We start from the raw sequence: 56,049 nt of genomic DNA, 5'->3' as shown, positions 1-56,049 counted from the left end.
GACCGGCTCGCCGAGGTCCAGGCCCTCCTGCACGAAGGACACCGTCCGGTCCACGTACTCCTGCTCGGTGCGGTAGAACAGCGCGGGGTGCTCGAACGCCTCGTGGGTCGCCACCGTGCTCATCGCGGCGCCACCTCGATCCGGCCGATGCCCGGCCAGAACAGGCTCAGCACGCGCGGCACCTGCGGGGGCGGATGCTCGACCACCACCCGGCCGCCGGGCAGGCCCAGCGCCGTGACGGCGAGCGCGGCCACGCCTGCCACGTCGACGAACGCCACTTCCGACAGCTCCACATAGGACACGTCGGCGTGCTGCCGCGCCAGGCCCGCCAGGGCCGCTTCCCAGGGCGAGCGAGTGATCTCGCTGATCTCGCCCCGGGCACGGATGCCGGGCCGACCGGGCAACGGGCCCACCTCCAGCACGGCCGCGCCGCGCACCGGCCCGTCGTCCCCCTGCGAGACGTCCACCACCCGCGGCCTCCTTCGCTGTCTGCCGCCCACCGGCACCAGCGTAACGCGGCCCCTTACACGCAGGTGCGCTACTCCGACAGAGGGCCTCGGCCCGGCGGCGGCCGGATTTCCGCCGAGCGGGACGTAACCTGGCCCGCACCGCACGACGAGCCGGCTGCGGACGACGGTCGAACCCATGGTGACGTGATGTGTTGGAGTGCGACGGCCGACCTGGTGGCGGGCGCCGGGGTGGCGGCGGTCGGGGTGGCCTGTGTGACGGGTGTGCGCGACCGCCGGGACCTCCCGCTCGCCGCACTGCCGCTGCTGCTCGGGGTTCATCAGATCGTGGAGGCGGTGGTCTGGGACTCGGGCGGGGGCAGCGGCCCCGCCACAGTCGTCTGGGCCGTGATCGCGCTCCCGCTGCCGGCGGTGTGGGTGCCGGCGGCGGTGCGGTGCGCCGCCCCGCCGGCCGCCCGGCGCAGGCTGACGTTCCTGCTCGCGCTCGGCGTCGCGACCGCCGCCGGGCTCGCGGCCGCCGTCGCCACCGGGCCGGTGACGGCCACGATCCGCGGCCACACGGTCGGGTACTCGGTCCACCTCTCGCACCCGGCCGTGCTCGTCGCGGGTTATCTCCTGGCCACCGTCGGCTCCCTGCTGCTGTCCGGCGACCGGGGGCTGCTGGTCCTGGGGGCGGTGGTCGGGGCGGGCGCCGCGGTCTGCTTCGCGCTGTGGCGGCTGGAGTTCGTCTCGACCTGGTGCGCGTTCGCGGCGGTGTGGTCGGTGCTGCTGCTCGGCTGGCTGCGCCGGCGACCGGACTCCGCACCGCTGTCACCGGCCGGTCCTCAGGCGACGGGCAGTCCGTAGGCCCGGTCGAAGTGCTGGGCCACGAGGTGTCCGGCTCCGTCGCAGGAGAGCTGCCAGTCGTTGACGCCGGTCTCGCGGCCGTCGGTGAAGTTCCACAGCAGGCGGCCCGAGGCGGTGTCGATCGCGTAGAAGCCGTTCCTGTTCTCGAAGGCCGGAACGTGGACGGCGTGCGCCCCCACCGCGATCGGGTGGTCGACGTTGATCCGGGGTGTCTCGCAGAACCAGCGCCGGGAGCCGTCCACCGCGCTGAAGGCGTGGACGCCGTAGGGGTCGGTTCCCGTGGCGTAGACCGTGTTGCCGGCTGCCCCGAGGGAGGCGAACATGCCGCGTTCCGCCTTCGCCTTCCAGCGGAGCCTTCCGGTGTCGAGGTCCAGGGCGATGAGCTCGGAGCCGAGGGCGAAGACGGTCCGGCCGAGCACCGCGAGACCCGGCCGGAGGTCGTAGCCCACCGGGTGCCGCCAGCGCAGGCTGCCGGCGTCGCGGGTGGAGCGGACCGAGACGTTGCGCAGTCCGTCGGCGTAGACGAAGGAGTCGGCGGTGATGACGGGCTGGAGGGGAATGCCGACGTCCTCGGGGTCGATCGGTATGACGAGTGCCCGGCGGGCCTCCAGGTCGACGCCGAAGACCGTGCTGGTGGAGGTCGCCACGCCCTGTTCCGCGGACCGGCGCTGCAGCTTGGCGCCGAGGACCGAGACGGCGTAGCCGTCGTAGCCGCCGAGCAGTTGGTCGAACCGGTAGTCCTGGCCGAAGTCGAGCGTGAACCGCTCGGTGCCGTCCGCCGGGTCGACGCCGATCAGCGTCGCCCCGGTGCCGAGCGCGACCGCGGCGCCGTAGACCAGCAGGACGGGGCCGGGCGAGAGGCTGATGCCCTCGTACACCCACTTGGGCCGGGCGCCGTTCTCCAGGTCGAGGCAGATCATGTTGCCGGGGCGGGACTTCAGCAGGGCCGTGCCGCCGTGGAAGACGGCCGGGGTCTGGAGCAGCGGGCCGCCGCGGTAGACCCAGGCCGGTTCGGGGGCCGGGCCGGGCCGGGGCGTCCGCCGCCCGCCGGTCCTGCCCCGGGTGACGAGGGCCGTGCCCCCGACGAGGGCCGCGCCCGCGGTCGCGCCGAGGAGGGCGCGCCGGCCGACACCGGAACGTCCGGGGGCGCGGCGGTGCGCGGGCGCGGCCGTGGCGGAACGTTCCGGCACCGGTTCGCCCGGGGCTCCCGGGACGACCGGGGCGTGCCGCACGGACGGATCGGTGGTGGACCGCACGCCACCGGCGTCATCGGCTCTGCCGGCGTCATCGGCTCTGCCGGTGTCGTAGGTTCTGCCGGTGGCGCGGTCGCCCCCGCCGTCGGCTCCGCGGGCGCGGTCCGGGTCCGCCGGGCCGCCCACGCCGTCGGCGGTGCCGTACGACGGTCTCTCCACCGGCGTCCCGCCCGGCTCGCATCCGGCGTACGCGGGCGTCTCGGGGGCGGGGGTGCCGACCGGGGGCCGGGCGGGGGCCAGGGTCCGCGCGAGACGGTCCAGGTCCTTCGCGGCCGTCCGGCGCTCGGTGACCATGGCCGCCACGGGCGCGGGCAGCCAGCCCTGCTTCAGCACCTGTTCGGCGCCGCCGGGCGCGCAGGCCGCGGAGAGCCGGTCGGGGCTGATCCGAAGGGCCGGGTCCTTGGCGTGACAGAGACTGATGATCTTGTCCAGGGGTTCGGGCACCGAGGTCAGGTCGGCCGAACCGTGGACCACCTGGTAGAGCAGGGCGGCCGCCGCGGCTCCCCCGAACGGCGGGTGTCCGGACGCGGCGAACGCGAGCACCGAGCCGAGGCAGAAGACGTCCCCCTCCGGCCCCACCGGATCGCCGGTGGCCTGCTCGGGACACATGTAGTCGAGGGAGCCGAACAGGGCCCCGGAGCCGGTGAGTTCATAGCCGTCCCGGGCCCGGACGATGCCGAAGTCGATGACGCGCGGACCGTCCGCGGCGAGCAGCACGTTGGACGGCTTGAGGTCGCGGTGCACCAGTCCCTCCGCGTGTACCGCGATCAGCGCCTCGGCGACACCCGCACCCAGCGCGAGCACGGTCTCCACCGGCAGCGGCCCGTGCGCGGCGACGGCCTCGGCCAGGGTGGGGCCGGGCACGTAGGCGGTGGCGAGCCATGGTGTGTCGTCGTCCGGCGCGGCGTCCACCACGGGTGCCGTGTACACACCGCCGACCGCCGCCGCGGCCGCCACCTCGCGCCGGAAGCGGATACGGAAGTTCCTGTCCTCGGCCATCTCGGGACGGATGACCTTGACGGCGACGGCCTGACCGGCCGGTGACGTGGCCAGATAGACCCGGCCCATGCCGCCTGCGCCCAGCCGGGCCACCGGACGGTACGGTCCCAGCCGCTCGGGATCTTCTGGGCGCAGTGGTTTCATGCCCTCGGCCGCCTGTTCTCGATGGCACGGGCGGGAGTCCCGCCCACGCCGCGGGGGAAGGCCCTGTGGGGGGTCTGGCAGCAGAGTAGAGGCTGGAGCGGCGGACGAGGACACTTCGCGGCAACCGCGGAGAATCCCCCGGAGGCGACCGTTCCGCCCTGCTCATGTCCCGCGACGGCGAGGTGACGTGGCGTCAGGGATCGGGTGACACGTGCCCGCCCTGCGGGAACAGTGCGCGATGAGCAACAGCGGAGCGACAGGTGCAGGATGCAACCACCGACGCGGGCGGAGACCTCCGATGTGCCGAAGGTCACCCCGCGCCCTCCCGGTGACCGCCGGGCCTACTGCGGGTCCTCGGCGGCGGGCGCGCAGGTGATCTCGTCCCGAGGGGTGTAGTGGGTGCGGAACGGCTCCCGCCGCACTTCCCTGCCGTCGTTGTAGAAGACCCGGTCGACGGTGACGTCGAAGCCCTCGAGCGGGGTCTGCGGCACGCACTTCTCGTCCGTGCTCACCTTCCGCGCCGGCTGCCGCACATGGGTGCGGGGCCCGGTGACCGACTTGATCTCGTCGTACTTCCTGGTGCCGAGGAAGGTGACGGTCACCGAGGTGTCGGTGGCCTCGGCCTGGATGTAGAGGGCGTGACCGGAGTCATTGGCGAACTTCAGGTCGAGGCTGCCCCAGGCGACCGTCGCCTCCCGGCCCTCCGGGTAGCGCTCGATGTAGAAGGAGTGGGCGCCGTACTCCACGGGCTTGACGCCGGCGAAGAACATCGCGTTGAACATGGTCGTGGCCACGGTGGAGACACCGCCGCCGGGCGCCTTGGTGAACCCGCCGTCGAGGATCATGATGCCCTCGCCGAAGCCGTTGGCCTCGGTGCGCTGTCCCACGGTGCGGTTGAAACTCCAGTTCCGGCCGGGCAGGACGACGGAGCCGTCGATGAGCCGTGCGGCCCGCCCGATGTTCTTCGTGCGGTACGCGGCCGGTTCGAAGTGGACGGTGAAGGAGGACAACTTCTCCGTCAGCCCCAGCCGCGCGGCGCTGTCCCGGGTGACCTGCGGCTGGGTCCGCAGCGCGGCCACTTCCCCGGTGCGGGCCGCTCCGCCGGACCGGGTGAGCAGCGGCAGCACGGCCTTGCCGAGCGCCTTGTCGGTGATCTGGACGCCGGTCCGGGCCTCGTCGGCCACCACGACGCGGTCGCCGTCCAGCCGCAGGGCGGCGTTCGCGGCGGCGGTGGTGATGTCGGCCAGGGGGCGGGCCACCGAGGGGGCCGCGCGCAGCCCCTTGCCGTCCAGCTTCGGTATCAGCCGGCCGGCGGCGTCCGGCCGCATCGTCAGGTGCTCGCCCAGCACCGTCTGCCCGATGGTGAGCCGCTTGCCGCCCGTGGTGAGGGTGACGGGCGCCGACATGGCCGGCCGCGCGAACTCGCGCACCGCCCGTCGCACCTCGTCCGCCGTGACCTTCGGCTGTGTCTCGCGGGCGGGCAGGACCGTGACCGCGCCCGCCGCCCCGCGCTGGAAGGAGGCCCGCAGCGTGCCGACGGCGGCCTCCACGTCCAGCGCGTGGCCGGTCTGCGGGGCGACCTGCTCGACCCGGCCGCCGGCGAAGCCGACGGAGCCCTCGCGGACCTTCTGGTCGAGGGACTTCGCCAGCGCCCCCAGAGCGGTGCGGGCCTTCTTCTCGTCGAGGCGTACGACCGGCTCCTCCGCGCCCCCCGAGCCGAAGAGGCCGCCGATCATGGCGACCGGACCGGAGCCGACGCGGGCCGCCCGGTCGACCGTGCGCTCGGCGTCGAAGGTGAGGCCGGCCTGCCTGGGGTCGACGGTCCCGCTGCGGTCGCCGACCCGCACGGCCAGCCCCCGCGAGCCGGCCGCCGTCAGGTGCTCGTCCAGCTTGCGGACGGCCTCCGCACGGCTGAGGCCGCCGATGTCCACGCCCCGCACCGTCGTGCCCGCCTCGATCTGCCCGCCGGTGATCAGCAGTCCGGCCAGGTACAGCGCGCCGACGCCGACGGTCAGCGCACCACCCGCCAGGGCGAGGGGCGGCACGGAGGCTGTTCGAAGGCGCATGGGACTCCTGGACGGACGATCGGTCGGTGATCCGCCCCGCTGCGCGACGCCGCACACAGGGCAGCACCGAACACGGGGCAAGCATCCCAAGCTACCCAAAGCGCCCGATGGGCTCATATGTCACAGGACACCTATGTTCCACGTCACGTCCGACACGTCCGCCCCGTCCGCCCCGTCCATCACGTCCGTCGCGTCCGTCGCGTCCGTCGCGTCCGTCGCGGGGGCGCCGGTGCCGTGGGGACGCCGGGCCCGCCGGGGCCGGTGAGGAACGGTGCCCGCGGCGGGACTCTCGAGGCTGCCCCGAGCACCTCACGAGGGGCCCTGCGTAGCCTGCGTGTGGGCTCGCCGGAGTACAGCGACGTGGCTATTGGGCGCACGTTCTGGATCGACGTCCACGCCGGGATCTGCAACGACACGACCGACTGCGTCGCCCGCCCCATCTGCGAGTTCACCGCGCGCTGACCGCCCCCCAGCCCGACCGCGTCCCCGTTCGAAAGGCAGTGCGCACATGTCAGACCGAACCGCCGCATCGACCCCGAGCGGTCCACCGCAGCGCCGGGCCCCGCTCCCCTCGCTCACCGGCCTCAGATTCGTGGCGGCCCTGCTCGTCTTCCTGTACCACACCTCGTACCTCGCCGGGCCCCTGCGGCCGACCCTGCCGATCACCTTCTTCGCCGACCCCGACATCGCGCAGCCGGTGGCCGACTTCTTCCTGCCCGCCGGACGTATCGGGGTGTCCTTCTTCTTCGTGCTCAGCGGCTTCGTGCTGACGTGGTCGGCGACGCCCGGGGACCGGCCCACGGCGTTCTGGCGGCGCCGTGCCCTGAAGATCTACCCCAACCACCTCGTGACCTTCGCCCTGGCCATATGGCTGTGGGCCTCCGCGACCCCGCTGCACGCTTGGCTGGCGAACCTCTCCCTGGTGCACGCGTTCAGCAACCGGCCCGACACCGCGATGAGCGTCAACTTCCCTTCCTGGTCGCTGTGTTCAGAGGTGCTCTTCTACGCGCTGTTCCCTGTGTTCATCGTCGTGGTGCGGCGGATCCCGGAGCGCAGGCTGTGGCTGTGGGCCGCCGGCATGGTCGCCGGCGTGGCGGCCATGGCGGTCGTGACGAAGCAGTTCATGGCCGGTGGCGCCAAGAGCCCCTTCGGCGATCTGACGGCCAACCAGGAGTGGTTCGGCTACGCGTTCCCGCCGCCGCGCCTGTTCGAGTTCGTGCTGGGCATGCTCCTGGCCCGCATCGTCGCCTCGGGCCTGTGGCCGCGCATCGGCCTGCTGCCGTCGGCCGCCGCCTTCGGCGTGGGCTACTGGGCCGCGCTCACCGCCCCCGACCCGTACAACTTCAGCCTCACCACGGTCGTTCCGATCGGCATGATCCTCTGCGCCGCGGCCACCTCGGATCTGCGGGGCGACGGCGGCTGGCTCACCAGCAGGCCCATGGTGCTGCTGGGCAACATCTCCTTCGCCTTCTATCTCCTCCAGGGTCTGGTGGTCTTCTACGGCCGGCCCGAGGTGCTGGGCAGCCGTACCTACGACACCGTCCCGGCGCTGGGGATGCTGGTCCTGCTCCTCGCGGTGAACGTGCTGGCCGCCTGGCTGCTCTACACCCTGGTGGAGAACCCGGTGATGAAGCGCTGGAGCCGCAGCAGGAAGCAGCGGTCCCCGCAGACCGCGCCGCGCAACACGGAGTCCGTGTCGGCGGGCTGAGCCGGTCCGGACCGCACTGCCCGGTCAGCGCCCACCCCGTGGGCGGTGACCGGGCAGTGGTGTGTCCCGAGCGGCGGGGCGCCGGACAGCACACATCTCGTCCGGTGTCACGACCTCTCTCGTTCAAGTGGCGGTCAAGAAGTTCTGTGGTGGCGTCCTGAAGAGTCGCTCGGAGAGCCGAAAGACGCTCTTCGTCAGGGAAGACGCGTCCGGCGGCCAAGCATCCTCGAACTAGGAGCCGCTCCATGCTGACCCTCGACCTGTCCACCCGTACCGCGCTCGTCACCGGGTCCACCGCCGGAATAGGCAAGGCCACCGCGCAGCAGCTCGCCACCGCCGGCGCCCGGGTCTACGTGAACGGCCGCACCGAAGAGCGCGTGCAGACCGCCATCGCGGAGATCCGCAAGGCCGTGCCCGACGCCGACCTGCGAGCCGCGCCCGGCGATGTGGCCACGGCGGAGGGTGTGCGGGAGATCATCGACACGCTGCCGGACACCGACATCCTCGTCAACAACGCCGGCACCGCCGAACTCAGCCCCTTCGCCGAGCTGTCCGACGAGAGCTGGCAGCGTCTGTGGGACCTCAACGTGATGAGCGGTGTGCGGCTGTCGCGCCACTACGTCACGGGGATGGCCGACCGCGGCTGGGGCCGCATCGTCTTCGTGTCCAGCGAGTCCGCGCTCAACGTCCCGCCGGGGATGGTGCACTACGGCGCCACCAAGATCGCCCAGCTCGGCATGGCCCGCGGTCTCGCCGAGTCCTACCCGGCCACCGGCGTCACGGTGAACTCGGTGCTGCCCGGCCCCACCCGCTCCGAGCTGACGGCACGGTACTTCGCGATGCTCCAGGAGCAGCGGCCGGACGCGACCCTGGAGGAGCTCGAGGGCGAGCACCTGCGCAGCGCCCACCCCAACCTGCTGCTGGGCCGCTTCGCCGAATCGGAGGAGGTGGCGAACCTCATCTCCTACCTGGCCTCGCCTCTCTCCACCGCCACCAACGGCGCCGCACTGCGTGTGGACGGCGGCGACATCCGCAACGTCACCTGAACCGCGCCCCGGCCCGGCCCCGGGAACGGGAACGGGAACGGAACGGGAACAGGGCAGCGACGACAGGTGCGTTCAGGCGCCGAGGGGTCCACCGTCCGGGTCGGTCGCCGGGGTGACCACCTCTGCCGCGATCCGGCGGTAGGCGGCGCGGGCCTGGACGATCCGGGCGAGCACGGTGCCGACGAGAGTCGCGGCGCACAGGCAGGTGAGCCAGAAGGTGTCACGGTGGCCGGCCCAGGTGAGCGTGCCTGCGGGCGGGATGGCGAAACCGTTGAGGGTCAGCCAGCACAGGACGGCCGTACCCGGGGCCGCGGTGAAGCGGGCGCACAACCCCAGCACGGCCGCGAGGAGAGACAGCGCGGCCAGCGCGAACCCGGGGCTGTCCGAGCCCACCAGCATGTTGTGCACGGCCACCAGGACCAACGCGCCGCCGAAGGCCGTGGCCCACACCACCGGGGTGGCGACGGGCTGGGGCACGGGCCGGGCGCCGGCCCGCAGGGACACCCACTCGATCATGCTGCACGCTTCCTTCCGGTCCCCCATGCCCCCGGAACGCCGGCCGCCACGGCAGCGTGGACCTGGACACGCATTCTCCCACCCGGCCGTCGGGCACACTCCCGTCGCCCCGTTTCCCGCGCTGGCTAGGGTGGCATCGACAGGTGTTCGAAGGAACGCTCCACACCAGACAGGGGGCGGCCGTGGGTACTCCACGCCTGAGCAGTACGCCGTTGCCGGGGATCGGCGTGCGCTACGACCTGACCACACGCGAGCAACGCCGCCTCTCGGTGGTCGCGCACCGCGACGGGGCCCGCACACTGAGCGCCTACCAGGAGGACGATCCGGACGCCTGTGACCTGTCGGTGCGGCTGACCTCCGGCGAGGCGGCGGCGCTCGTCGACGCGATGCTGCCGGACCACCACAGCCCCAGCCTGCTGTCCACCACCGAGCTGGGGCTGGTGGCGGAGCGCGTCGAGCTGCCGGGGACCGCGCACTGGAACGGGCGGCTGCTCGGGGAGACCCGGATGCGCACCGAGACCGGGGTGTCGATCGTGGCGGTGCTGCGCCGCGCCGAGGCCATCCCCTCGCCGAAGCCGGACTTCCGGCTGACCGGCGGGGACACGCTGATCCTCATCGGCACGAGGGAGGGCGTGGAGGCGGCCGCGGCGATTCTCGCGCGGGAGTGAGGCGCGAGCGCCGTACCACTCTCGCGAGCGCCGGGCCTCCGAGGGGAAACCCCTACAGGGAGACCCCGGCCGGGTTCAGGGGCTTGGCCGGCCAGTCGAGCAGCCGGGCGCCGATGACCGCCGTCTGTAGGGTGTAGCGGTGGGCGGGGTCGGTGGGATCGGTGCCGGTCAGCGTGTGGATGCGGGCCAGGCGGTAGGTGAGCGCCCGCACGCTGAGCGAGAGCCGCCGGGCCGTCGCGGCGGCCACACAGCCGGTGTCGAAGTACGCGGTGAGGGTGTCGAGCAGGGGCTGCGCCCCGCCGCGCGCCCGTTCCAGCGGTCCCAGAGCGCCCTGCACCAGATCCACCAGTGCCTGCCGGTCCCGGGCCAGGACGGGGAAGACCAGCAGGTCGGAGGCGCGCAGCAGCGGCTCGTCGAGGCCCATGCGCTGGGCCACGTCCAGGGCGTTGAGGGCCTCTTCGTAGCTGTGCCCGATGCCGACCGGGCCGGGTCTGGGCCGGCCGACGGCGATCTGGGCCCGGCCCGCGGCGGCTCGGGCGTGCCGGGCGAAGTGGGTGAGGACCTCGTCCTGGTCGGCGGGGGCGATGCACACCATCCGGCCGTCCTTGGTGGTGAACAGGATGCGGCGGTTCTCGAAGCGGCCGAACAGCTCGTCCGCCACCTGCCGGGGAACGGGGTCGGTCTCGTCGTACTTCTCCGTGCCCTCGGCCACCGCGACGGCGTGGGCGCGGGACAGCCGTAAGCCGAACCGTTCGGAGCGCTCGGCGAGTTGGCCCGCGGGCCCGCGCCCGTGGAGCAGGTCGTCGATGAACTCGCGGCGGGCCGCCTCCTCCTTGCGGATCACCAGCCGCTGTGCGCGCTCGTAGCCGTCGGCGAAGGCGTCCACGGCCTGTTCGACGACGGCGAGCACGCTGTCGGGGTCGGCGCCGCGCGGACGGCCCTCCCGGCCGGCCGCGAGATGCGCGCGGACGAGACCGCGCCAGCCGCGTCCGGCCTCGGCCGCCCGTGCGCCGAGCGCCCGGCGGGACTCGATCTCGTCGCGGGTCAGCCGACGGCCCGTGCTCGCGGCGTCCGCCAGGATCCGGTGGAACCCGTCGAGGAACGGCTCGGACGCGTGCGGGCCGGTCATGGTCTCCCCGTTCGGATCGAGCGTTGTCGGACACATGTTCCCACCGGGCGGTACGGGCGGTGCGGTGCCCCGGGGTGCGTCCGGCGCGGATCCGGTCCGCGCGCCGGTCCTCAACGGCTCGCGTGGACGGCCTCGGCGGCCTCCGTCGGCGCGACCGGGCCGGGCGGCGCGCTCCGGGGGCGCCCCGGGGTGAGCCGGCGGGCGAGGGGTTCGGTCCAGCGGGCGGCGAGCGGCCCGAGGATGACCAGGATCAGGACGTACGCGGTGGCCAGCGGGCCGATGCGCGGCTCGACGCCGACGGCGAGTCCGGCGATGACGATGGAGAACTCGCCGCGCGCCACCAGCGTGCCGCCCGCCCGCCACCTGCCCTTGGCGGAGATCCCGGCCCGCCCGGCCGCCCAGTAGCCGGTGGCGATCTTCGTCAGGGTGGTGACGGTGGCCAGCGCCAGCGCGGGCAGGAGGACGGGCGGGATGTCCGCGGGGTCGGTGTGCAGACCGAAGAAGACGAAGAACACCGCGGCGAACAGGTCCCGCAGCGGGGTGAGGAGGCTGCTGGCGCCCTCGGCGACCTCGCCGGAGAGCGCGATGCCGACGAGGAAGGCGCCCACGGCGGCGGAGACCTGGAGCTGCTGGGCGACGCCCGCGACGAGCAGGGTGAGGCCGAGGACGACCAGCAGGAGCATCTCGGCGTTGTCGGAGGAGACCGCGCGGCTGATGAGGCGGCCGTGACGCAGCGCCACGTACAGGACGGCCCCGACCGTCCCCAGGGCGATCAGGAGGGTGACGGCTCCGCCCGCGAGGCTGACCCCGGCGAGCAGGGCGGTGAGGATGGGCAGGTAGAGGGCCATGGAGAGGTCTTCCAGGACCAGGATGCCCAGGACGACCGGGGTCTCGCGGTTGCCGAGCCGGCGCAGGTCGCCGAGGACCTTGGCGATGACACCGGAGGAGGAGATCCAGGTGACTCCGGCCAGGGCCACGGCGGCGACCGGGCCCCAGCCGAGCAGCAGGGCCGCCGCCGCGCCGGGGGCGGCGTTGAGCGCGAAGTCGACCGCGCCGGAGGGGTATTGGGTCTTGAGGCTGGTGACGAGTTCGGAGGCGCTGTACTCCAGGCCGAGCAGGAGCAGCAGCAGGATGACCCCGATCTCGGCACCGGTGGCGACGAACTCCTCGCTGGCCTCGAGCGGCAGGATGCCGCCGTGACCGAAGGCGAGGCCGGCCAGCAGGTAGAGGGGTATGGGTGAGAAGCCCACCCGTCCGGCGAGGCGTCCCAGCAGGCCCAGGACGAGGATGATCGCCCCGAGTTCGATGAGCAGGGCGGTGGTGTCGTGCACGGGCGTCTGACCTCCGTCGGTCGAAGTCGGTGGTGGCGTCTGTGCCGTACGGGCGTGCGGGCGTCCCGAAGCGGTGTCGCCGCGTCAAGGTGCCGCACAAGGGGGTGGGTCACCGCCGTGGGCGGCGTCGCGCGTGAGGCGGTACCGGCCCTGGGTCTGCCCGGTTCCACCGCGTGGGGCGGAGAACGCGTCAGCGCACGGGGTGGTGGCCGGGGACGGTACCGCCGATATCGGGCACGCCGTCGCGAGGGGCGTTGTCGACGCGCACGTGGACGACCCGACCCATGCCACGCCCCCCATCACATCGGCGGCGACCGCCGGTCCGTCAGCCATGGCCGAGCACGTCGGCGCCCGGCGGAGTGTAAGCACTCGGTAAAGAATCCTAGCGCACACCAAAAGGTGAAAATCGTAGAAATACGCATCAGACGGGGTGAATGAGAAGGAGGGCGATGTCGTCGCTGCGCGGGGTCGAGCGGCGGGCGTGACGGACGAGGGCGTCGGCGAGGGCGTTCATGGTGCCGGGCCCGGTCCGGCCGAGTTCGCGGGCGAGGGCGTCCACGGCGTCGTCGATGTCGACGCCCGGGGCCTCGACCATGCCGTCGGTGTACAGGGCGAGGACCGCACCGGGCGGCAGCGGGATCTCGGTCGACGTGTACCGGGCGTCCGGGTCGATGCCCAGCAGGAGTCCGGGCGGCACGTCGAGGACCTCGGTGCGGCCGTCGGGGTGGCGCAGCAGCGGGGGCGGATGGCCGGCGGTGGCCAGGCACGCGAGATGTGCGGTCAGGTCGAGGTGGACGTAGAGGCAGCTGGTGAACAGGCCGGGGTCGAGGTCGGTGAGCAGTCGGTTGGTGCGGGCGAGGACTTCGTCGGGGGCCGCGCCGGCGTTGGCGTGGACGGCGGTGCGGACCTGTCCCATGAGCGCCGCCGCGTTGACGTTGTGGCCCTGGACATCGCCGATGGTGGCGGCGGCCGTGGCGGTGTCGAGGCGGATGAGGTCGTAGAAGTCGCCGCCGATGTCCATGCCCCGGGTGGCGGGGAGATAGCGGGCTGCCACGTCCAGGCCGGGGACCTCGGGCAGCGTGTGGGGCAGCAGAGCGGCCTGGAGGTCGTGGACGAGCCGGTGTTGCGTGTCGTAGAGGCGGGCCCGGTCCAGCGCCTGGGCGATCAGCCCGGCGGTGGAGGTGAGGACGGCGCGCTCCTCCGGGACGAAGGGGCGGGGCCGGTCGTAGGCGAGGACCAGGGAACCGACGGGACGTCCGGAGGTGATCAGCGGCAGGAACGCCCAGGCCGCCATGCCGTCCTGGAGGACCGCGGGGGGATAGGCGCGTCTGAGGTCGGCGAAGGTGCCGAAGAAGCCCGGAACACCCGTGGTCAGGGTGTGCACGGCGGGGGTCTGCGAGGTGAGCGGGACGGCGTCGAAACGTTGCATGAGGTCGGCGGGATAGCCGCGGTAGCCGATGATCCGCAGCCGGCCGTCCTCCGTGGTCATCAGGGCGAGGGCCCTCGCGCCGAAGGCGGACGGAAGCTGTTCGGCGACCTGGTCGACCACGTCCCGGACCCCGACGGCCTCGCTGAGCCTGGCCGCCAGGTGCATCAGGTGGAAGAGGGTGGCGGCCCGGCCGGGCGTGGCCGCGGTCGTCGGATGCGGCCGCGGCGGGTCGGCGAACGGGGCCTGGGCGTGCGCCGAATGGGTGGGGGCGATGTACACGCTGATACCGGAGGCGTCCGGGTGCAGCCGGAAGGACAGCCACTGGTCCGGCGGCCGCAGGGCCGTGAAGGACGTGGGTTCGCGGCTGATCAGGGCCGCCCGGTAGCAGTCCTCGGCGGTCGGGTCGTCGAGCCAGGGCAGCGCCTCCCAGGGCTTGGCGCCGAGCAGGTCGGGGAGCGCGGCGCCGAGCAACCGGGCGGCCGTGGGGGTGGCGAAGGTGACGCGGCCGTCCACGTCCAGCGAGCAGCAGCCGCCGGGGAAGCGCTCGGCGAAGTCGACGGCGGACTGCGCTTCGGCCGCTTCGGCGGGCCGGGCCCGGGGCGGCGGCAGCACCCGCGGCACCCTGCCGGCCCGTACCGGGCGGCCGTCGGCGGCCGCCTGTCGCAGCAGCCGGCCCAGCCGGTCACAGAGGCCGGTCATCGCCTCCCGCTCGCGCTCGGTGAGCTGCGCCGGATGCGCGGCGGGCCACTGGAACACCACACCGCCCCAGACCTCCGCGCCCGTGGTGATCGGGGCGGCTGCCAGCGCGAAGCGGTACGGCACGACGAGCGACAGACGCGGATAGCGGCGCGCCATCTCCTCCGCGCCGCCGATCCACACCAGGCGTCGTTCCCGCACCGCGTCGGACACCGGGGACGCGGCCGTCAGCGCAACCCGCGCCCAGGGCATGGAGATCTCCCAGGGAAGGCCGCCCAGTACGGCGAGCCGCAGCACCGGCTCGTCGGCCGCGGGCAGGTACACGGCGGTCACGGAGGCGCCGGTCTCCCGCTCGGCCTCGGCCAGGACCGGCTCCAGCGACTCCGGACCGCAGCCCCCACCCGACCCGGCAGCGGCAGCATCCGGCACACTCTCACCTTCCCCGCAGCGCAGGGGGCGCTGAACGACGCGCGGACCCCCGGTTCCGAGGGCCGTCACCCATACGGCGGACCCTACGCCGACCGTGCGGTCACGGCATGTCGTCGAGCCGCCGGCGGCGGCCGTGCGCCGGATCCGGGAAGCCGGGCCGGGCCCCGGCGCGGAGGGGCGTGGGCGGAGGGCGTGGGCGGAGGGCCACGAGTGGTACCCCGGTACCACTCGCCCGCCGAGGATTCCCCCGGGGTCCCAGAGATCACGCCGTCCGTGCTCCTAGTTTCGAAGGCAGACACCGCGGTTGTGGCCGCGGCGGGTTCGAGGCAGGAAAGGCCCACTCCCATGATCGAAGCGCGCGAGCTGACGAAGCGGTACGGGGACAAGACGGTGGTCGACCGTCTGAGCTTCACGGTGAAGCCGGGTGAGGTGACCGGCTTCCTCGGCCCCAACGGCGCGGGCAAGTCCACCACCATGCGCATGATCATCGGGCTGGACTCCCCCACCGGGGGCTCGGTCACCGTCAACGGCCGCTCCTACGCCGAACACGCCGCGCCGCTGCACGAGATCGGCTCCCTGCTGGAGGCCAAGTCCGTCCACCCGGGGCGCAGCGCGGTCAACCATCTGACGGCGCTCGCGCACACCCACGGCATCCCGCGCCGCCGGGTGGACGAGGTCATCGAGCTGGCCGGGCTGACCGGCGTGGCCGGCAAACGGGTGGGCGCCTTCTCGCTCGGCATGGGCCAGCGGCTCGGCATCGCCTCGGCGCTCCTGGCCGACCCGGCGATCGTCATGCTCGACGAACCCGTCAACGGCCTCGACCCCGAGGGCGTGCTGTGGGTGCGCAACCTGCTGCGCGGGCTCGCCGACGAGGGCCGGGCCGTGATGCTCTCCTCGCACCTGATGAGCGAGACCGCCCTGATCGCCGACCACCTGGTGATCATCGGGCGGGGCCGGCTGCTCGCGGACACCACCGTCGACGACTTCACCCGGGAGGCCGGGGGCGGCGGTGTGAAGGTGGCCGCCGCCGACGCCGTGCGGCTGCGCTCGCTGCTGGCCGGCCCGGGGGTCACGATCAGCTCCTCCTCCGCCGAGGAGTTGCTGGTCAGCGGACGGGACGCCCGGGAGATCGGGGCGATCGCCGCGCAGCACGGGGTGGCGTTGTACGAGCTCACCCCACAGGCCGTCTCCCTGGAGGCGGCGTTCATGGACCTCACCCGCGATGTCGTCGAGTACCAGAGCGGTCCGGCCGGCACCGAACGAAAGGCCGCCTGATGCCCGCCACCGTGTCGCGCCGCAACCGGCGCCCGAGCCTTTCCGCGGCGCCCGACCCCACGGCCCCCGACCCCACGGCGCCCGCCTCGCCCGCGAAGTACAGGGTGACCGGCCCGCGGGTGCTGCGTTCGGAGTGGGCCAAGTTCTGGACGCTGCGCTCCAGCTGGATCACCCTGGGCGTCGCCGTGTTCCTGCTGGTCCTCTTCGGGACGATCGCCGCCTACACCTACAGCCCCGACGCCGTGGGCAACGGCGGACCCCCCGGGCCCGGTTCGGGCTCCGGGGACAGCGACGCGGTCAGCCTGGCCCTGACCGGCGTGTCCTTCGCGCAGCTGGCGGTCGGCGTCCTCGGCGTGCTGCTGGCCGCGGGCGAGTACAGCACCGGCATGATCCGCTCCACGCTCGCCGCGGTGCCACGCCGGCTGCCCGTCCTGTGGTCGAAGGCCGCCGTGATCGGGCCGATCGCGCTGATCCTCACCACCCTCGGCGCACTGGCCGCGTTCCAGCTGGGCGCGCCCGGCCTGGACGGCGAGAAGATCGCGCTGTCCCTGGGGGACGACGGCGTCCTGCGGAGCCTGGCCGGCGCGGGCCTCTACCTCGGGCTGGTGGCCGTCTTCGGGGTGGCTCTGGGCGTGCTGCTGCGCTCCTCCGCCGGAGCCATCGCCGCCCTGGTCGGTGTCCTGCTGATCCTGCCCGGCCTGGCCTCGCTGCTGCCCGACTCCTGGTACGACACCCTCAGCCCCTACTTCCCCAGCAACGCGGGCTCGGCCGTCTACGCCGTGCACCAGTCCTCCGACGCCCTCTCCCCCGGCGCGGGGCTCGCGGTGTTCGCCGGCTGGGTGGCCCTGGCCCTCGCCGGGGCCGCCTGGCGGCTCGCCAGGACCGACGCCTGACCAGGGCACGAGCACAATGGTGTCCATGAGCCCGTACCGTCAGGCAGCCGCCGCGGACGCCGTCCGGGGGGCGGCGGCGCCGTCCCCCGGCTTCGAGGCCGTCTGGGCGCACCCGCTGCTGGGCCGGCTGCTGCGCGACCAGAGCCGGCGGCAGCGGCTGGACCGCCGGCACCCGTGGCTGCTCGACACCGCGGTCGTGCTGGGCGTCGCCGCGATCAGCCTGCCCGACCTGCTCTGGGGCGGCAACGACTCCCCCTTCGGGGACGCGGACGCCCGTGGCCGGCTGCCGACCGGCGTCCTGCTCGTCATGGTCGCCGCACTCGCCGTCCCCCTGTGGTGGCGCCGCAAGGCCCCCGCCGTCACGTACTTCGCCATCGCGCTGATCTCCCTCGCCCAGTGGTCGGTGGGGATCTGGCTGCAGGCCGGTGTCGGCGCGCTCATCGCCCTGTACACCCTGGCCCGGAACGGTTCCCTGCGGGTGCTGGGCTGGGCGGTCGCGCTGACCGTCGCCGAACTGCTGCTGGCCGTCTTCGTCCTGGTGCCGATCGAACATCCGGTGCTCGGCAGCTTCTTCCGGCTGGGCACCATGGCCGCGGCCGTCGCCATCGGCCTGACCCTCCGCATCCGCGGGATGTACCTGGAGGCCCTGGAGGACCGCGCCAGGCGCCTGGAGATCGAGCAGGACCAGCGCCTGCGGCTCACCGCCGCCGCCGAACGCTCCCGGGTCGCGCGCGAGATGCACGACATCGTCGGCCACAACCTCTCCGTGATGGTCAGCGTCGCCGACGGCGCCGCGACCCTCGCCGCCAACCGGGGCGAGCGGTCGACGGACGCCCTGCGCATCCTCGGCGACACCGGCCGCCAGGCCATGAGCGAACTGCGCCGCGTGCTGGGGGTCCTGCGCGAGGAACAGGACGGCGAACAACCGCTCAGCCCGCAGCCCGGCATCGGGGACCTCGACCCACTGCTGACGCGGGTCCGCGCGGCGGGGCTGGCCGTCACCTACCGGACCGTGGGCGACCTCGGCTCGCTGAGCAGCGGCGTCCAGCTCACCGTGTACCGCATCGTGCAGGAAGCCCTCACCAACACCCTCAAGCACGCCGGCCCGCGCTCCGCCGCCGACGTCACCGTCACCGCCGAGGCCGGCTCCGTGCGGATCAAGGTCGCCGACACCGGCGTACCCCCGGGCGCGCCCGCGCCGGCGGCGGGACGGGCCGACGGCCCCGGGCACGGTCTCGTCGGCATCCGCCAGCGGGCCGCCATGTACGGCGGCACCGTCGTCGTCGGGCCGCGCGAGACCGGCCACGGCTGGCTGCTGGACGTCGTGCTCGACGTACCCTCCGCACCCACCCCGCCGGCACCAGGAGAGCAACCGTCATGACCACCGTGCTGATCGCGGACGACCAGCCCCTGCAGCGCATGGGCGTCCGCATGCTCCTCGAGGGCACCCCCGGCCTGGAACCGGTCGGCGAGGCCGAGCACGGCGGCGAGGCCGTCCGCCTCGCCGCGCGACTGCGCCCCGACGTCGTCCTCATGGACATCCGCATGCCCGGCATGGACGGCATCGAGGCCACCCGCCGCATCGTCGCCGCCGGCGGCCGCACCCGCGTCCTCATCGTCACCACCTTCGATCTCGACGAGTACGCCTACGAAGGCCTGCGGGCCGGCGCCGGCGGCTTCCTGCTCAAGGACGCCCGCCCCGAGGAACTCGTCGCCGGCATCCGTGCCGTGGCCACCGGCGACGCGGTCGTGGCCCCCCGCCTGACCCGCCGTCTGCTGGACGCCTACGCCCACCGGGTCCTCGCGCCCGCCGACGCCCCGGTGGCCGAGGACCCCCGGCTGCGGACCCTCAGCGACCGCGAGCGCGAGGTCCTGGTCGCCGTCGGCCAGGGCTGGACCAACACCGAGATCGCCGAACGCCTCGTCCTCACCGAGTCCACCGTCAAGAAGCACGTCGGCCGCGTCCTCGCCAAGATCGGCGCCCGGGACCGCATCCAGGCCGTGATCACGGCGTACGACGCGGGGCTGGTCAAGGCCAGGTCATAGCCCCGCGGCCGCCCCGGCCGGACCCTCGCCCGCGGGAGACGCAGCGGTAGTCGAGGCGGGTGACGCCGGTACCGGCCGCGGAGCCGTCGAGGGGGCCTCGCGTCGATCGGGAACCTGCGCTTTCGACAGGCCTGGGCGTTTTCGGGGGCCCGGCGCGGCTCCGCCGTCAGGAAGGGGCCGACGGCTGTGCGGCGGGTTCGCGGAGGTCCGGTCGCAGGTGGGGGAAGACGGCGCGCAGACGGTCGCCGGTGGAGCCGTCGAGGGCGGTGTACCGCAGGTCCAGCGCCTCGAGTCGCGGGAGCCGGAAGAGGGACTCGGGCAGCGCGGTGAGCTCGTTGAAGGACAGGTCGAGCCGCCGCAGCCCGGGCATCCGGGCGAACGCGTCGTCGGGCAGCGCGGTGAAGGCGGCCCGGACGACCTCGCCGCCCACGGTCTTCCCGCCCCAGCGGTCGATCTCCAGATGCTCCAGAGTCGTGATGTCCCAGACGCCGGACAGCAGCTCGCGACCCGGTTCGGGCTGGAAGGACCAGGGGGTGCTGCCGTTGAGGCGCAGCACCCGCAGCCGCGGCAGCCTCGCCAGGTCGGGCAGGCGGGGCAGCAGGGCGGAGAGGGAGCCGCGAAGGTCCAGTTCCTCCAGGGCGGTCAGTTCGAGCAGCTCGTCGGGCAGCGTTTCCAGGAACACGTGCGAGAGGTCGAGCCGACGCAGGGCCGCCAGCCGGGTCACCGGTCGCGGGAACGCCACCGGGGAGTCGTACGAGCCCGGCCGGAGGTTCGACAGGTCCAGTTCGCGCAGGGCGCTCAGCCGGGCCACCGCGTCGGGGACCGGGCAGCTCAGCCGGGCGGCGCGCAGCACCTCCAGCCGGGGGAGGTCGCCGATCCACTCGGGCAGCGCGCCGAGGGAGTTGCCGGAGATGTCCAGGACGCGCAGGTCGCGCAGCCTGCCGATGCTGTCCGGCAGAGCGGTGAGCGAGAGGCCGGAGAGGTTCAGCTCTTCCAGGGCGGTCAGTTCGCCGATGCGCTCGTCGAGGCTGTCGATGGCGTCGTTGCCGGCGAGGGAGAGGACCCGCAGGCCGGGGAAGGCGTGGAGCTGCTCGGGGAGTCGGCGGAGCTTGCGGTCGGAGAGGTCGAGTGCGGTGATCTCCCCGGCTCGCGGCAGCAGGGCGTCGAGTTCGTCCAGGGCCACCAGGTGGCTGGGCCGGATGCCGGGGCGCAGGACCGGCCGGCCTTCGCGCAGCGCGGCGCCGATGGCGCGTTCGTCGGCCGTGCCGTGCTGGTCGAGGAGTTCGGGCCGTACGAGGTCGTCCAGTTCCTCGTCGGTGAAGTCGACGGGTCGGTCGACGCAGCTCGGTGTCGCGACGAGCAGGGCTTCGGGCTGCCCGGCGAAGTGCATGGTGAAGTACAGGGTGCACAGGACGGCCCCGGCGCGGGTGCGGCCCGCGACGCTCAGGCATCCGCCGTCGTCGCCGTAGCTGCCCTGGACGGTGCCGGACGCGGTCAGGTCTCCCCGGACGACCACGGTGGGGCAGCCGGACATCAGTACATGGCGGGCCCGCAGGCTGCCGGTGACGAGCAGGAAGTTGCCGCTCGCCGAGTCCCACCACTCCACATCGCCGCCGACGGTCAGGTCACCGTCCACGATCGTGTTGTACGGCACCCAGTCACCGTCGGGCTCCGCCTCCAGGCCGCCCGTCACGTGCAGTCCGCCTTCGTAGAGGCGTATCTCCTGCTCGTCGGCGAAGTCCTGGTAGGGGTGGCTCACGTCGGCGGAGACGCCGAACCGCTCCTCCGCCTCCGCCACGGTGATGACGCGGTAGGCCGTCGGCGAGGTCTGTGCACTCATGCCCGGGATGCTAACGGCCGCCGGCACCGGGCCCCTGCGCGGCCGGACCGGCCACCGTGACATGCTCCCCGGACCGCCGTGCGAGAGGACCAGCCGACGTGGAACACCTCAGGGCCGTCACCCTCCGGGAGGCCGACGAACGATTCGGTGTGCGGTCGCTGTTCCACCTCGGCCGACCGGACGACGACGCGGAGGTCGTCGTGTTCAGCGGCGACACGGCCCTGGAGAGGCTGCCGCTCGACTTCTCCCACCTCGACTCCTGGTCCGGGCTGGCGAAGACGCACCCGGACATGTTCCTGGGGGTCGTCGTGGACGGCGATCTCACCGTCCGGGAGGGGGTCACCAACTGGGAAGGGGACTTCGGCCCGTTCCTCCTGGTGCGTGGCGACGTGCGGGCGGGGAACTTCGCCACCGCGGGCAGCGAGGTCCTCGTCGAGGGCGACCTCCAGGTGACCCGGACCCTCGCGGGCATCTACAACCACGGCCGCACCGTCATCAAGGGCGACACGGTCGCCGAGGTCGTGCTGACCCAGGAGCATCTGACCGAGTTCCACGGCCGTCTGACGGCCCGACTCGCCGTCGCGGGGAACTTCCTCGAGGTCGCGGACCCGGCGAAGGTACAGGTCGACGCCTGGGCGGGCTACGTCTGCGACCTCCGGGGCCGGATCCTGCCCACTCTCGGTTCGCGGTCGACCCGAGCGCTGCGGGCCCTGGACCCCGACTTCCGGGACCTCGACAGCCGGAAGATCCTCACGGCGGTCGAGGCCGGCCGGTCCCTGCTGCGCGCGGACACGCCGCCGCGGACCGACCCGGGCGCGCCCGGGAGTCCCGCCGAGGCGGTACGCGAGGTGCTGCGGCTGGCCGGGTGCCGGGAACACGACCCCTGGGACGACGGTTTCGTCGTCGACGCGGGCAGGGACGGCGGACCCGTCGAGGTGTACTTCTGCGAGGCCGACGAGCCCGACCACCCGGACGACCCCGACGCGGCCCCGGCGCTCGACCCGGTCACCGAGTCGGCCCGCTACAGCGCCGCCCTGACCGCGGCCGGGCATCGGGTGACCGTCGACCCCCACGACGAGGACGTACTGCACGTCCACCCCTGACCGGCGCCCCCCGGCCGGCCGTGCGGCGGCCGGGTCACCGCACCGTCCGGCGGCGCGCCTTCAACGGCACCGACGGCAGTTCCGGCGCCGGCAGCGGGGCGCCGCCGTACCCTTCCACCTCACCGAACCGGGCCCCGCCCAGTCCGTCCGTCCACTCCTCCCGAGCCCGCGCGATGTCCTCGTGCGAACGGCCGATGAAGTTCCACCACATGACGATCTCCTCCTCGAACGGCGGCCCGCCGAGGAGGATCGCGCGGGCCGGGGTGGTCGAGTCGTTGGCCAGGGTGAGGTGGGTGGGGCCGGGGTCCAGATGGCCGAGTTCCGCGGGCCGCAGCGGGGTGTCGGCGAAGCGGATCTCGCCGGTGTCGACGAGCAGGCCGTGTTCGAAGGCGGGGTCGACGGCGAGGGTGAGTTCCGCGCCCGCTTCGAGGACGAGTTCGGCGCCGAGGAGCGGGGTGAACGTGCGGACCGGGGAGGTGGAGCCGGCCAGGGAGCCCAGGAAGACCCTGATCTCGGCGCCGGGCACGCCGACCGGGGCCGGGGCGTGGTGCTGGAAGTCCCGTGGGGCGTCGCGGTGTTCGTCCGGGAGGGCCACCCACAGCTGGACGCCGTGCAGGACCGTGGTGCGCGGGGTGGAGACCTCCGAGTGTGCGATGCCGTGTCCGCCGGTCATCAGGTTGAGCTCGCCGGGGCGCACGAGGGCGTGGCTGCCCAGGCTGTCGCGGTGCTCGATCTCGCCGGTGAACAGCCAGCTCACCGTCTGCAGACCGATGTGGGGATGCGGGGCCACGTCCATGCCGCCGGTGTCGGCGACGTCGTCGGGGCCGTAGTGGTCGGCGAAGCACCACGCGCCGATGAGGCTGCGCGTACGCTGCGGCAGCGTCCGTCGTACGGTCATCGCCCGGGGGCCGCCCAGCGGGACGTCTCGCGGGGTGAGTACCTCGGCCTTGTTCACCGTGGGCACCTCTCGTTTCTGCTGTTCCGACCCATGAATGGTTTGATCTTCAACTATGACTCGACGGATCTTCATAGACAAGCAGAGCCCCAAGGCCTACCACGCACTGCTCCAGACGTCCGAGGCCGTGCGGGCGACCGCCGCCGACGCCGGCCTGGAACGCAGCGTCGTGGAACTGATCGACCTGCGCGTCTCGCAGCTCAACGGCTGCGCGTTCTGCCTCGACCTGCACACCAGGGCCGCCCTGCGCGCGGGCGAGGACACCCGTCGGCTGGGCGTCCTCGCGGCCTGGCGGGACACCGCTCTCTTCAGCCCCCTGGAGCGTGCCGCCCTGGCGCTGGCCGAGGCGACCACCGTGCCGTCCGACGCCGCCGCGCAGGAGGCCGCGTACGCCGACGCCCTGGAGGTCCTCACCGAGGACCAGATCTCGGCGGTGATCTGGGTGGCGGTCACCATCAACGCCTTCAACCGGGTGTCCATCCTGAGCAAGCACCCGGTCCGCTGAGCACCCGTCCGGCCCCGCCGGTGACGAAGCTCCCGGGCTCCCGGGCTCCCCGGCGCGCCGGTCCCGCAACGCACCGTGCGCCGACGCCGGTTGCCGGGTGCCGGGTCCGGTAAGAATCGACTGGCCCGACGCGCACCGACCGGCCGACCCGTGGAGGACCGCCCATGCCCCGTCCCGTCGCCCCCGACGGCCCGGAGTCCGTCAACGCCGACGCCTGGCAGGCCTACGCCACGCACCATCTGCGGCGCGGCACGCCCCTCGCGGAGGCGGAGCGGATCGACTGGGGGTTCCCGGACGCCGGTCCGGACGAGTCGTTCCTCGGGGAGCTGGCGGGCCGGCGCGTTCTGGACCTGGGCTGCGGCCCGGCCCGGCACGCCGCCCGGCTCGTCCGCGCGTACGGGGCCACCGTCGACGCGGTCGATCTCGCGGCCGGCCAGATCGAGCGGGCCCGCGACCGGTACGGCCCGCTGCCCGGACTGCGTCTGCTCCACGCCGACGCCGTCGAGCACCTGCGCACCGCACGCCCGTACGAAGTGATCTACTCCGTCAACGCCGTCCCGTTCATCGACCCAGGGCGGCTGTTTCCCGCCCTGGCGACCGCCCTCGCTCCCGGTGGGACGCTGTGCTTCTCCGTGCTGCACACCAACTCCAGTGGCGACGGCCCCACTTCGGAGCCGGTGGCGCGGCCGGAGACGCTGCGGTTCGCGGGCGGCGGCGAGACGACGGTCCGGATGTGGGTGCCCACCACCGAGACGTGGGAGAACCTGCTCACCGCACACGGGCTGGTGGTGGAGGACGTGGTGCCGGTGACATCGCCGGACCCCGCGAACCACGCCGCGTACCGGGTCCTCCGGGCCCGGCGCCCCTCGCGCGTCCGCGCCCGCCCCCGCACCGGTCTCCCGCCCGTCGCGCACGCGGCGATCGGCGTCGGCGCCATCCTGTACGGGCCCCGGGGACTGCTCCTGGGCCGTCACCGGCGGGGCACCTGGGAGCTGCCCGGGGGCACGGTCGAGCCCGGGGAGTCGCTCCAGGAGACGGTCGTGCGGGAACTGCGCGAGGAGACCGGGCTGCGGGCGGACCCGTCGAAGGTACGTCTGCTGGGCACCCTGCTCGACCGGGTCGAGGGTGTCGTACGGATGACCGTCGGCGCCGTCGTCACCGACTGGGAGGGCGAACCGGCCGACCAGCCCGGGGAGAGCGTCGGCGACTGGCGCTGGTACTCCCTGGACCACCTGCCGCCGTCCCTGTTCGTGTGCAGCGCCCAGTCCCTCACCGTCTGGCGCCCGGACCTGCCGATCGATCACGCCCCGGCCCACTTCACCCCGTTCGCCGGGCACGACGGCCGGGTGGGCGGCGATGACGACTGACCCCGCCGGATCGCCCCGCGCCCGTCCCCGTGTCGGACCCCGCATCCGACCCCGGCTCCCGGCCGACCTGGACGGCTGTGTCGCCGCGCTCGCGCTGGTGCACGCGCACAGCGGCTATCCGGTCGACTGGCCCGACCGGCCCGACCGATGGCTGACGCCGGGCGGCCTGCTCGCCGCGTGGGTGGCCGAGACGGACGGGCGGGTCGTCGGACATGCCGGTCTGTGCGGCGCCGAGCAGGGGGACGTGGCGGCGGACCTGTGGGACGGCCGGACGGCGCCCGCGGTGATCAGCCGGCTGTACGTCTCACCCGGGGCCCGCGGTCACGGCGTCGGCGCGGCTCTCCTGGCACGGGCGGTCGGGGCGGCACGCGCCCGGGATCTCCACCCGGTCCTGGACGTGGTCGCCACCGACCCCGCGGCGGCCTTCTACGAGCGGCTCGGCTGGCGGCTCCTCGGCACCGTCGACCAGCGGTGGGGACCGGCCCGGACGGTGTCCCTGCGCTGTTACGCGGCCCCGAGCCCGACCGCTCGGGTGACGGGCTAGCACACGGGGCGGGACGGCACGGCCGAACGGCGGTGCACGCCACCCGGAATCGTGCCTTTCCTCACCCGTTCTCGTGGTCTTCCCGCTCACCCCCCTGGCGGGAGTTCCCGCAGGTCATGAGAAAGTTGCGGCCCGAACTACCCAGGGGGGTCCGTGACACGACATCAGAAGCGGTACGGGGTGCGCAGAAAGAGCGTGACGCTGCTCGTCACGCTCGGCACCATGGCCGGGGCGGCGCTCGCGGGGGCGGCCCCGGCCGACGCCGCGACCTGGACCACCGTGGCGGCGGGCGTGGCGTACCGGCAGTACGACCTGGCGGGGGCCGCCGGGACGACGCACGTGCATGTGCTCAGCGTCGATCTCACCAACACCCATGTGCGCCTCGGGCTGTTGTACCCGGGGGCGGTCGCGTCCCGTGCGGCCGTCTCCTCGCTGGCGAACAGCCAGAAGGCCGTCGCCGGCATCAACGGCGACTTCTTCAACATCAGCGAGACGCAGCACCCGGGCGTCGCGGCGACCGGGGCGAGCGTGGGGCCGGCGGTCGTGAACGGCAAGGCGCTCAAGGGCGCGGTCCCGAACGGGCAGCGCTTCGGGCCCGCCTTGCCGCCGGGCACGAACACCAGGGCCGTGGTCGGTGTCGGCACCGACGGCAGGGCCCGGGTGGACAGCCTGTCCCTCGACGGAACGGTCAGCGTCCTCGGGCGGCGGCTGCCGCTGGGCGGCGTCAACCAGTACGCGCTGGCCGAGAACTCCATCGGCGCGTACACCTCGGACTGGGGCAGCGTCTCGCGCAAGCGGGCCACCTGCGGCACGGACACCGAACGGGCCGCGGCGTGCAGCACCAGCACCTACGAGGTGACCGTGAGGAAGGGCCGGGTGGTGTCGACGTCGACCGCACCCGGCAGCGGCGTCATCACGGCCGGCACCACGGTCCTCGTCGGGCGGGAGGCGGGGGCGGCGCGCCTGAAGAACCTCGTCAAGGGCCAGGCGGTGGCGGTGCGCTACGGGCTGACGGCCGCGTCGAGGTCGGCGTACAGCTTCGCCGTGGGCGGCTACCCGGTGCTGTCGGGCTCCCAGCCGCTGTCCGGTCTGGACAAGTCGGTCTCGGCGGTGCGTACGGCCGTGGGCATCGGCAACGGCGGGAAGCGGGTGTACCTGTTCGCCCTGGACGGTGCCACCGCGTACCGCAGGGGCCTGACGATCGCCGAGGTCGCCGGCGCCCTGAAGAGCCTCGGCGCGACCGAGGGCTTCAGTCTGGACGGCGGCGGCTCGTCGACCCTGGTGGCCCGTCCCGCGGGCTCGGCCAAGGTGACGGTCCGCAACCACCCGTCCGACGGGTACGAACGCCCGGTGGCCAACGGCATCGGGGTCTTCACCAAGTAGTCGCCCGGCTCATGGGTGAACCCGCAGCGGCCTCACGGTCGAAGGCTGCCGACGATGTCGGCCGTGGCCGTGAGGCCGCTGTGGATGGTGGGGGCCAGGTCGGTGCCTGCCAGCAGGAACCCGAGCAGCAGGCAGACCAGTGCGTGGGAGACCTTCAGTCCGCCGTTGCGTGTGAAGATCACCGCCAGGACGAACAGCAACAGCACCGCGGAAATCGAAATGGCCACCGTCAACCTCCTCCGACACGTCCGTTTCACGGCGTTCGGCCGCAAGTGTGGCGTAACGGAGGGTTCGTCCGGGCGGCTGACCTGTCCGCCGAACGAGTGGTGTCAGGCGAGTGCGTCACGCCGTCCGGTGGGCGTCGAGGAACGCCTCCAGGCCCGCGAGGTCGTCCGTGTTGAGGTAGTCGACGTCGGCGGCGAGGAGTTCGCCCCACAGCGCGTCGCGGGCGGGACCCGCGAGATCCGGCGTGGCCCAGAACCGCACCTGCTGGCCGCGTGCGTGGGCGGCACCGACGATGCTCCGCAGCTTCTGGCGCTCCGCCTCGGGGAACGCGCCGACGCCGAGCCAGGTGAAGTTGAGCGTCCAGTTGTCGCTGATCAGCGAGGCGAACGAGGACGCGGAGGTGCCGAGGTCGGCCAGTCGGCCGTCGTAGAAGGCCCGGCGGACGCTCTGAGCCGCCATGGGCGTACGGGCCGCGCGGTCGCCGGAGATGACGGCGGTCACCGGACCGGGGTGGACGCGGCCGTGCGCGTAGGTGGTGAACAGGCCCTTGTGCCGCTTGAGCAGGCGGTCGAGTTCGAGATACGTCGAGGAGCCCTCGGTCTTGATGTCGATGAGCAGTTGCAGGGGCTGCCGGTAGCCCCGGTACACCGAACCGTGGTTGGCCTTCACCCGGGCGGCGAGCGGGGCGAGGTAGAGCGACTCCAGGGTGCGGGAGGGGTCGAGCTGGTCCGCCGAGTGGGCGACGAGGAGTTCGCCGTCGACGAGGAAGATGTCGGCCTCGACGCTGCCGAAGCGGTGATCGAGGGCGTCGAGGAGGGGACGGGGATGCTCGTAGTCGTTGTGGGCGTGGGCGCGCCGCAACGGGCGGGGGCCATGCTCGCGCCCGTCGGCGAACGCGCTGCCGGCGGGCGGGGCGAGCACCGCGGCGACGGTGGCGCCGAGGCCGGTGAGAACTCTGCGGCGGGTGACGAGGGACATGTCGTTCCTCCCTGTGGGGCGGGTCGGGACCACAGGGAGTATGAGGCTGACCGGGCAGCAACGAACCTGTGCATGCCAGGAGTTGGCCGGACCGCCGTCGCTCGTTCACTCCTTCCGGCCGGCGGCACGGAAAAGCCCGCCCCAGGTGGGGCGGGCTTCACCGGGTGACGGTCAGGGGGCTTGCAGATCGACGAGTCCGGCCACGGCGGCCCGGTGGGCGCCCGCGCTGCCGTAGGCGATCGAGTCGGCCTTGGCCCGCTTGAGGTACAGGTGGATCGGGTGCTCCCACGTCATGCCGATGCCCGCGTGCAGCTGGAGCGCCTCCTCGGCGGCGTGCACGGCGACCCCGGCCGCGTAGGCCTGGGCGACGGCCACCGCGAGGTCGGCGTCCTCGCCGCTCGCCAGCGCGTCGGCCGCGCCCCGGGCGACGGCCCGGAGGTTGACGACCTCCAGCCAGAGCTGGGCCAGCCGGTGCTTGATCGCCTGGAAGCCGCCGACGGGCCGGTTGAACTGCTTGCGCTCCTTGAGATAGCGCACGGTCTCGGTCAGCGCCCAGTCGGCGAGCCCGAGTTGCTCCGAGGCGAGCAGTCCGGCGCCGGCCCGCAGGGCACGGCGGACGGCGGATTCGGCGTCGCCGAGGCGGCGTCCGGGAGCGTCGGCGAGAGTGAGCGTGGCGAGCGGACGGGTGAGGTCGAAGGACACCTGCGGGGTGACGGTCACCGCGGCCGCGTCGACCGCGTACAGGCCGCCGTCGTCCGCCGGCACGAGCAGCACGTCGGCGACGGCCGCGTCCGCGATGCCCGACAACTCGCCCCGGAGGAGGCCTCCTTCGACATGGACGGCCTGGACCGCGGCGCCCGGTGCGGTGTGCAGCCCGACCGCCAGCGCGCCGATCGTCCGCCCGGACGCCAGCCGGCCGAGCAGCTCCTCGTCCCCGACGTCCAGCAGCGCCTCGGTGGCGACGACGGCACTGGTCAGGTACGGCACGGGGGCGACGGAGCGCCCCAGCTCCTCCAGCACCACGGCGACTTCGCGATGAGTGGCGCCCTGGCCGCCCAGCGCCTCCGGCACCAGCAGGCCCGCGAGGCCCATGCCGTCGGAGAGCGCCTTCCAGGCCGCTGGGTCGTGCGGCGCGTCCGACTCCGTACGCGCGATGACCCCGGGCGCGTCGCAGTGGTCGGCGAGCAGGTCGCGGACGGCGGCGCGCAGCGCCTCCTCCTCCTCGGAGTAGAGGAGATCGGGCTGTGCGCTCATCGGGCCAGGTCCTTCCAGGCGACGTCCTTGTCGGTGCGCGGCTCGGACGGGAGGCCCAGGACGCGCTCGGCGACGATGTTCAGCAGGACCTCGCTGGTCCCGCCCTCGATGCTGTTGCCCTTGGAGCGGAGGTAGCGGTATCCGGCGTCCCGGCCGGTGAAGTCCACCAGCTCCGGGCGGCGCATCGTCCAGTCGTCGTACAACAGGCCCTCCGCACCCAGGAGTTCGACCTCCAGACCGCTGATCTCCTGGTTGAGCCGGGCGAACGCGAGCTTCATGCCGGAGCCCTCGTAGCCGGGCTGGCCGGCGACGAGCTGCTGACGGAGGCGTTCACCGGTGAGGCGGGCTGCCTCGGCCTCTACCCAGAGCTTCAGCAGTCGCTGGTGCAGATCGTGGGTGCGCAGCTCGGGCCGCTCGCGCCAGGTCTTCGAGACCGGGCCGATCATGCCGCCCTCGCGGGGCAGCCGCATGCCGCCGATCGACACGCGCTCGTTCATCAGGGTGGTCTGCGCGACCCGCCAGCCGTCGCCGACGTCACCGAGGCGGTGCGTGTCGGGGATGCGGACGTCGGTGAGGAACACCTCGTTGAACTCGGCCTCGCCGGTGACCTGACGCAGCGGCCGGACCTCGACGCCGGGGTCGGTCATGTCGCAGACGAAGTAGGTGATGCCGGCGTGCTTGGGCAGGTCCGGGTCGGTGCGGGCGATGAGGATGGCCCAGCGGGCGACATGGGCGCTGGACGTCCACACCTTCTGTCCGTTGATCACCCACCCCTCGCCCTCACGGACGGCGCGGGTGCCGAGCGCGGCCAGGTCGGAGCCGGCGCCGGGCTCGCTGAACAGCTGGCACCAGACCTCCTCGCCCACCCACAGGGGCCGCAGGAACCGCCGCTTCTGCTCCTCGGTGCCGTAGCGCAGGATCGTCGGCGCGGCCATGCCGAGGCCGATGCCGATGCGCCGCGGGTCGTTGTCGGGGGCGCCGGCGGCCGTCAGCTCGGCGTCCACGACGGCCTGCAGGGAGCGGGGGGCGCCCACTCCGCCGAGGCCCTCGGGGTAGTGCACCCAGGCGAGTCCCGCGTCGAAGCGGGCCTTGAGGAAGTCCGTCGGATCGGTGCCGGCGGGCGGATGCGCGGCCAGCAACTCGGCTGTGCGGCGCTTCAGTTCGGCTGCGTCGGTCATGCGGCGGCTCCGTTCTGCGGTACGACGGCCACCCGGCCGGTGGTGACGCCGTCGCCGACCCGCTGCACGGCGGCCGCGGCCCCGTCGAGCGGGACGCGCTCACTCACCAGCGGCCGGATCGCGCCCCGGGCCGCCAGCTCGGTGAGCTGTTCGTGGCAGTGCTGGACCAGCTTCGGGTTCTTGGTGTTGTATAGGCCCCAGTGCAGACCGAGGACCGAGTAGTTCTTGACGAGGGCGTGGTTAAGCGCGGGACTCGGGATGGTTCCGCTCGCGAAGCCGACGACCACGATCCGCCCCTCGAAGGCGACGACCTTCGTGGACTGGGTGTAGGCGTCGCCGCCGACGGGGTCGTAGATCACATCGGCGCCCCGGCCGCCGGTGGCCGCCTTCACGGCCCCCACGACGTCCTCGGCCCGCCGGTCGATCACCACGTCGCAGCCCAGCTCCCGGGCCACGGCGGCCTTCTCGGCTCCGCCCACGACACCGATGACGGTCGCGCCCGCCGCCTTGCCGAGCTGCACGGCCGCGCTGCCGACCCCTCCGGCGGCCGCGTGGACGAGCAGCGTCTCGCCGGCCTCCAGGTGTGCCCTGCGGTGCAGGCCGAACCAGCCCGTCTGGTAGCCGATGTGCAGCGCGGCGGCCTCGGCGTCGTCCAGCGACTCGGGCGCGGGCAGCAGGGCGGCCGCGTCGGCGACGGCGTACTCGGCGAAACCGCCGTACGGCAGGGCCGGGTTGGCGATCACGCGACGGCCGTCCTCGGTCTCGCCGCAGATCTCCACGCCCGGCGTGAACGGCAGCGGGGGACATACCTGGTAGTGCCCGCGGACCATCAGCACGTCCGGGAAGTTGATGTTCGCGGCACGCACCTTGAGCAGGACCTGGCCGTCGCCGGGCGTGGGCCGCTCCACGTCCTCGAGCCGCATCACCTCGCTCGGCTCGCCGTTCTCGTGCACCTGCCATGCCTGCATGCGGAGCCTCCACGGGACTGCGTCGTCCGACCGGCGTTCCGACCGGCTCGATTCGCATACTAAGCGGTCGCTTGCCAGGAGGGAACAGACGACGGCCGAAGAGTCGTCTCCGTCACCCCTTCCGAGGCCTCGCTCGAACATGCATCCGCTCACCCTGCGGTCCGAACAGGCTCAGGAACTCGGCGGGCCCCTCCCCCGTCGACCCGAACCAGTGCGGCACCCGCGTGTCGAACTCCGCGGCCTCGCCCGCCGCCATCACCACGTCGTGCTCCCCCAGCACCACCCGCAGCCGCCCGGACATCACGTACAGCCATTCGTAGCCCTCGTGGACACGCGGCTCGGGCTCCTCCTCGCGCTGCGGCACCAGCACCTTGAAGGCCTGCAGTCCGCCGGGCTGCCGGGACAGCGGCCAGAAGGTGCGCCCGTGCCGCACGATCGGCTCGGCCCGCACCCGGGGGTCCCCCACCGGCGGCGCCCCGACCAGCTCGTCCAGCGGCACCTGGTGGGCCTGGGCGATCGGCAGCAGCAGCTCCAGGCTGGGCTTGCGCAGCCCGGACTCCAGCCGCGACAGAGTGCTGACGGAGATGCCGGTCGACTCGGACAGCGCCGCGAGCGTCACCTCCCGCTCCTTGCGGAGCCTCCGCAGCCTCGGTCCGACCTCCGCGAGTACCTCATCGGTCGTCATGCCTCCATCTTGCCGAACCGGCAAATATGTTTGTCAATCCCGCGCGCGCCCGGCGACCGTGGTCGCGGAGGTGGTCACCGTGACCGAGCAGACCGAGCAGACCGAGCAGTACGAAGTGATCGTCGTCGGCGGGGGTGCCGCTGGCCTGTCCGCCGCGCTGGTCCTGGGCCGGGCCAGGCGCCGCACACTGGTCGTCGACGCGGGTGAGCCGCGCAACGAGCCCGCCGCCCATATGCAGGGCTATCTGTCGCGGGACGGCATGTCACCCGCCGAGTTCCTCACCGTCGGCCGCGAGGAGATCGCGCGGTACGGCGTGGAACTGGTCCGCGACCGGGCGGTGGACGCCACCAGGGACGAGGGCTTCGCCGTACGGCTCGCCGGGGGCGCCCCCTCCGGAGGACCCCGCACCGTGCGGGCCCGGCAGCTCGTCGTCGCGACCGGCCTGAAGGACGAGCTGCCGCCGGTCCCGGGCCTCGCCGAGCGCTTCGGCCGGGACGTGCTCCACTGCCCGTACTGCCACGGCTGGGAGGTCCGCGACCAGGCCTTCGGCGTGCTCGCCACCACCCCGATGAGCGTCCACCAGGCACTGATGGTGTCCCAGTGGTCGAAGGACGTGACCCTGTTCCTGCACACGGTCGCCGAGGCCGACCTGACCGACCAGGACCTGCGCCGGCTGGCCGCGGCCGGTGTGCGCGTCGTCCCCGGCGAGGTGGCCGGACTGGCCGTCGAGCAGGACCGGCTCACCGGGGTCCGCCTCCGGGACGGGCAGGTGCACGACCGCGAGGTGGTGTTCGTGGCACCCCGTGCGGTGCCGCGGACGGACCTGATCACCCGGCTGGGCGCCGAGATGGGCGAGACCCCCTTCGGGACGTACCCCGTGGTCGACGCACGCGGCCTGACGAGCGTGCCCGGCCTGTGGGCGGCCGGCAACGCGTCGGGCTTCGCCGAGCAGGTCGTGAACGCGGCCAGCCGTGGCTACCGGGCCGGGGCGGCGATCAACGGAGAGCTGCTCATGGCGGACCTCGACGCGGCGGCCGCCGGCTGAGCGGTCCAGGCGAACCAGGCTGCGGTTCGGCAGCGCCCCCGAGGGGCGCGGGGAACTGCGCGACCGGCCACAACGCGCCCGCGGGCGAAGAGCAACCCGTTCCTCGGCGTGTGAAACAGCGGAGCGCGCCGCACCATGGCTGCATGCTGCTGACCCGGCTCGCCGACGTGTCCCGGGAGGTCGCCGCCACCTCGGCACGCTCCCGCAAGATCGCCCTGCTCGCCGAACTCTTCCGGGACGCGGAGGCGGACGACGTACCGGTCGTCATCCCCTATCTGGCCGGGCGGCTCCCCCAGGGACGGCTGGGCATCGGCTGGAAGGTGCTGAGCCGGGCGGTCCCCCCGGCCGACGGGCCGACCCTCACCGTGCGGGAGGCGGACGCCCGGCTCACCGAGCTCGGCCGGCTGTCGGGGCCCGGCTCGCAGGCCGAACGGACGCGCCTGGTCGGTGAGTTGATGGGCGCGGCCACCGCGGACGAACAGCGCTTCCTGCTCGGCCTCATCACCGGCGAGGTCCGGCAGGGCGCGCTGGACGCCATCGCCGTGGAGGGCCTGGCGCAGGCGACCGGGGCCCCCGCCACCGACGTCCGCCGGGCGGTGATGCTGGCCGGGTCGCTGCGGACGGTGGCTCAGGCGCTGCTCGCGGACGGACCGGCGGCGCTGGAGGCGTTCCGGCTCACCGTCGGCCGGCCGGTCCTGCCGATGCTCGCGCACACCGCGTCCGGCGTGGCCGAGGCGGTCGGCAAGCTGGGCGTCTGCGCGGTGGAGGAGAAACTGGACGGGATCCGCGTCCAGGTGCACCGCGACGGCGACGACGTCCGCCTCTACACCCGCACCCTCGACGACATCACCGACCGGCTGCCCGAAGTGACGGACGCGGCACGGCGGTTGACGGGGTCGCGGTTCATCCTGGACGGCGAGGTGATCGCCTTCGACGAGACGGGCCGCCCCCGCTCCTTCCAGGAGACGGCCGGCCGGGTCGGCTCCCGGGTGGATGTGACGGCGGCCGCCGAGGCGGTCCCCGTCGCCCCGGTCTTCTTCGACGCGCTGTCCGTGGACGGCCGGGACCTGCTCGACCTGCCGTTCGCCGAACGGCACGCGGAGCTGGCCCGGCTGGTGCCCGAGCCGATGCGGGTGCGCCGCACGGTCGTGTCCGGCCCCGGGGATGTCGAAGCCGCGGAGGAGTTCTCGAGGCAGACCCTGCTGCGCGGTCACGAGGGGGTCGTGGTGAAGGCCCTCGACGCGCCCTACAGCGCGGGCCGGCGAGGCGCGTCCTGGCTGAAGGTCAAGCCCGTGCACACCCTCGACCTGGTCGTGCTGGCCGCCGAGTGGGGCCACGGGCGGCGCACCGGCAAGCTCTCCAATCTGCACCTCGGCGCCCGCACCGCGGACGGCGGCTTCGCCATGCTCGGCAAGACCTTCAAGGGGCTGACCGACGCCCTGCTCACCTGGCAGACGGAGCGCCTGCGGGAGCTGGCCGTCGACGAGAGCGGACACGTGGTGACCGTACGCCCCGAACTCGTCGTGGAGATCGCCTACGACGGCCTTCAGCGCTCCACCCGCTACCCGGCCGGCGTCACGCTGCGCTTCGCCCGTGTGCTGCGCTACCGCGAGGACAAGCGCCCTGAGGAGGCGGACACGGTGGAGACGCTGCTCGCCGCCCACCCGCAGGTGCGCCCGTGACCCCCGCGACGCCGAGGCGCAGCGCGGGCCTGCTGTTGTTCCGGCACACCGACGACGGTCCGCAGGTGTTGCTGGGCCATATGGGCGGCCCGTACTTCGCGAAGAAGGACGCCGGGGCGTGGACCGTCCCGAAGGGCGAGTACGAGCCCGACGAGGCGGCCTGGGACGCGGCCCGCCGCGAGTTCCGGGAGGAGCTGGGCCTTCCGCCGCCCGACGGCGAGGCGATCGGTCTCGGCGAGGTCCGGCAGACCAACGGCAAGATCGTCACCGCGTGGGCGATCGAGGCGGACCTCGACCCGGCGGCGATCACACCGGGCACGTTCACCATGGAGTGGCCGCCGAGGTCCGGCCGGAACCGGGAGTTCCCCGAGCTGGACCGGGTGGCCTGGTTCGGGCTCGACCGGGCGCGCGAGCTGATCGTCACGGCACAGGCCGCGTTTCTCGACCGGCTGGCGGAGCACTCGGCCTGAGCGGATGCGCACGCGTTGCGGCTCAGGGGCCGGCGCGGGAAGGTCGAAGCACAGTCAGCTCTTCAGGAGGTCGGTCATGCCCATCGCGACGGTGAACCCGGCGAACGGCGAGACGCTTCGGACGTACGAGGCCATGGGCGAGGAGGAGCTGGAGCGCCGGCTCCAGCTCGCGGAGGCCACGTTCCGTACGTACCGGACGACGACGTTTCCCGAACGCGCCCGCCTGCTCGGCCGGGCCGCCGACCTCCTCGATGAGGACCAGGGGGACATCGGCCGCGTGATGACCACCGAGATGGGCAAGCCGGTGAAGCAGGCGCGCGCGGAAGCCGCCAAGTGCGCCAGGGCGATGCGCTGGTACGCCGAGCACGCGGCGGAACTGCTCGCCGACGAGGAGCCGTCCGCCGTCGACGTGAAGGACTCCGGTGCCGCGCGCGCCCTGGTCCGCTACCGGCCGCTGGGCCCGGTGCTCGCGGTGATGCCGTGGAACTTCCCGCTGTGGCAGGTGGTCCGGTTCGCCGCGCCGGCGCTGATGGCGGGCAACGTGGGTCTGCTCAAGCACGCCTCGAACGTCCCGCAGACCGCCCTGTACCTGGAGGACCTGTTCCACCGGGCCGGCTTCACCGAGGGCTGCTTCCAGACGCTGCTCGTCGGCTCGGGCGCGGTCGACGAGATCCTGCGCGACGAGCGGGTGAAGGCCGCGACGCTGACCGGGAGCGAGCCGGCCGGCCGGGCGGTCGCCGCCACCGCCGGGGAGATGGTCAAGAAGACGGTGCTGGAGCTGGGCGGCAGCGACCCGTACGTGGTCATGCCGTCGGCGGACGTCGACCGGGCCGCGCAGGTGGCGGTGACCGCCCGCGTGCAGAACAACGGGCAGTCGTGCATCGCCGCCAAGCGGTTCATCGTTCACACGGACGTGTACGACGCGTTCACCGAGCGGTTCGTCGCGGGCATGGCGGCGCTGAGGGTCGGCGACCCGCTGCGGGAGGAGACCGAGGTCGGGCCGCTGGCCAGCGAGCAGGGGCGGTCGGACCTGGAGGAGCTGGTGGACGACGCCCGGCGCTCCGGCGCCGCCGTGCTGTGCGGGGGCGAACGGCCCGACGGGCCGGGCTGGTACTACCCGCCGACCGTGCTCGCCGGGATCACCCGCGAGATGCGCATCCACCGCGAGGAGGCGTTCGGGCCGGTCGCGACGCTGTACCGGGCGGCCGACCTGGACGAGGCGGTGCTCATCGCCAACGACTCGCCGTTCGGCCTGAGTTCCAACGTGTGGACGCGGGACGAGGCCGAGGTCGACCGTTTCGTACGGGATCTGGAGGCCGGCGGGGTGTACGTCAACGGGATGACCGCGTCCCATCCGGGGTTCCCGTTCGGCGGGGTGAAGCGGTCCGGGTACGGCCGTGAGCTGTCCGGGCACGGAATCCGGGAGTTCTGCAACATCACCACGGTTTGGCACGGTGTGTGAGCGCCGCGCGGCTACGATCCCGGATGTGAACCGCGAAGTGACTCTGCCTCTGATCGTCGATGACCGCGGGACCTTGCAGGTGGCCGCGGCCGACGTGAGCAAGCTGCTCCGCACGCTGGGCGGCCGGTGGCTGCATCTCGTCGAGGCCGGGGCGGACGGGCTGGACGAGGACACCGTCGCCGCGTTGACCATCGAGCTCGCGAAGCTGGCCGACCGGATCGATGTGGCGTGCATCGCGCACAGCAGCGGGGGCGCGCCCTAGGCGGCTCCTGAGGGGCGCCCCGGCGCGCTACTTCACGCTGCCCGCGAAGATGGACGTCTCGGAGTCGAAGTCGGGAGCCACCTCGACCTGGAGGTACTTGGCGCTCTTGGGGAGTTCGCATCCCCAGGAGAACGACAGGGAGCGGCCGGCCAGGATGCTGGTGTCGGGGGTGCCGTCGAGACCGTCGTCGAAGATGGCCTCGCCCTCCTTGCCCTCGTCGCCGTAGGCGCAGTTCACGGTCATGCTGGTGGCGTCGAAGGTGGTCTTCGAGCTGTTGACGACCTTGATCGTGAACTTGACGTAGGGCGTGTTCTCGGGGGACGCGTAGTCGTGCGAGACGCCCCGGGCGAACTTCGACAGGCTGATCTCGACGTCGTTCTCGTAGACGACCGTGTCCGAGAGCGTGTAGGCGCCCTCCTCCGTCTCCTCGGCCGCCGGTTCGTCGTCCGCGTCCGTCTCGGCGGCCGTGTCGGCGCCGTCCGCGAACTCCGTCTCGGTGACGGTGACCGTGGGCGCGGCTTCCGCGACCTCGTCGCCGTCCCCGGTGACGAGCACCGTGACCGCGGACGCCAGGACCGCGGCGACCACGGCCGCGGCCACGGCGATGAGGACCGTGGTGGACCTCCTCGGCGGCAGGGGCGGCGGCGGAGGCGGGAACGGCGGGCCGTAGGCGGGCATCGGCGGTGGCGTGAAATCGTTGCTCATGGTCCCCCCAGGACTGTTCCGTTGAAGAGTAAATCATCTCTTGTCGGAGGTCGGACGGGGAGTCCCGGGACGGAAGCGGCCCCCGGGGTCCTCCCCCCGGGGGCCGGATCACGCCGTCGTCCGCGATCAGCGGATCGGCATCCCCGACAGCGTGCGGGCGATCACCAGGCGCTGGATCTCGCTCGTGCCCTCGAAGATCGTGTAAATCGCGGCGTCGCGGTGCATGCGCTCCACCGGGTACTCCCGGGTGTAACCGTTGCCGCCGAGGATCTGGATCGCCTGCGCGGTGACCTGCTTGGCGGTCTCGCTGGCGTACAGCTTCGACATCGAGCCCTCGGCGGCGGTGAACGGCTTGCCGTTGATCGCCATCCAGGACGCGCGCCAGACCAGCAGCCGCGCGGCGTCGATCTGCGTGCGCATGTCCGCGAGCTGGAAGGCGACGCCCTGGTTGTCGATGATCGGGCGGCCGAACTGCTCACGCGTCTTGGCGTAGTCGAGGGCCACCTCGTACGCGGCGCGGGCCGTGCCGACGGCCATCGCGCCGACCGCCGGCCGCGACGCCTCGAAGGTCGCCATCGCCGCGTTCTTCACGCGCTCGCCGCCCGTCCTCGCCCGCTCGCGGGCCCGCGCCAGGCGCTCGTCCAGCTTCTCCTTGCCGCCGAGGAGGCAGGAGCCGGGGATCCGCACGTTGTCGAGGATCACCTCGGCGGTGTGCGAGGCGCGGATGCCGTGCTTCTTGAACTTCTGGCCCTGGGCGAGGCCCGGGGTGCCCGGCGGGACGATGAAGGAGGCGTGCCCCTTGGAGCCGAGTTCGGTGTCCACGGCCGCGACGACGACATGGACGTTGGCGATGCCGCCGTTGGTCGCCCACGTCTTGGTGCCGTTGAGCACCCACTCGTCCTTGGCCTCGTCGTACACGGCACGCGTGCGCAGGGAGGCGACGTCGGAGCCGGCGTCGGGCTCGGAGGAGCAGAAGGCCGCCACCTTGACGTCGCTCGCGTCGCCGTACATCTGGGGGATCCAGGTGCCGATCTGCTCCTCGGTCCCGTTGGCGAGAACGCCCACGGCGGCGAGGCCGGTGCCCACGATCGACAGGGCGATGCCCGCGTCGCCCCAGAACAGCTCCTCCATGGCCATCGGGATGCCGAGGCCGGTGGGGTCGAAATACTGCTGGGCGTAGAAGTCGAGGGAGTAGATGCCGACCTTCGCGGCCTCCTGGATGACCGGCCAGGGAGTCTCCTCACGCTCGTCCCATTCGGCGGCCGCGGGGCGGATGACGTCGGCCGCGAAGCCGTGCAGCCAGTCCCGGACCTCCTTCTGTTCGTCGTTGAGCTCCATGGTGAACTCGGCCATGTCCCCTCCAGCGGCGGAACGTGCGTGTTACTAGCGGTAACGCGAGTCTGTTACCGGTGGGTAGGAAAAGTCAACTCCTGCTGACGGCCAGGGAGCCCCCCGGCCCGTTCGATGTCAGGCTGCTGCCAGGTGTTAGTTTGCGCAGGCGTCACCGAATCAGCACGGGTGGGGAGAGCTCATGGACACCACGCAGCGGACCGAGCAGCAGCGGTCCGCCGACCGCCGAAGGCGCGAGTTGCTGGAGGCCGCCGACCGGGTGGTGCTGCGCGACGGCCCGCAGGCCTCGATGAACGCGATCGCGGCGGAGGCGGGCATCACCAAACCGATCCTCTACCGGCACTTCGGTGACAAGGGTGGACTTTACGCCGCGCTCGCCAAACGGCACACGGACGCGCTGCTCGACTCGCTGCGGGCCGCGCTGGACGCCCCCGCCGAGCGGCGCGAACGGGTGGAGGCCACGCTGGACACCTACCTCGCCGCCATCGAGGCACGGCCCCAGGTGTACCGGTTCCTGATGCATCCGTCGGACGGGTCGCCGGGCGAGCAGGGCTTCGACGTGGGCAAGCACTCGGCGCCGCTGCTCCGGCGGATGGGTGAGGAGCTGGCCCAGGTCATCGAGGACCGGGTGGACCTCGGACCCGGAAGCCAGCAACTGGCCCGGGTGTGGGGGCACGGGATCGTCGGCATGATGCACGCGGCCGGGGACTGGTGGCTGGGTGAGCGGCCCTGCACCCGTGCGGAGCTGGTGCGGAGTCTGGCCGATCTGTTGTGGGGCCGCCTCGCGGCGGCCGGCGACAAACTCGGCGGGCCCGGGTTCTGACGGTCGCCCGCCGGGCGCGGCCGTCGTGCGGGCGCTCGCGCCCACGACGCCCGGCCGCCCGCCGGCGCGCCTAGACGGAGCCGGTCCCCCGGCTCCAGGAGGCTCGTGCGGCCTGGCGCGCCAGCCTGCCCTTGCGCCACCCCGTCACGCGGTCCGCGTACACCGTGCCCTCCAGATGGTCCGCCTCGTGCTGCAAGCATCTGGCAAAAAATCCGGTGCCATGCACGGTGACCGGCTCGCCCGCCGTGGTGAACCCCTCGACCACCGCGTGGTCGTGGCGCTCCGTGCCCGCCTCCAGACCCGGCAGCGAAAGACAGCCCTCCGGGCCGCGCAGGACGATGCCGTCCGCCTCCACCAGCCGGGGGTTCACCACATGGCCCAGGTGACGGACGTCCTCGTCGTCGGGACAGTCGTAGACGAAGACCCTCAGCGGCACGCCCACCTGGTTCGCGGCCAGGCCCACGCCCTCGGCCGCGTACATCGTGGCGAACATGTCCTCGACCAGGCGGGCGAGTTCGGGGCCGAAGTCGGTGACGTCCTCGCAACGGGTGTGCAGGACGGGGTCACCGAGCAGGGAGAGGGGCCGGACGCGCCCGTGGGCGCCCGGGATGGAGCCGTGTCGCATGGCGGCAAGGGTACGGTCCTTTCTGACACGCGCATGCCGCACACGGGCGTGAGGTGGTGCCGGGATTCGGGAGTGGGAATGGATCTCGATAGGCTGACCACCCACCACGTTGCCGTACGGCAGAGGCGCGGCGCGTACGCAAGGAGGATCGAGAACTGATGGCAGGCAACTCGGACCCGCTCACGCCGCGGGCCAAGATCGCCGTGACCGCCGGCAAAGCGGTCGCGGCGGCGTCGCGCGCCGCGGGGCGCGGCAGCGGTTCGGTGATCGGCGGCCGGGTGGCGCTCAAACTCGACCCCGACCTCCTCGCCCGGCTCGCCCAGAACCTGGACGTCATCCTGGTCTCGGCGACCAACGGCAAGACCACCACCACGCGGCTGATCGCCGAGGCGCTGCGCGCCGCCGGACCGGTCGTGTCCAACGCGCTCGGCGCCAACATGCCGGCCGGCATCACCTCGGCCCTCGCGGGCGGCTCCGAGGCCCGCTACGGCGTCATCGAGGTCGACGAGAAGTACCTCGCGGGCGTCGCCCGGGACACCGCCCCCAAGTGCATCGCGCTGCTCAACCTCTCCCGCGACCAGCTGGACCGCGCCGCCGAGACCCGCATGCTCGCGGAGAACTGGCGTGAGGGGCTTGCCGGTTCGAAGGCCGTCGTCATCGCGAACGCCGACGACCCGCTGGTGGTGTGGGCCGCCTCCTCCTCCCCCAACGTGATCTGGGTCGCCGCCGGGCAGATGTGGAAGGACGACGCCTGGTCGTGCCCGTCCTGCGGTGGTGTCATGCAGCGGCCCGGGGACGACTGGTTCTGCGGCGAGTGCGGGTTCCGGCGTCCGACGCCGAGCTGGGCGCTCTCCGGGGACCACGTGCTCGACCCGCACGGGTCCGCCTGGCCGATCCACCTCCAGCTGCCGGGCCGCGCCAACAAGGCCAACGCCGCCTCCTCGGCCGCCGTGGCCGCCGTCTTCGGGGTGCCGCCGCAGGTGGCGCTGGAGCGGATGTACGCGGTGCAGGCCGTCGCCGGGCGCTACGACGTCGTCCAGTTCCAGGGGCGTGACCTGCGGCTGCTGCTCGCGAAGAACCCGGCGGGCTGGCTCGAGACGTTCAGCCTGATCGATCCGCCGCCCACCCCGGTGATCCTCTCGGTGAACGCGCGCGGCGCCGACGGCACCGACACCTCCTGGCTGTGGGACGTCGACTACACGCGTCTGACCGGCCACCCGATCTTCGTCGTCGGTGACCGGAAGCTGGACCTCGCGGTGCGTCTGGAGGTCGCCAACCAGCACTTCCAGGTGTGCGAGAACCTCGACCAGGCCGTGCAGCAGGCGCCGCCGGGCCGGATCGAGGTCATCGCGAACTACACCGCGTTCCAGGACCTGCGCCGCCGCGTCGGCAACTGACCACTAAGGACGATTCCATGAGCGACAACCAACTGCGGCTGGTGTGGATCTACCCGGACCTGCTGAGCACCTACGGCGACCAGGGCAACGCCCTCGTCGTCGAGCGCCGCGCCCGGCAGCGCGGCCTGGACGTGGCGCGTCTCGACGTGCGCAGCGACCAGCCGATCCCGACCTCCGGCGACATCTACCTCATCGGGGGCGGCGAGGACCGGCCGCAGCGCCTCGCGGCGGAGCGGCTGCGCCGGGACGGGCACCTGTACCAGGCGGTGCAGAACGGCGCGATCGTCTTCGCGGTGTGTGCCGGCTACCAGATCCTGGGCCAGGAGTTCGTCAACGACCTCGGCCAGCGTGAGCCGGGTCTCGGCCTGCTGGACGTGACGACGACGCGCGGCGAGGGCGAGCGGTGCGTCGGCGACGTCCTCGGGGACATCGACCCGCGGCTCGGTCTGCCCCCGCTGACGGGCTTCGAGAACCACCAGGGCATCACCCACCTCGGCCCGACCGCCCGCCCGCTCGCCCGCGTCTCGCTCGGCAAGGGCAACGGCACCGGCGACGGCACCGAGGGCGCGTACAACGACACCGTGTTCGGCACGTACATGCACGGCCCGGTGCTCGCCCGCAACCCGCTGATCGCGGACCTGCTGCTGAAGCTGGCGCTCGACGTGAACGCGCTGCCGCCGATCGACGACCACTGGTACGAGGCGCTCCGCAACGAGCGCATCTCCGCCGCGCAGCAGCCCGCGTAGGACGGCCCGCGCGGCAGCGCGTGGGCACTGCTGCGCGGCAGCCCGTGCGACCGTGTGTTCACCTGATGGTCAGGGTGTCGTCAGCAGCCCGTCTGACGGTGCATCCGCACAGGTGAGCACGCACGTCCAGCAGGCGGACGCGTGCTTCGGCCCCGCCCCCTCCTGCCGCTAGGGTGGCGGGGATTCGAGCCGGACAGTGTGGTCCGGACCGGCCCACGTGGAGAAGGTTGTTTCGGGCTATGCGCATTGGTGTCCTCACGTCCGGCGGCGACTGCCCCGGCCTGAACGCCGTCATCCGGTCCGTCGTGCACCGCGCCGTCGCCGACCACGGCGACGAGGTCATCGGCTTCCGGGACGGCTGGAAGGGCCTCCTGGAGTGCGACTACCTCAAGCTCGACCTCGACGCGGTGGGCGGCATCCTCGCCCGCGGCGGCACGATCCTCGGTTCCTCCCGGGTCCAGCCCTCGCATCTGCGGGACGGCGTGGAGCGGGCCCGGGGCCATGTCGCGGAGCTCGGCCTCGACGCGATCATCCCGATCGGGGGTGAGGGCACGCTCAAGGCCGCGAAGCTGATGTACGACAGCGGGCTGCCCATCGTGGGCGTGCCGAAGACCATCGACAACGACATCGCCGTCACCGACGTCACTTTCGGTTTCGACACGGCGGTCGGTGTCGCGACCGAGGCGCTGGACCGGCTGAAGACCACCGCCGAGTCCCACCAGCGGGTGCTCGTCGTCGAGGTCATGGGACGCCACACCGGCTGGATAGCGCTCCAGTCCGGCATGGCGGCAGGCGCCCACGCCATCGTCGTACCGGAACGGCCCTTCGACATCGACGAACTGGCCCGGCGGGTCGGCGAGCGGTTCGAGGCGGGCAAGCGGTTCGCGATCGTCGTCGCGGCCGAGGGCGCGAAGCCGAAGGCCGGCAGCATGGCCTTCGACGAGGGCGCGAAGGACATCTACGGGCACGAGCGGTTCGCCGGGATCGCCCGGCAGCTCTCCGTCGAGCTGGAGTCCCGGCTCGGCAAGGAGGCGCGGCCGGTCATCCTGGGGCATGTACAGCGGGGCGGCACGCCGACCGCGTACGACCGGGTGCTCGCGACGCGGTTCGGCTGGCACGCGGTGGAGGCGGTGCACCGGGGCGAGTTCGGGAAGATGACGGCGCTGCGCGGGACGGACATCGTGATGGTGTCGCTGGCGGAGGCGGTCGCGACCCTCAAGACCGTTCCCGAGGACCGGTACGCGGAGGCGGAGACCGTGCTCTAGCCGTCCGGCGGGTGCGGGTCCTTCGTGACCCCGCGCCTCCGGGCGGGACCGTTCGCCCCCGGTGACCGAGGTCGCCGGGGGCTTCTCTACTCTTGTGGGCGGCAGGAAACGTACAACCCCCCACGAATCAGGAGCCGGCGGCATGGGACACAGCGGGCACGGCATGACCATGGATCTGCCGCCGTTCACGCTGGGGCGGGGCCTTCAGTGGTCGGCGGACCCGTTCTTCCTCGTCGGCTGCCTGGTGGGGCTGGGACTGTACGGGTGGGGTGTCCTGCGGCTGCGCCGGCGCGGGGACGCATGGCCGGTGGGGCGGACCGTGTCGTTCGTCGTCGGTGTCCTGACCATCGGGCTCGTCATGTGCACCAGGCTGAACGACTACGGCATGGTCATGTTCAGCGTGCACATGGTGCAGCACATGGTGATCAGCATGCTGTCGCCGATCCTGATCCTGCTGGGCGCGCCGATGACGCTGGCGCTGCGCGCGCTGCCGGCCGCCGGCCGGGGTCGCAAGGGGCCGCGTGAGCTGCTGCTGATGCTGCTGCACAGCCGCTACATGCGGATCGTCACCCATCCCGCGTTCACCATCCCGCTGTTCATCGCGAGCCTGTACGCGCTCTACTTCACGCCGATCTTCGACTTCCTGATGGGCTCCAGGGCGGGGCACCTCGCGATGATGGTGCACTTCCTGGCCGTCGGGGTGGTGTTCTTCTGGCCGATCATCGGTGTGGACCCGGGTCCGAGCCGGCCCGGCTATCTGATGCGGATGCTGGAGCTGTTCGCGGGCATGCCGTTCCACGCGTTCTTCGGCATCGCGCTGATGATGGCGTCGCAGCCGATGGTCGGGACGTTCGAGAACCCGCCCGCCTCGCTCGGCATCGACGCGCTCTCCGACCAGAACGCGGCCGGCGGCATCGCCTGGGCGTTCAGCGAGATCCCGTCCGTGCTGGTGCTGATCGCGCTGCTGTTCCAGTGGTACGGCTCCGAGCAGCGGCAGGCCAAGCGCAAGGACCGGGCCGCGGACCGCGACGGTGACCGGGAGCTGGAGGCGTACAACGCCTATCTTGCGTCGCTCGACGCACACGGGCGCTGAACCCGGGGCACCATGGAGGGGACGCGCCCTGCGGAGGGCGGCCCCGAGGAAGGTGTCGCGATGGCAGGTACCACGGACAGTTCCACGAAGACCATGGGGGTGTTCACCGTCGGCGGGCTCGTCGCGGTGACCGCCTACACGGTGGCGCTCGGCAGCAACGGCTGGCTGTGGTTCGGCTGGGTCGTGCTGGGGCTGATCACGCTGGCCATGGTCATGACGCAGACCGGCCCTGGCCGCCGGTGAGGCGGGCCGCCGAGTGCACGCCCGGCTGGTACTTCGGCAGCCGGGCGGTGATCTTCATCCCCGCCCCCAGGGCCGTCTCGATGACCAGGCCGTAGTCGTCGCCGTACACCTGGCGGAGCCGGTCGTCCACGTTGGACAGACCGATGCCCCCCGACGGGCTCACCTCGCCGGCCAGGATGCGGCGCAGCGCGACCGGGTCCATGCCGGCGCCGTCGTCCTCGATGACGACCAGGGCCTCGGCGCCGGCGTCCTGCGCGGTGATCTGGATGTGGCATCGGTCGGCCTTGCCCTCCAGGCCGTGCTTGACGGCGTTCTCGACGAGCGGCTGGAGGCAGAGGAAGGGCAGGGCCACCGGGAGGACCTCGGGGGCTATCTGGAGGGTGACGGCCAGCCGGTCGCCGAAGCGGGCCCTGACCAGCGCCAGATAGTGGTCGATGGCGTGCAGTTCGTCGGCGAGGGTGGTGAAGTCGCCGTGCCTGCGGAACGAGTAGCGGGTGAAGTCGGCGAACTCCAGGAGCAGCTCGCGGGCACGCTCGGGGTCGGTGCGCACGAACGACGCGATCACCGCGAGCGAGTTGAAGACGAAGTGCGGGGAGATCTGGGCGCGCAGGGCCTTGATCTCCGCCTCGATCAGTTTCGTACGGGACTGGTCGAGGTCGGCGAGCTCCAGCTGGACGCTCACCCAGCGGGCCACCTCGCCGGCCGCCCGGACCAGGACGGCGGACTCGCGGGGCGCGCAGGCCACGAGGACGCCGTGCACCCGGTCGTCGACGGTGAGCGGGGCGAGCACGGCCCAGCGGACGGGACAGTCGGCGTGCTCGCAGGTGAGCCGGAAGGCCTCGCCCCGGCCGCTCTCCAGCGGGCCGGACAGCCGTTCCATGATCTCGGCGCGGTGATGTGCTCCCACGCCGTCCCAGACCAGCACCTCGCTCTCGTCGGTCAGGCACAGTGCGTCCGTGCCGAGCAGGGTGCGCAGTCTGCGGGCCGATCTGCGGGCGGTCTCCTCGGTGAGACCCGCCCGGAGCGGGGGCGCGGCGAGCGAGGCGGTGTGCAGGGTCTCGAAGGTGGCGTGCTCGACGGGGGTGCCCAGGCCGCCGAGGTTCTCGGGGCGGGCGGTGCGGCGGCCCAGCCAGAAGCCCACGGCGAGGAACGGGAGGATCGCGATGCAGACGCCCGCCAGGAAGCCGCTCACGCCGTCGCCTCCGTCGCTGTCGCGTGCGCCGTCATGCCTTCGCCTCCGCCGCCCGCAGCTCGTCCGTGCGCAGTTCCTCGGGCAGGTGGAACCGGGCCAGGATCGCCGCCGTGCCGGCCGGGACCCGCCCCGGGGTGGCCAGGGACACCAGGATCATGGTGAGGAAGCCGAGCGGTACGGACCACAGCGCGGGCCAGGCGAGCAGCGCGTGCAGACCGCCCGTGCCGGGGAAGCCCGCCATGGTCGCGGCGACGGCGACGAACGCCGAACCGCCGCCCACCAGCATCCCGGCGGCCGCGCCGGGCGGAGTCAGCCGGCGCCACCAGATGCCGAGGACGAGCAGCGGGCAGAAGGAGGACGCCGACACGGCGAAGGCCAGCCCGACCGCGTCGGCCACCGGCAGGCCGCCCACCAGCAGGCTCGCGGCGAGGGGTACGGCCATGGCGAGCCCGGTGCCCAGCCGGAAGTGCCGTACGCCGCGGGTCGGCAGGACGTCCTGGGTGAGCACGCCCGCGACGGCCATCGTCAGCCCGGACGCCGTGGACAGGAACGCGGCGAAGGCTCCCCCGGCGACCAGCGCGCCCAGCAGGTCGCCGCCGAGGCCGCCGATCACCCGGTCGGGCAGCAGCAGGACGGCCGCGTCGGCGTCGCCACTGAGGGCCAGTTCGGGGGCGTAGAGGCGGCCCAGGGCGCCGTAGACGGGCGGCAGCAGGTAGAAGGCGCCGATCAGGGCGAGGACGGCGACCGTGGTGCGGCGGGCGGCGACTCCGTGCGGACTGGTGTAGAAGCGCACGACGACGTGCGGCAGGCCCATGGTGCCGAGGAAGGTCGCGAGGATCAGGCCGTAGGTGGCGTACAGGGGGCGCTCCTCGCGGCCGGCGGCGAGGGAGGTGGACATGCCGCCGTTGCTGCCGCGCTCGGCGACGGGAACGGCGGTGCCCTCGGCGAAGGTGAGGCGGGCGCCCCGCTCGATGCGGTGGGTGCCGACGGGGAGCCGGAGCACGGCGTCCCGGTGCGGGCGGCCGTCGACGCGGCCGTCCACCGTCACGGTCAGCGGGCGGTCCAGTCGGAGGTCGAGGGTGTCGTCGATGCGGACGACCCGCTGGTCGCGGAAGGTGGCCGGTTCCCCGAAGGCGTCGCGCGGTGCGCCGTCGCCCTGCCAGGCGAGGACCAGGAAGAGGGCCGGGACGAGGAGGGCGGTGAGCTTGAGCCAGTACTGGAAGGCCTGCACGAAGGTGATGCTGCGCATGCCGCCCGCGGCGACGGTCGCGGTGACGACGACCGCGACGATCAGCCCGCCGAGCGAGTCGGGGGCGCCGGTCAGGACGGTCAGCGTCAGCCCCGCGCCCTGGAGCTGGGGCAGCAGGTAGAGCCAGCCGACACCGACGACGAAGGCGCCCGCGAGCCGCCGGGACGACTGGGAGGCGAGGCGGGCCTCGGCGAAGTCGGGGAGCGTGTAGGCGCCGGAGCGGCGCAGCGGGGCGGCGACGAAGAGCAGCAGCACGAGGTAGCCGGCGGTGTAGCCGACCGGGTACCAGAGCATGTCCGGCCCCTGGACCAGGACCAGGCCCGCGATGCCGAGGAAGGAGGCGGCGGAGAGGTACTCGCCGCTGATGGCGGCCGCGTTGAGGCGTGGGCCGACGGTGCGCGAGGCGACGTAGAAGTCGGAGGTGGTGCGGGAGATGCGCAGGCCGAAGGCGCCGACGAGGACGGTCGCGACGACGACGAGCGCGACGGCGGGGACGGCGAAGGCCGAGTTCATCGGTCCTCGACCAGGCGTACGAGGTCGCGTTCGTTGCGTTCGGCGCGGCGCACGTACCAGCGGGCGAGCAGGACGAGCGGGGCGTAGAGGCAGAAGCCGAGGACCGCCCATTCGAGACGGTGGGCGTCGGGCATCGCCGCGAAGAGCAGCGGGAGCGGCCCCACGAGCAGCATGAGGACGGCGAACACCGCGAGGGCGGCGCGCAGTTGGGAGCGCATCAGGGAACGGACGTAGGTGTGGCCGAGGGTGGTCTGTTCGTCGATCTCGGAGCGCGGCCGGTAGTAGCCGGAGGCGCGCCGGGTGCGCCGGGCGGGGCCGGTGACCACGACACGCCGTTCGGCGGGGTCCTGGTGGGGCACGGTCAGGGCCTCCTCATCAGCAGGTCCCGCAGTTCGCGGGCGTGCCGGCGGCTGACCTGGAGTTCCTCGCCGCCGACCAGGACGCTCACCGTGCCGGTGTCCAGGCGGAGTTCGCCTATGTGGCGCAGGGCGACGAGATGGCGGCGGTGGATGCGGACGAAGCCGCGGGCGCGCCAGCGCTCCTCCAGGGTGGACAGGGGGATGCGCACCAGGTGGCTGCCGCGCTCGGTGTGCAGCCGGGCGTAGTCGCCCTGGGCCTCGACGTGGGTGATGTCGTCGACGGCGACGAAGCGGGTCACACCGCCGAGCTCGACGGGTATGTGGTCCGGGTCGGGCTCGTGCACGGGGATGCGCGGGGCGGCTCCGCGGCGTTCGGCGGCCCTGAGTTCGACGGCGCGACGGACCGCCTCGGCGAGGCGTTCCTTGCGGACGGGCTTGAGGACGTAGTCGACGGCCTTGAGGTCGAAGGCCTGGACGGCGAAGTCCTCGTGGGCGGTGACGAACACGACCAGGGGCGGCCGTGCGAAGCCGGTGAGGAGGCGGGCGAGGTCGAGGCCGTCGAGGCCGGGCATCTGGATGTCGAGGAAGACCACGTCGATGGCCTCGGGGCCGTCGGGGCCGGACTCCAGGGCGCGGTTGAGGCGGCGCAGCGCCTCGGTCGCGTCGCCGGCGCCCTCCACGGTGCCGATCCGGGGGTCCGCGGTGAGCAGGTACAGCAGCTCCTCCAGCGAGGGGCGTTCGTCGTCGACGGCGAGGGCGCGCAGCATGAAGGTGGAGTGTAGGGGCGATCCGCACGACTGGACATGTACCGGGGTGTGGACGTACGCGCTGGATACAGTGCCCGCATGAACAGCGCGCCCGCCCCTTTCGACGAACTCGACCGGAAGATCGTCACCGCTCTGATGGCGAACGCCAGGACGAGCTTCGCCGAGATCGGGACGGCCGTCGGGCTGTCGTCGACGGCGGTCAAGCGCCGGGTGGACCGGCTGCGGGACACCGGGGTGATCACCGGGTTCACGGCCACCGTGCAGCCGTCGGCGCTGGGCTGGCGCACGGAGGCGTACGTGGAGGTGTACTGCGAGGGCGCCGCGCCCCCCAGACGGCTCGCGGAGGTGGCGCGCAACCATCCGGAGATCACCGCCGCGATGACGGTGACGGGTGGGGCGGACGCGCTGCTGCATGTGCGGGCGCGGGACGTGGAGCACTTCGAGAACGTGCTGGAGCGCATCCGGGCCGAGCCCTTCATCCGGAAGACGATCAGCGTGATGGTGCTGTCCCATCTGCTGCCGGACAGCCCGGAGGCGGGCGCGAGCCAGCCCGCTCCCGAATAAACCTGCGCGGGCGCAGCGAACCTGCGTCGACCGGGTGAATCACGCAGCATTCCTGCGTCAACACGCAATGCTTGTTCCTTGTCGGGCGTCCCGGTCATTTCCTACCTTGGTGTCGATCCCCCGTCGACACCGTAGGAAAATGGAAAGGTGGAGGTACCTCTCTGTGACCGAGACCCGTGTGCGGCGCCCCCGGCGCTTTCTCGTCTGTGAGCCCAGACACTTCGCCGTGCAGTACGCGATCAACCCCTGGATGCGTCCCGACAGCCCCGTCGACGTCGACCTCGCCCAGGAGCAGTGGCAGGCGCTGATCCGCGCCTACCGGGCCCACGGCCACACCGTGGACACCGTGGAGCCGGCCCCCGGACTCCCGGACATGGTCTTCGCCGCGAACTCGGCGGTCGTGGTGGCGGGCCGGGTCTTCGGCTCCCTGTTCCACGCGCCCGAGCGCCGGCCCGAGTCCGTCCACTACGACACCTGGTTCAAGGCGGCGGGCTACGACGTCCACCGGCCGGAGTCCGTCTGCGAGGGCGAGGGCGACCTGGTGTGGACGGGCCGGTACGTGCTGGCCGGCACCGGCTTCCGGACCACCCGTGAGGCACACCGGGAGGTGCAGGAGTTCTTCGGCCACCCGGTGATCAGCCTGACCCTGGTGGACCCGCACTTCTACCACCTGGACACGGCGCTGTTCGTCCTGGACGACGACAACATCTCGTACTACCCGGAGGCGTTCTCCTCCGGCAGCCGTGAGGTGCTCGCCCGGCTCTATCCGGACGCGGTGCTCGCCACCCGCGACGACGCCATGGTGTTCGGCCTGAACTCGGTCTCCGACGGGCGCCATGTCTTCATCGCGCCCCGGGCCGAGGCCCTCGCCTCCCGTCTCACCGAGCGCGGCTATGTCCCCGTCCCCGTCGACCTCTCCGAGTTCCAGAAGGCCGGCGGTGGCATCAAGTGCTGCACGCAGGAGATCCGTTCATGACCGCACCCGTCGTCCCGACGCGCACCTCCGCCGATCTGATCCGCGCCGAGGAGCCCGTCCTCGCGCACAACTACCATCCGCTGCCCGTGGTCGTCGCGAGCGCCGAGGGCGCCTGGGTGCAGGACGTCGAGGGCCGCCGCTACCTCGACATGCTGGCCGGCTACTCGGCCCTCAACTTCGGCCACCGGCATCCGCTGCTGATCGAGGCGGCCCACCGCCAGCTGGACCGTCTCACCCTCACCTCCCGCGCCTTCCACAACGACCGCCTCGCCGAGTTCGCCGAGCGGCTCGCGGAGCTGACCGGCCTGGACATGGTCCTGCCGATGAACACGGGCGCGGAGGCGGTCGAGAGCGGCATCAAGGTGGCCCGCAAGTGGGCGTACGAGGTGAAGGGCGTACCCGCCGACCGGGCGACGATCGTGGTGGCCGCGGAGAACTTCCACGGCCGTACGACGACGATCGTGAGCTTCTCGACGGACGAGACGGCACGGGCCGGGTTCGGGCCGTTCACGCCGGGCTTCCGGATCGTGCCGTACAACGACCTGGCCGCGCTGGAGGCGGCCGTCGACGAGACGACGGCGGCGGTGCTGATCGAGCCGATCCAGGGCGAGGCGGGCGTCGTCATCCCCGACGACGGCTATCTGGCCGGGGTGCGGGAGCTGACCCGCCGCAGGAACTGTCTGTTCATCGCGGACGAGATCCAGTCCGGCCTCGGCCGTACCGGACGGACGCTCGCCGTGGAGCACGAGGGGGTCGTTCCCGACGTGCTGCTGCTCGGCAAGGCGCTGGGCGGCGGGATCGTGCCGGTGTCGGCGGTGGTGGCCCGGCGGGAGGTGCTGTCGGTGCTGCGGCCGGGCGAGCACGGGTCGACGTTCGGCGGCAATCCGCTGGCCGCGGCGGTCGGCACGGCGGTGGTGGAACTGCTGGAGACGGGTGAGTTCCAGCGCCGGGCGACCGAGCTGGGCGTCGTCCTGCGGGACGGGCTGACCGGGCTGGTCGGCAAGGGCGTCGTCGGTTTCCGGGCGCGCGGGCTGTGGGCTGGCGTCGACGTCGACCCGGCGCTGGGCACCGGCCGCGAGGTGAGCGAGCGCCTCATGCGGGAGGGCGTCCTGGTCAAGGACACCCACGGCTCGACCATCCGGCTGGCGCCGCCGCTGACGATCACCGGCGAGGAACTGGCCTCGGCGCTGGCCACCTTGGAGAAGGTGCTGACGCGGGACGCCTGAGGGACGCGCCCCGCGAGGGGCGCGGATTCCCGGCCGCGCCGGTGCGCGGCGCCCGCCTCCCGGGTGGCTCGGCCGCTGTCGTGCAGGCAGGGTGAAGATTGGGTCAGGAGGTGGTAGACCACTCTCAGCGACAGAGAGGTCGGCCGTGGGCGCACACGACGAGGACGACGTTGCCCGCCGGTGGTTCGACGTGGCGGACACCGCCCCCCTGCTGCTCGACACGCGGGGGGTGGTGACGAGCTGGACCAGGGACGCCGAGCGCCTGCTGGGGTATCGGGCCGCCGAGGCGGTGGGCAGGGACCTGGCCGCGGTGCTCACCCCCGGGGACGCCGCACGGCTCCCGTACGTCATGGACCGGTGCCGTCGGGACGGCGGCTGGGCGGGGCTGCTGTCCGCCCGCCGCCGGGACGGGCGGCCGGTGTCCGTCATGGCGCGGTTCACCTCGGCCGACGAGCCCGGCGGCGCGCGCTGGCTGGTCCTGCTGAACGAGATGTCCGACGCGCCCGGCTGGGACATGAGCCGCGCGGTGCTGGAGCAGATGATCGGCGGCTCCCCGATCGGCATAGCGATGGTCGACACCGACCTGCGTTTCGTGTGGTCGAACGCGGCGCTGGCCCAGTTCGGCGGCGGTCCGCCCGAGAGCCGGCTGGGGCTGCGGCTGGCCGAGGTCCAGCCGGGGCTGGACTCCGAGGCGATCGAGGCGCAGATGCGACGGGTGCTGGCGACCGGCGAACCCGTCCTCGGCTACGAGTTCGTGGGGCGGGTCCGGGCGGCACCGCACCGCGAGACGGCGCACATGCTGTCGTTCACCCGCCTGGACGACGACCACGGCGGCCCGATGGGCGTCTACTACACGGTCGTGGACATGACCGAGCGGCACCGCGCCCGGCAGCGGCTCGCCCTGCTCGACCGGGCCGGCCGGCGCATCGGCCGCAGCCTGGACATCGCCCGGACCGCTCAGGAGCTGGCGGACGTGGCGGTGCCGGGGTTCGCCGACCTCGTCACCGTGGATCTGCTGGAGCCGGTGCTGCGGGGCGCCGAGCCCACGCCCGACCGGGCGGGTGACGGCGCGGACGACTCCGTCACCCTGCGCAGGGCGGGACGGCGGGCGGCCGGCGATCCCGCGGACGCGGCCGGTACCCGGGAGGTCGTGCACCGGGCCGGCTCACCCGCGGTGCGCTGTCTGGCCGGCGGGCGGCCCTGGCGGGTCGAACGCCTCGATCCGCTCGACCCGCTCGATGCGCCCAACGAGGAGTGGGTCGCGGGTCTGCCCGCCGGATCCGAGCCCCCCAGCGCCCTGATCGTGCCGGTCCGGGCGCGCGGCGTCACGCTCGGCGTGACCACGTTCCTGCGGCAGCACCGGCACGAGCCGTTCGGCGAGGACGACCTGGTCCTCGCCGAGGACCTCGTCTCCCGGGCGGCCGTCTGCGTGGACAACGCCCGCCGCTACACGCGCGAGCGCGACGCGGCTCTGGTGCTCCAGCGCAATCTGCTCCCCCGCCGGCTGCCCGAGCAGGACGCGGTCGAGGTGGCCGCCTGCTACCGGCCGGCCGACGAGCTGACCGGTCTCGGCGGTGACTGGTACGACCTGATCCCGCTGTCGGGGGCGCGGGTGGCGCTGGTCGTCGGCGAGGTGCCCGGGCACGGCATCGACGCCGCCGCGGCCATGGGGCGCGTACGGACCGCCGTGCGGACCCTGGCCGCCCTGGATCTGCCGCCCGAGGAGATCCTCGCGCACCTCGACGACCTGGTCACCCGCATGGACGACGAGGAGGGCGTGGCGGCGGAGACGGAGCCGCAGGGGCCGCCGGATCCGCGGAGGGGCGGCGCCCAGACGGTGGGCGCCGCGTGCGTGTACGTCGTCTACGACCCCGTCGACGGGCGGTGCGTGATGGCCGCGGCCGGGCACCCCGCCCCGGCGGTCGTCCTGCCCGACGGCACCGTCACGTTCATCGAGCTGCCGCAGGGGCCGCCGCTCGGCGCGGGCGGGCCGCCGTTCGAGTCGTCCGAGGTGACCCTGCCGGAGGGCAGCACGCTCGCGCTGCACACGGACGGTCTGCTGGCCCGGGGCGAGCGGTGGGCACTGGACACCGACCGGGAACGGCTGCGGCAGGCCCTGGAGCAGTCGGCGGGCACGCTCGAGCTGCGCTGCGGGACGGTGATCGACGCCCTGGTCCCGGCCCGCCCCTACGACGACGTGGCCCTGCTGATGGCCCGGACGCGCCGGCTGGCCGCCGACCGGGTCGCCGACTGGGAACTGCCCGCCGACCCGGCGGCGGTGGCCGAGGCCCGCAAGACGGCGAGCCGCCGGCTCGCGGAGTGGGGTCTGGCGGACCTGTCGTTCACCACCGAGCTGGTCGTGAGCGAGCTGGTCACCAACGCCATCCGGTATGCCGTCGGACCGATCCGGCTGCGGCTGATCCGCGAGCGCACCCTGGTCTGCGAGGTCTTCGACGGCGGCACCACCGCGCCGCATCTGCGCCATCCGCGCGCCACCGACGAGGGCGGCCGCGGGCTGCTGCTGGTCTCGCAGGTCACCCAGCGGTGGGGCACCCGCTTTCTGCCGGAGGGCAAGATCATCTGGGCGGAGCAGTCGCTCACCGAGCCCGGCGTGTGAGCGACTCCGCGAAACGGCACATCAACCCGATTCGTCACACGACATGAGAAAATGACGCAAGACCGGCGGATGGGGCGCGTCCATGAACGACACGGCGATCGACTACGCGGCGGTGTTCCAGGCACTGCCGGGCATGGTGGCGCTGCTGACGCCCGAGCTGGTGTACGCGGACGCCAACAGGGAGTACCTGCGGGTGGCGGGCCGCAAGCGCGAGCAACTGATCGGCCGGCACCTCTTCGAGGTCTTCCCCGACAATCCGAACGACGGCGCCGCGACCGGCATGCGCCACCTGGCGGCCTCGCTGCGCCGGGTGCTGGACACCGGCGAGCGGGAGGCCATGGCGCTCCAGCGCTACGACGTCGAGTCGAGCGAGCAGCCCGGCGAGTGGGAGGAGCGCTACTGGAGCCCCGTCAACGCCCCCGTGTACGGACGGGACGGCTCGGTGGTGCTGCTGGTGCACCGGGTCGAGGAGGTCACCGAGCTGATCCGGGCCCGCGGCGGCCGCGGGGCGGGCGGGGACGGAGCACGGGCGGGCAGCCGGGGCCGCGTCCTGGAGGCCGAGCTGTACACCCGCGCCCGTGAGCTCCAGGAACTCAACGAGCGGCTGCGGCTGGCGCACGCCCGGGAACGCGAGGTGGCCCTCGCCCTCCAGGAGGCGATGCTGCCCGCCGGACGGCAGGTCGGACACCACCGGGCCGCCGTGCGCTACCGGCCGGCGGTCGGCGCGCTCAACGTGTGCGGGGACTGGTACGACCTGGTGGACCTCGTCGGCGGCAACCGTCTCGGCGTGTCGGTCGGCGACGTCGTCGGGCACGGCCTCGAGGCCGCCGGGGTGATGGGCCAGCTGCGCAGCGCGCTCAGCGCGACCTCCCGGGTCGCCGCGGGTCCGGCCGAGGCGCTGAACGTCCTCGGGCGGTACGCGCATGTCGTGGACGGCGCCGAATCGGCCACCGCGGTCACCACGTTCATCGACTTCGACCACCGCACCATCACCTACAGCAGCGCCGGGCACCCCCCGCCCGTGCTCGTCCACGCCGACGGCCGGGTGGAGTTCCTCGACCGGGCCACCGACCCCCCGCTCGACGCCCGGCCCACGCCGGTCCGCCGGCCCCAGGCACGCACCGCCTACGACAGCGGCGCCACCCTCGCCCTGTACACCGACGGACTCGTGGAACGGCGGCACGAGGACATCGACACGGGCCTCGCCCGCCTCGCCGACTCCCTCGCGCGCCACCGGGAGGCGGACCCGGAGTCCCTCGCCGACGCCGTCCTGCTGGAGCTGCTGCCGCCCGGGGGCGCGACCGACGACACGGCGCTGGTGATCGTGCGGCTGTGAGCGGCGCCGTCGGCCGCCGCCGGGCAGGTCAAAAGCGGAGGGGAGGTGAGGAGTTGATGAAGATCCGTCGCAGGCGGTGGGACATCCGCGACGTCTCGCCCTCGGCGGATGTGAGAACCGACACGGTTGCGGCAAGATCCGTGGAGATTCGACGAA

52 protein-coding genes (1 of these 52 cut by a window edge) are annotated in these 56,049 nt (G+C 73.1%); 29 read left to right on the top strand and 23 right to left on the bottom strand.

Annotation, left to right across the window (positions count from 1 at the left end):
• Together ABT070_RS05185 and ABT070_RS05180 are read right to left on the bottom strand one after the other, a co-directional pair.
• Positions 1-123, bottom strand: partial view of an anti-sigma factor RsbA family regulatory protein gene (locus ABT070_RS05185; protein WP_351754878.1) — the 5' portion only. It extends 807 nt beyond the left edge of the window; the window shows 123 of its 930 coding nt (coding positions 1-123); it begins with the start codon at positions 121-123; its stop codon lies off the left edge, out of view.
• The gene (locus ABT070_RS05180) at positions 120-470 is read right to left on the bottom strand and encodes an STAS domain-containing protein (RefSeq protein ID WP_351754875.1); all 351 of its coding nucleotides are present in this window, start codon (positions 468-470) and stop codon (positions 120-122) included. The genes ABT070_RS05185 and ABT070_RS05180 overlap by 4 nt, the downstream gene beginning before the upstream one ends.
• Before the next feature lie 186 nt (positions 471-656).
• Between ABT070_RS05180 and ABT070_RS05175 the strand changes: the two genes are divergently transcribed.
• The gene (locus ABT070_RS05175) at positions 657-1,313 is read left to right on the top strand and encodes a DUF6629 family protein (RefSeq protein WP_351754873.1); all 657 of its coding nucleotides are present in this window, start codon (positions 657-659) and stop codon (positions 1,311-1,313) included.
• Here ABT070_RS05175 and ABT070_RS05170 read toward each other — a convergent pair.
• Positions 1,292-3,709, bottom strand: coding sequence for a serine/threonine-protein kinase (locus tag ABT070_RS05170; RefSeq protein WP_351754870.1), 2,418 nt, complete (start codon positions 3,707-3,709; stop codon positions 1,292-1,294). The two genes, ABT070_RS05175 and ABT070_RS05170, sit on opposite strands and share 22 nt — an antisense overlap.
• Before the next feature lie 341 nt (positions 3,710-4,050).
• Positions 4,051-5,775, bottom strand: a complete 1,725-nt coding sequence (locus ABT070_RS05165; protein WP_351754867.1) for a VanW family protein — start codon at positions 5,773-5,775, stop codon at positions 4,051-4,053.
• 508 nt (positions 5,776-6,283) lie between these two features.
• On the opposite strand from ABT070_RS05165, the gene ABT070_RS05160 reads away from it, so the two are divergent.
• The gene (locus ABT070_RS05160) at positions 6,284-7,483 is read left to right on the top strand and encodes an acyltransferase family protein (protein ID WP_351754865.1); all 1,200 of its coding nucleotides are present in this window, start codon (positions 6,284-6,286) and stop codon (positions 7,481-7,483) included.
• A gap of 245 nt (positions 7,484-7,728) precedes the next feature.
• Complete coding sequence (locus ABT070_RS05155; protein WP_351754862.1) at positions 7,729-8,529, top strand: SDR family NAD(P)-dependent oxidoreductase; 801 nt, start codon at positions 7,729-7,731, stop codon at positions 8,527-8,529.
• 72 nt (positions 8,530-8,601) lie between these two features.
• Here the strand turns inward: ABT070_RS05155 and ABT070_RS05150 are convergent, their stop codons facing one another.
• The gene (locus ABT070_RS05150) at positions 8,602-9,045 is read right to left on the bottom strand and encodes a hypothetical protein (protein WP_351754859.1); all 444 of its coding nucleotides are present in this window, start codon (positions 9,043-9,045) and stop codon (positions 8,602-8,604) included.
• 182 nt (positions 9,046-9,227) lie between these two features.
• On the opposite strand from ABT070_RS05150, the gene ABT070_RS05145 reads away from it, so the two are divergent.
• Positions 9,228-9,713, top strand: coding sequence for a cation:proton antiporter regulatory subunit (locus tag ABT070_RS05145; RefSeq protein WP_351754856.1), 486 nt, complete (start codon positions 9,228-9,230; stop codon positions 9,711-9,713).
• Positions 9,714-9,765: 52 nt separating this feature from the next.
• On the opposite strand, the gene ABT070_RS05140 is transcribed toward ABT070_RS05145, so the two are convergent.
• The 3 genes from ABT070_RS05140 to ABT070_RS05130 all read right to left on the bottom strand — a co-directional run bounded on the left by ABT070_RS05140 (position 9,766) and on the right by ABT070_RS05130 (position 14,727).
• Positions 9,766-10,842, bottom strand: a complete 1,077-nt coding sequence (locus ABT070_RS05140; RefSeq protein ID WP_351754853.1) for a PucR family transcriptional regulator — start codon at positions 10,840-10,842, stop codon at positions 9,766-9,768.
• A gap of 110 nt (positions 10,843-10,952) precedes the next feature.
• Complete coding sequence (locus ABT070_RS05135; protein WP_351754850.1) at positions 10,953-12,173, bottom strand: cation:proton antiporter; 1,221 nt, start codon at positions 12,171-12,173, stop codon at positions 10,953-10,955.
• Positions 12,174-12,594: 421 nt separating this feature from the next.
• Positions 12,595-14,727: a SpoIIE family protein phosphatase gene (locus ABT070_RS05130; protein ID WP_351754847.1), complete on the bottom strand. Its 2,133-nt coding sequence runs from the start codon at positions 14,725-14,727 to the stop codon at positions 12,595-12,597.
• A gap of 345 nt (positions 14,728-15,072) precedes the next feature.
• Here ABT070_RS05130 and ABT070_RS05125 point away from each other — a divergent pair, with 345 nt between their 5' ends.
• The 4 genes from ABT070_RS05125 to ABT070_RS05110 are packed head-to-tail and all read left to right on the top strand — an operon-like array spanning position 15,073 to position 18,941.
• A complete protein-coding gene (locus ABT070_RS05125) occupies positions 15,073-16,002 on the top strand; it encodes an ABC transporter ATP-binding protein (RefSeq protein WP_351754845.1) in 930 nt (309 codons plus the stop codon).
• Positions 16,002-16,895, top strand: a complete 894-nt coding sequence (locus ABT070_RS05120; RefSeq protein ID WP_351754842.1) for an ABC transporter permease — start codon at positions 16,002-16,004, stop codon at positions 16,893-16,895. The genes ABT070_RS05125 and ABT070_RS05120 overlap by 1 nt, the downstream gene beginning before the upstream one ends.
• A gap of 25 nt (positions 16,896-16,920) precedes the next feature.
• A complete protein-coding gene (locus tag ABT070_RS05115; protein WP_351754840.1) occupies positions 16,921-18,276 on the top strand; it encodes a sensor histidine kinase in 1,356 nt (451 codons plus the stop codon).
• Positions 18,273-18,941, top strand: a complete 669-nt coding sequence (locus tag ABT070_RS05110; RefSeq protein ID WP_351754837.1) for a response regulator — start codon at positions 18,273-18,275, stop codon at positions 18,939-18,941. The genes ABT070_RS05115 and ABT070_RS05110 overlap by 4 nt, the downstream gene beginning before the upstream one ends.
• A gap of 166 nt (positions 18,942-19,107) precedes the next feature.
• On the opposite strand, the gene ABT070_RS05105 is transcribed toward ABT070_RS05110, so the two are convergent.
• Complete coding sequence (locus ABT070_RS05105; RefSeq protein ID WP_351754834.1) at positions 19,108-20,781, bottom strand: leucine-rich repeat domain-containing protein; 1,674 nt, start codon at positions 20,779-20,781, stop codon at positions 19,108-19,110.
• A gap of 98 nt (positions 20,782-20,879) precedes the next feature.
• Here ABT070_RS05105 and ABT070_RS05100 point away from each other — a divergent pair, with 98 nt between their 5' ends.
• Positions 20,880-21,884, top strand: a complete 1,005-nt coding sequence (locus ABT070_RS05100; protein ID WP_351754831.1) for a hypothetical protein — start codon at positions 20,880-20,882, stop codon at positions 21,882-21,884.
• 34 nt (positions 21,885-21,918) lie between these two features.
• On the opposite strand, the gene ABT070_RS05095 is transcribed toward ABT070_RS05100, so the two are convergent.
• Complete coding sequence (locus ABT070_RS05095) at positions 21,919-22,782, bottom strand: pirin family protein (RefSeq protein ID WP_351755962.1); 864 nt, start codon at positions 22,780-22,782, stop codon at positions 21,919-21,921.
• Between the two features lie 112 nt (positions 22,783-22,894).
• On the opposite strand from ABT070_RS05095, the gene ABT070_RS05090 reads away from it, so the two are divergent.
• The 4 genes from ABT070_RS05090 (at position 22,895) to ABT070_RS05075 (ending at position 26,638) form a co-directional block, all read left to right on the top strand.
• The gene (locus tag ABT070_RS05090) at positions 22,895-23,344 is read left to right on the top strand and encodes a carboxymuconolactone decarboxylase family protein (protein WP_351754828.1); all 450 of its coding nucleotides are present in this window, start codon (positions 22,895-22,897) and stop codon (positions 23,342-23,344) included.
• Between the two features lie 164 nt (positions 23,345-23,508).
• A complete protein-coding gene (locus ABT070_RS05085) occupies positions 23,509-24,711 on the top strand; it encodes a bifunctional class I SAM-dependent methyltransferase/NUDIX hydrolase (protein ID WP_351754825.1) in 1,203 nt (400 codons plus the stop codon).
• On the top strand, positions 24,701-25,255 hold the full coding sequence (locus tag ABT070_RS05080) for a GNAT family N-acetyltransferase (protein ID WP_351754822.1): 555 nt from the start codon (positions 24,701-24,703) through the stop codon (positions 25,253-25,255). The genes ABT070_RS05085 and ABT070_RS05080 overlap by 11 nt, the downstream gene beginning before the upstream one ends.
• A gap of 153 nt (positions 25,256-25,408) precedes the next feature.
• A complete protein-coding gene (locus tag ABT070_RS05075) occupies positions 25,409-26,638 on the top strand; it encodes a phosphodiester glycosidase family protein (RefSeq protein ID WP_351754819.1) in 1,230 nt (409 codons plus the stop codon).
• Positions 26,639-26,670: 32 nt separating this feature from the next.
• On the opposite strand, the gene ABT070_RS05070 is transcribed toward ABT070_RS05075, so the two are convergent.
• The 6 genes from ABT070_RS05070 to ABT070_RS05045 all read right to left on the bottom strand — a co-directional run bounded on the left by ABT070_RS05070 (position 26,671) and on the right by ABT070_RS05045 (position 31,926).
• Positions 26,671-26,865, bottom strand: coding sequence for a hypothetical protein (locus tag ABT070_RS05070; RefSeq protein WP_351754816.1), 195 nt, complete (start codon positions 26,863-26,865; stop codon positions 26,671-26,673).
• A 115-nt stretch (positions 26,866-26,980) separates the two neighbouring features.
• Positions 26,981-27,841 (bottom strand): phosphatidylinositol-specific phospholipase C/glycerophosphodiester phosphodiesterase family protein, encoded by an 861-nt coding sequence (locus tag ABT070_RS05065; RefSeq protein WP_351754813.1) that lies wholly within the window; start codon positions 27,839-27,841, stop codon positions 26,981-26,983.
• Positions 27,842-28,012: 171 nt separating this feature from the next.
• Positions 28,013-29,095, bottom strand: coding sequence for an acyl-CoA dehydrogenase family protein (locus ABT070_RS05060; protein ID WP_351754811.1), 1,083 nt, complete (start codon positions 29,093-29,095; stop codon positions 28,013-28,015).
• A complete protein-coding gene (locus ABT070_RS05055; RefSeq protein WP_351754809.1) occupies positions 29,092-30,273 on the bottom strand; it encodes an acyl-CoA dehydrogenase family protein in 1,182 nt (393 codons plus the stop codon). Before ABT070_RS05055 ends, ABT070_RS05060 begins: the two co-directional genes overlap by 4 nt.
• On the bottom strand, positions 30,270-31,241 hold the full coding sequence (locus ABT070_RS05050; RefSeq protein ID WP_351754807.1) for an NADPH:quinone oxidoreductase family protein: 972 nt from the start codon (positions 31,239-31,241) through the stop codon (positions 30,270-30,272). The genes ABT070_RS05055 and ABT070_RS05050 overlap by 4 nt, the downstream gene beginning before the upstream one ends.
• 112 nt (positions 31,242-31,353) lie before the next feature.
• A complete protein-coding gene (locus tag ABT070_RS05045) occupies positions 31,354-31,926 on the bottom strand; it encodes a helix-turn-helix domain-containing protein (protein ID WP_351754805.1) in 573 nt (190 codons plus the stop codon).
• A gap of 79 nt (positions 31,927-32,005) precedes the next feature.
• On the opposite strand from ABT070_RS05045, the gene ABT070_RS05040 reads away from it, so the two are divergent.
• The 5 genes from ABT070_RS05040 to ABT070_RS05020 all read left to right on the top strand — a co-directional run bounded on the left by ABT070_RS05040 (position 32,006) and on the right by ABT070_RS05020 (position 36,847).
• Positions 32,006-32,971: an NAD(P)/FAD-dependent oxidoreductase gene (locus ABT070_RS05040; protein ID WP_451100312.1), complete on the top strand. Its 966-nt coding sequence runs from the start codon at positions 32,006-32,008 to the stop codon at positions 32,969-32,971.
• A gap of 143 nt (positions 32,972-33,114) precedes the next feature.
• On the top strand, positions 33,115-34,653 hold the full coding sequence (locus tag ABT070_RS05035; RefSeq protein WP_351754799.1) for an ATP-dependent DNA ligase: 1,539 nt from the start codon (positions 33,115-33,117) through the stop codon (positions 34,651-34,653).
• Positions 34,650-35,123: an NUDIX hydrolase gene (locus ABT070_RS05030; RefSeq protein ID WP_351754796.1), complete on the top strand. Its 474-nt coding sequence runs from the start codon at positions 34,650-34,652 to the stop codon at positions 35,121-35,123. Before ABT070_RS05035 ends, ABT070_RS05030 begins: the two co-directional genes overlap by 4 nt.
• Positions 35,124-35,199: 76 nt before the next feature.
• Positions 35,200-36,585 carry an NADP-dependent succinic semialdehyde dehydrogenase gene (locus ABT070_RS05025; RefSeq protein WP_351754793.1) on the top strand — a complete coding sequence of 462 codons (1,386 nt, stop codon included), beginning with the start codon at positions 35,200-35,202 and terminating at the stop codon, positions 36,583-36,585.
• Between the two features lie 25 nt (positions 36,586-36,610).
• The gene (locus ABT070_RS05020) at positions 36,611-36,847 is read left to right on the top strand and encodes a DUF6213 family protein (RefSeq protein WP_028807142.1); all 237 of its coding nucleotides are present in this window, start codon (positions 36,611-36,613) and stop codon (positions 36,845-36,847) included.
• A 27-nt stretch (positions 36,848-36,874) separates the two neighbouring features.
• Here ABT070_RS05020 and ABT070_RS05015 read toward each other — a convergent pair whose 3' ends face one another.
• Both ABT070_RS05015 and ABT070_RS05010 read right to left on the bottom strand, forming a co-directional pair.
• The gene (locus ABT070_RS05015) at positions 36,875-37,552 is read right to left on the bottom strand and encodes a hypothetical protein (RefSeq protein WP_351754791.1); all 678 of its coding nucleotides are present in this window, start codon (positions 37,550-37,552) and stop codon (positions 36,875-36,877) included.
• A 126-nt stretch (positions 37,553-37,678) separates the two neighbouring features.
• Positions 37,679-38,905, bottom strand: coding sequence for an acyl-CoA dehydrogenase family protein (locus tag ABT070_RS05010; RefSeq protein WP_054240462.1), 1,227 nt, complete (start codon positions 38,903-38,905; stop codon positions 37,679-37,681).
• 178 nt (positions 38,906-39,083) lie between these two features.
• Between ABT070_RS05010 and ABT070_RS05005 the strand changes: the two genes are divergently transcribed.
• Positions 39,084-39,725 (top strand): TetR/AcrR family transcriptional regulator, encoded by a 642-nt coding sequence (locus tag ABT070_RS05005; protein ID WP_020131608.1) that lies wholly within the window; start codon positions 39,084-39,086, stop codon positions 39,723-39,725.
• Positions 39,726-39,795: 70 nt separating this feature from the next.
• Here ABT070_RS05005 and def read toward each other — a convergent pair whose 3' ends face one another.
• A complete protein-coding gene (gene def, locus ABT070_RS05000; protein WP_351754788.1) occupies positions 39,796-40,350 on the bottom strand; it encodes a peptide deformylase in 555 nt (184 codons plus the stop codon).
• Positions 40,351-40,508: 158 nt separating this feature from the next.
• On the opposite strand from def, the gene ABT070_RS04995 reads away from it, so the two are divergent.
• The 5 genes from ABT070_RS04995 (at position 40,509) to ABT070_RS04975 (ending at position 45,094) form a co-directional block, all read left to right on the top strand.
• Positions 40,509-41,747, top strand: coding sequence for a MurT ligase domain-containing protein (locus ABT070_RS04995; RefSeq protein ID WP_351754785.1), 1,239 nt, complete (start codon positions 40,509-40,511; stop codon positions 41,745-41,747).
• 17 nt (positions 41,748-41,764) lie between these two features.
• Positions 41,765-42,493: a type 1 glutamine amidotransferase gene (locus ABT070_RS04990; RefSeq protein ID WP_351754783.1), complete on the top strand. Its 729-nt coding sequence runs from the start codon at positions 41,765-41,767 to the stop codon at positions 42,491-42,493.
• Between the two features lie 239 nt (positions 42,494-42,732).
• Entirely contained in the window at positions 42,733-43,758 is a 1,026-nt protein-coding gene (locus ABT070_RS04985) for a 6-phosphofructokinase (protein WP_351754780.1), read from the top strand.
• A 142-nt stretch (positions 43,759-43,900) separates the two neighbouring features.
• Positions 43,901-44,851 (top strand): cytochrome c oxidase assembly protein, encoded by a 951-nt coding sequence (locus tag ABT070_RS04980; RefSeq protein ID WP_351754778.1) that lies wholly within the window; start codon positions 43,901-43,903, stop codon positions 44,849-44,851.
• A 60-nt stretch (positions 44,852-44,911) separates the two neighbouring features.
• Complete coding sequence (locus ABT070_RS04975; RefSeq protein ID WP_351754775.1) at positions 44,912-45,094, top strand: hypothetical protein; 183 nt, start codon at positions 44,912-44,914, stop codon at positions 45,092-45,094.
• On the opposite strand, the gene ABT070_RS04970 is transcribed toward ABT070_RS04975, so the two are convergent.
• From ABT070_RS04970 to ABT070_RS04955, 4 genes are read right to left on the bottom strand one after another with little or no spacing between them, the layout of a single operon-like run.
• Positions 45,063-46,286, bottom strand: a complete 1,224-nt coding sequence (locus ABT070_RS04970) for a sensor histidine kinase (RefSeq protein ID WP_351754773.1) — start codon at positions 46,284-46,286, stop codon at positions 45,063-45,065. The two genes, ABT070_RS04975 and ABT070_RS04970, sit on opposite strands and share 32 nt — an antisense overlap.
• Before the next feature lie 31 nt (positions 46,287-46,317).
• Positions 46,318-48,048 carry a sodium/solute symporter gene (locus tag ABT070_RS04965; protein WP_351754770.1) on the bottom strand — a complete coding sequence of 577 codons (1,731 nt, stop codon included), beginning with the start codon at positions 48,046-48,048 and terminating at the stop codon, positions 46,318-46,320.
• Positions 48,045-48,413 (bottom strand): hypothetical protein, encoded by a 369-nt coding sequence (locus tag ABT070_RS04960; protein ID WP_451100715.1) that lies wholly within the window; start codon positions 48,411-48,413, stop codon positions 48,045-48,047. Before ABT070_RS04960 ends, ABT070_RS04965 begins: the two co-directional genes overlap by 4 nt.
• Positions 48,410-49,174, bottom strand: coding sequence for a LytR/AlgR family response regulator transcription factor (locus ABT070_RS04955; protein WP_351754766.1), 765 nt, complete (start codon positions 49,172-49,174; stop codon positions 48,410-48,412). Before ABT070_RS04955 ends, ABT070_RS04960 begins: the two co-directional genes overlap by 4 nt.
• Positions 49,175-49,252: 78 nt before the next feature.
• Here ABT070_RS04955 and ABT070_RS04950 point away from each other — a divergent pair, with 78 nt between their 5' ends.
• From ABT070_RS04950 to ABT070_RS04930, 5 genes are all read left to right on the top strand, one after another.
• Positions 49,253-49,738 (top strand): Lrp/AsnC family transcriptional regulator, encoded by a 486-nt coding sequence (locus ABT070_RS04950; protein ID WP_351754763.1) that lies wholly within the window; start codon positions 49,253-49,255, stop codon positions 49,736-49,738.
• Positions 49,739-49,901: 163 nt separating this feature from the next.
• On the top strand, positions 49,902-50,714 hold the full coding sequence (gene ddaH / locus ABT070_RS04945) for a dimethylargininase (protein WP_351754760.1): 813 nt from the start codon (positions 49,902-49,904) through the stop codon (positions 50,712-50,714).
• Positions 50,711-51,940: an ornithine--oxo-acid transaminase gene (gene rocD / locus ABT070_RS04940; protein WP_351754757.1), complete on the top strand. Its 1,230-nt coding sequence runs from the start codon at positions 50,711-50,713 to the stop codon at positions 51,938-51,940. Before ddaH ends, rocD begins: the two co-directional genes overlap by 4 nt.
• Positions 51,941-52,085: 145 nt before the next feature.
• On the top strand, positions 52,086-54,557 hold the full coding sequence (locus tag ABT070_RS04935; protein WP_351754754.1) for a SpoIIE family protein phosphatase: 2,472 nt from the start codon (positions 52,086-52,088) through the stop codon (positions 54,555-54,557).
• Positions 54,558-54,639: 82 nt separating this feature from the next.
• Positions 54,640-55,893, top strand: a complete 1,254-nt coding sequence (locus tag ABT070_RS04930; RefSeq protein ID WP_351754751.1) for a PP2C family protein-serine/threonine phosphatase — start codon at positions 54,640-54,642, stop codon at positions 55,891-55,893.
• The last annotated feature ends 156 nt before the right edge of the window (positions 55,894-56,049 follow it).

Source organism: Streptomyces sp. NPDC002884 (genome assembly GCF_040295245.1).
GTDB lineage: Bacteria > Actinomycetota > Actinomycetes > Streptomycetales > Streptomycetaceae > Streptomyces.
The sequence above is the reverse complement of the archived record's forward strand: the minus strand, read 5'-3'. Positions and strand labels throughout refer to the sequence as shown.

Coding starts and splice junctions, on each gene's coding strand:
- ABT070_RS05175 (WP_351754873.1), top strand. CDS start 657: ATGTGTTGGAGTGCGACGGCCGACCTGGTGGCGGGCGCCGGGGTGGCG.
- ABT070_RS05170 (WP_351754870.1), bottom strand. CDS start 3,709: ATGAAACCACTGCGCCCAGAAGATCCCGAGCGGCTGGGACCGTACCGT.
- ABT070_RS05165 (WP_351754867.1), bottom strand. CDS start 5,775: ATGCGCCTTCGAACAGCCTCCGTGCCGCCCCTCGCCCTGGCGGGTGGT.
- ABT070_RS05160 (WP_351754865.1), top strand. CDS start 6,284: ATGTCAGACCGAACCGCCGCATCGACCCCGAGCGGTCCACCGCAGCGC.
- ABT070_RS05155 (WP_351754862.1), top strand. CDS start 7,729: ATGCTGACCCTCGACCTGTCCACCCGTACCGCGCTCGTCACCGGGTCC.
- ABT070_RS05150 (WP_351754859.1), bottom strand. CDS start 9,045: ATGATCGAGTGGGTGTCCCTGCGGGCCGGCGCCCGGCCCGTGCCCCAG.
- ABT070_RS05140 (WP_351754853.1), bottom strand. CDS start 10,842: ATGACCGGCCCGCACGCGTCCGAGCCGTTCCTCGACGGGTTCCACCGG.
- ABT070_RS05125 (WP_351754845.1), top strand. CDS start 15,073: ATGATCGAAGCGCGCGAGCTGACGAAGCGGTACGGGGACAAGACGGTG.
- ABT070_RS05120 (WP_351754842.1), top strand. CDS start 16,002: ATGCCCGCCACCGTGTCGCGCCGCAACCGGCGCCCGAGCCTTTCCGCG.
- ABT070_RS05115 (WP_351754840.1), top strand. CDS start 16,921: ATGAGCCCGTACCGTCAGGCAGCCGCCGCGGACGCCGTCCGGGGGGCG.
- ABT070_RS05110 (WP_351754837.1), top strand. CDS start 18,273: ATGACCACCGTGCTGATCGCGGACGACCAGCCCCTGCAGCGCATGGGC.
- ABT070_RS05105 (WP_351754834.1), bottom strand. CDS start 20,781: ATGAGTGCACAGACCTCGCCGACGGCCTACCGCGTCATCACCGTGGCG.
- ABT070_RS05095 (WP_351755962.1), bottom strand. CDS start 22,782: ATGACCGTACGACGGACGCTGCCGCAGCGTACGCGCAGCCTCATCGGC.
- ABT070_RS05090 (WP_351754828.1), top strand. CDS start 22,895: ATGACTCGACGGATCTTCATAGACAAGCAGAGCCCCAAGGCCTACCAC.
- ABT070_RS05085 (WP_351754825.1), top strand. CDS start 23,509: ATGCCCCGTCCCGTCGCCCCCGACGGCCCGGAGTCCGTCAACGCCGAC.
- ABT070_RS05080 (WP_351754822.1), top strand. CDS start 24,701: ATGACGACTGACCCCGCCGGATCGCCCCGCGCCCGTCCCCGTGTCGGA.
- ABT070_RS05065 (WP_351754813.1), bottom strand. CDS start 27,841: ATGTCCCTCGTCACCCGCCGCAGAGTTCTCACCGGCCTCGGCGCCACC.
- ABT070_RS05060 (WP_351754811.1), bottom strand. CDS start 29,095: ATGAGCGCACAGCCCGATCTCCTCTACTCCGAGGAGGAGGAGGCGCTG.
- ABT070_RS05055 (WP_351754809.1), bottom strand. CDS start 30,273: ATGACCGACGCAGCCGAACTGAAGCGCCGCACAGCCGAGTTGCTGGCC.
- ABT070_RS05050 (WP_351754807.1), bottom strand. CDS start 31,241: ATGCAGGCATGGCAGGTGCACGAGAACGGCGAGCCGAGCGAGGTGATG.
- ABT070_RS05045 (WP_351754805.1), bottom strand. CDS start 31,926: ATGACGACCGATGAGGTACTCGCGGAGGTCGGACCGAGGCTGCGGAGG.
- ABT070_RS05035 (WP_351754799.1), top strand. CDS start 33,115: ATGCTGCTGACCCGGCTCGCCGACGTGTCCCGGGAGGTCGCCGCCACC.
- ABT070_RS05025 (WP_351754793.1), top strand. CDS start 35,200: ATGCCCATCGCGACGGTGAACCCGGCGAACGGCGAGACGCTTCGGACG.
- ABT070_RS05015 (WP_351754791.1), bottom strand. CDS start 37,552: ATGAGCAACGATTTCACGCCACCGCCGATGCCCGCCTACGGCCCGCCG.
- ABT070_RS05010 (WP_054240462.1), bottom strand. CDS start 38,905: ATGGCCGAGTTCACCATGGAGCTCAACGACGAACAGAAGGAGGTCCGG.
- ABT070_RS05005 (WP_020131608.1), top strand. CDS start 39,084: ATGGACACCACGCAGCGGACCGAGCAGCAGCGGTCCGCCGACCGCCGA.
- def (WP_351754788.1), bottom strand. CDS start 40,350: ATGCGACACGGCTCCATCCCGGGCGCCCACGGGCGCGTCCGGCCCCTC.
- ABT070_RS04995 (WP_351754785.1), top strand. CDS start 40,509: ATGGCAGGCAACTCGGACCCGCTCACGCCGCGGGCCAAGATCGCCGTG.
- ABT070_RS04990 (WP_351754783.1), top strand. CDS start 41,765: ATGAGCGACAACCAACTGCGGCTGGTGTGGATCTACCCGGACCTGCTG.
- ABT070_RS04985 (WP_351754780.1), top strand. CDS start 42,733: ATGCGCATTGGTGTCCTCACGTCCGGCGGCGACTGCCCCGGCCTGAAC.
- ABT070_RS04980 (WP_351754778.1), top strand. CDS start 43,901: ATGGGACACAGCGGGCACGGCATGACCATGGATCTGCCGCCGTTCACG.
- ABT070_RS04975 (WP_351754775.1), top strand. CDS start 44,912: ATGGCAGGTACCACGGACAGTTCCACGAAGACCATGGGGGTGTTCACC.
- ABT070_RS04965 (WP_351754770.1), bottom strand. CDS start 48,048: ATGAACTCGGCCTTCGCCGTCCCCGCCGTCGCGCTCGTCGTCGTCGCG.
- ABT070_RS04955 (WP_351754766.1), bottom strand. CDS start 49,174: ATGCTGCGCGCCCTCGCCGTCGACGACGAACGCCCCTCGCTGGAGGAG.
- ABT070_RS04950 (WP_351754763.1), top strand. CDS start 49,253: ATGAACAGCGCGCCCGCCCCTTTCGACGAACTCGACCGGAAGATCGTC.
- rocD (WP_351754757.1), top strand. CDS start 50,711: ATGACCGCACCCGTCGTCCCGACGCGCACCTCCGCCGATCTGATCCGC.
- ABT070_RS04930 (WP_351754751.1), top strand. CDS start 54,640: ATGAACGACACGGCGATCGACTACGCGGCGGTGTTCCAGGCACTGCCG.